Below are 45,663 nucleotides of genomic sequence, written 5' to 3' on the forward strand. Positions count from 1 at the left end.
GAGGCGCGCAGCGCCGAGCGTCCCAATGCGCCCCGTGAACGCAACAATGAGCGCAACAACGAGCGCGGCGGTCCCGGCCGCAATGGCCGGATGCAGGAAGCGGAGCGCTGACGGCTGTGCCGTCTGTCGCGCCGTATCGACGTTCACGCCGCAAAATGCGCAGTTCGTCACATGCCGGAGGTAAAGTCGCCGTGGTTTGTCTACAGTACGACCACTGCTCTTCCTCCAAAGTGGCTGCAGTGACTTTTCCGGCTATTTTGTCTAAACGAAATAGTTTTCCGCCAGCTTACCCAGCTGGCTTTTTTTTGCCTGGCCGCCTGCGCCATGGCCGCCGCCGCGCCCACCCTTAAATTTGGCTACAATACGTTTTTATGCAGCCGCCGCGCGATAAGCGTTGCCTGTTCTGACCGGCACTGATTGGATTTTCCATGCAAACCACCCCTCCTACCGAACACATTATTCCTCCCAGCGAATCGCTGATCGAATACCCGAGCGACTTCCCCATCAAGATCATGGGCCCGACGCATGTCGATTTCGCGCCGACCATGCTGGAACTGGTGATCAGCCACGATCCGACCTTCCACGCGGGCCGGATGGAAGAGCGCCCATCGGGCAAGGGCAATTACACGGGCCTGACCGTGACCGTGCGCGCCATCAGCCGCGAGCAGCTCGACGCTCTGTACACGGCGCTGTCCGGCCACCCGATGGTCAAGATCGTCATGTAAGGCGCGCTGCCGCCACGCTGGCCCGGCTCTTCGTGAGCAGCCAGACGGCGGCAAAGGCCGCGCTGGCCGCCGCCGTCACCCACAGCAGCGGTTTTGCGCTGCCGTCCGTGATGGCGGCGATGATGGCGCCGCAGGTGGCCGTAATCGCCATCTGCACGAAGAAGAACAGGCCCGAGGCGCTGCCCGCCTGGGCGCCATACGGCTGCAGCACGGCCAGCTGGCAGGCCGGAATGGCCATACCCACCGACACCATCACCAGCAGCATGGGCGCCACCAGCGACGCCACGTGCTGGGGCGCCAGCGTACCCGCCAGCAACAGGCAGGCCGCGCCTGCCACATTGATCAGCACCGCCACGCCCAGCATGTGGTCGGCGCCGAGGCGCGGTCCCAGCGCGCGGAACAGGCTCGACCCCGCGATATAGCCGCTCACCGTCAGCCCGAACACCAGCGCATACGCGCCCGGCGACAGGTGCATTCCTCTTTGCAATAGCACGGACGATTCCGCGATGAAGGGAAAATACGTGCAATACACGCAGCCGATGGCCAGCGCATAGCGCAGGAAATACGCGTCACCCAGCAGGCGGCGGTACAGCGCCAGGGTATTTCCTTGTGGTACGACGCTGGCCTGCTTGGTTTCGGGCACGTAGGCGGCGATCAGCCACAGCGACAGCGCGCCCAGCAGACACAGCACGCCAAACACGGCGCGCCAGCCGAAGGCCGCGTCGAGCACGCTGCCGGCCAGCGGCGCGAGGATCGGCGACAAGCCCATCGCCATCGAGATTTGCCCCAGCATGCGCGCCTGCGTGGCGGGATCGAAGCGGTCGCGCACCATGACGCGGCCGATGATGGTGCCGCAGCAGCCACCGAACGCCTGCAGCACGCGCGCGGCGATCAGCACGTGGACGTCGCTGGTGAAGGTGCAGACGATGCTGGCGAGTACATAAATGCCCGTGCCGGCCAGCAGCACGGGCCGGCGGCCCCAGCGGTCGGCCAGCGGTCCGCAGGCGAGCATCGAGGCGGCGGAGCCGGCCATGAACAGGCTCAGGGTCAGTTGTAACTGGGCATCGCTGGCATGCAGGGCATCGGCCATGGCCGGCAGCGAAGGGAGATAGATGTCGATGCTGATGCGCGACAGGCAGACCAGCAGCAGCACGATGCCGCCCCAGGCCCATACAGCGATGTGTTTCTGCATTGTTTTACACGATCCTTGCAAACGTGCGCCCCGCTGGCGCACCGGAACGGTGAGAATAGGATGGTTGTGGTGTAATGCGAAGTGCCAGTCATCAGAAAATTCATTGGACCACTTGGACGATCATCATGCCGCGAGGAAAATCACCGCACGCCCTGGACTTGCCGCGTCCCACCAGTTGGCTCGACCAGGCGGGCGTCAACAAGCAGGATGGCGCGTATGAAGCGCTGCGCTCGGCCATCCTGACGAAGATGCTGCCGGCGGGTAGCCGGCTGCCATCGAGCCGCACCCTGGCGGAACGGTGGGAGTTGTCGCGCGGCACCATCGAAACCGTGTTCGACCGCCTGCACGCGGAAGCCTACGTGACGCGCGTGCCCGGTTCCGGCACGCGCGTGTGCGCCGTGGTGCCGGAGCGTTTTTTGATGGCAGGATTTGCAGATACCGCCCCGGCCGCGCCGGCCAGCGCGCCCGCGCCCGCCTCGGACACGGGCGTGCGCGACGGCTTGCCTTTCGTGGCGCGGCGTGCCGACGCCAGCCTGTTTCCCATGGCCGCCTGGTCCAAGTGCGCCACGCGGGCGCTGGCGGCCGCCACGCCGGAGCAGCTGTGCAGCGCCGAGCCGGCCGGCCTGCCCCAGCTGCGCCAGCAGATCGCCGATTTCCTCGCCAAGTACCGCGGCATCCGCTGCGACCCGCAAGATATCGTGGTCACCACCGGCATCCGCCACGCGATCGACTTGCTGACGCGCGGCATCGTGCGCGATGGCGACAAGGTTTGCCTGGAAGAACCGGGTTACCCGGCCGCGCGCGCCCTGTTCGCCCTGGCCGGCGCCGTGCCCGTGGATATTGCCGTCGATGCCGAGGGCATCGATTGCGCCGCGCTGGCCGCGCATACGGATGCCTGCCTCGCCTACGTGACGCCGGCGCACCAGTCGCCGCTGGGCGTGACCATGTCCGTCACGCGCCGCCTGGCCTTGCTGGAATGGGCGAATGACAGCGGCGCCTGGGTGGTGGAAGACGATTACGACAGCGAATTCAATTACCACAGCGCCCCGCTGGCGGCCCTGAAGGCGCTGGACCAGTACCAGCGCGTGATTTATTGCGGCAGTTTTAACAAGACCCTGTTTGCCGGCCTGCGCGTGGGTTTCATGGTGCTGCCGCCCGCCTTGCGCCCGCAGCTGCTGCGCATCGTGCAGTTGACGGGCAGGTCCGTGGGCGTGACGGAACAGCTGGCGCTGGCCGCATGGATGGAGGAAGGCGCTTTCGTGCGCCATCTGCGCCAGGCCAGGCTGGCCTACAAGGAGCGGCGCGACCTGCTGCTGGCCTGCCTCGAGCAGACGGCGCCCGGGCGTTACACGATTTCCGGCCAGCAGGCGGGCTTTCATTGCGTGCTGTGGCTGCCGCCGGGAAGCGACGAACGGGCGTTTTGCGTGCGCGCGGCGCAGGACGGGCTGGCCCTGCAGCCGCTCGGCGATTTTTGCCACAGCGCCAGGCTTGCGCCGGCCGTGCTGCTCGGTTACACGGCCCTGAGCCTGGCCCAGGTGCGCCACGCTGCACAAAAATTGGGCAGATTGCTGTTGTCGCCGGCGCCCGCGGCTGAATGAAACGGCGGCCTGGCTTATAATCACGGCTTCGCCGCAGCGTCCGCAGGGCGCCGGCAGCTGATTACAGAATCTGTCATGACCACCACCCGCACCGAAACGGCGCTGATCCGCGAGCTGGGCCGCGTCGATTACGAGCCGACCTTTGCCGCCATGCGCGCCTTTACCGACGCGCGCACGACGGACACGCGCGACGAACTGTGGATCGTCGAACATCCGCCCGTATTTACTTTGGGCCTGGCGGCCGACCGCGGCCATCTGCTGGCCGGCGCCGACGCGATTCCCGTGGTGCAGACGGACCGGGGCGGCGAAGTCACCTTCCACGGCCCCGGCCAGGTGGTGATTTACCTGTTGATGGACTTGCGCCGCAACAAGCCGGGCGGCAAGCTGTATGCGCGCCAGTTCGTGCATAAAATCGAGCAAGCCATCATCAACGTGCTGGCGGCGTATAATCTTGCTGGCGAGCGCATCGATGGCGCGCCCGGCATCTATATTGCTGGCGGGCCAGACAAGGGTGCGAAGATCGCCGCGCTGGGCTTGAAAGTGCGCGGCAACGGCTGCACCTACCATGGCGTATCGCTCAACGTGGCGATGGACCTGGCGCCGTTTTCCTGGATTAACCCGTGCGGCTATTCCGGCCTGAAGACGGTGGACATGCGCAGCATGGGCGTATTGGCGCCGCTGGCCGAGGTGCAGCGGGCCCTGGCCCATGAATTGACCGTATTACTCGATGTAAGCGAAGTAAACAGCGCCGCAGGCGCGCCTCAGGCAGCGGATGCCTGAGCAAACAAACCAACATGCCCGTCAAGGGCTTGCAGCCATGACTTCTGAGACCATTTTCAGCACCGCCCCCGCCGCTCCCGCCTACAACCCGAGCGAAAAGCAAAAAGGCGCCAGCAAGACTTCGCGCATCCCGATCAAGATCGTTCCGATCGAGCAGATCGAGCGCCTGAAAAAGCCGGACTGGATCCGCGTCAAGGCCGCGTCGGCTTCGACCCGTTTCTATGAAATCAAGGATGTCCTGCGCGAAAACAAGCTCGTGACCGTGTGCGAGGAAGCCAGCTGCCCGAATATCGGCGAGTGCTTCGGCAAGGGCACGGCCACCTTCATGATCATGGGCGACAAGTGCACACGCCGCTGCCCGTTCTGCGACGTCGGCCACGGCCGTCCTGATCCGCTGGACAAGGACGAGCCGGCCAACCTGTCGAAAACCATCGCCAAGCTGCGCCTGAACTATGTCGTCATCACCTCCGTCGACCGCGATGACTTGCGCGACGGCGGCGCCGGCCATTTCGTCGAGTGCATCCAGCAAACGCGCGCCCTGTCGCCGAACACCCGCATCGAAGTGCTGGTGCCCGACTTCCGCGGCCGCCTGGAAAAAGCCCTGGACCTGTTCAAGGATGGCTTGCCTGACGTCATGAACCACAACCTGGAAACCGCGCCGCGCCTGTACAAGGAAGCGCGCCCGGGTTCGGACTATATGCACTCCTTGAAACTGCTGAAGGACTTCAAGGCCATGTACCCGGACGTCAAAACCAAGTCCGGCATCATGGTGGGCCTGGGCGAGACGGACGAGGAAATCCTGCAAGTCATGCGCGACATGCGCGAGCACGACATCGACATGCTGACCATCGGCCAGTACCTGGCGCCATCGAACAGCCACTTGCCCGTGCGCCGCTACGTGCACCCGGACGTGTTTAAAATGTTCGAAGAGGAAGCCTATAAAATGGGCTTCACCCACGCGGCCGTTGGCGCCATGGTGCGCAGCTCGTACCACGCGGACGAACAGGCGCACAGCGCCGGCGTGGAATCGGCGCTGAATTTCTAAGCAGCTTGCGCCGTATCAAAAACCGTCCGCTTCAGCCGGGCGGTTTTTTTTGCCTGATTGAGATGATGTACAATATCCTGTACAATTGTTGACATGTACTTTCCATGGAGCGCTGGCGCGGTATGAATATCCTGACTTTCAGCGAGGCGCGCGCGGGCCTGAAAAGCGTGATGGACGACGTCTGCAACGACCATACGCCCACCGTGATCACGCGCGTGAATGGCGAACACGTGGTGATGCTGTCCTTGTCGGACTACAACAGCATCGAGGAAACCCTGTATTTGCTGGGCACGGCCAAGAACGCCAGCCGGCTGATGGCGTCCGTGGCGCAGATCAAGGCGGGCAAGGCGCAGCCACGAGCATTGGCGCGGCATGAAAAACCGGAAGACTGAAAACAAGCAGCAGGCGCGCGTCGCCGTGCTGGCCTGGACTGATCATGCCTGGGAAGATTATTTGTTCTGGCAAGAGCGCGACCTGAAAATCCTGCAAAAAATCAACGACTTGCTCGATGAGTGCCTGGTCGATCCGTTCAAGGGCACGGGCAAGCCGGAACCGCTGAAAGGCGACCTGACGGGCTTTTGGTCGCGCCGCATCGACCGCCAGCACCGGCTTGTGTATCTGCCCGACGCGGGCTGCATCTACGTGGCGGCCTGCCGTTATCACTATGATGATAAATAGGCATTGCCCAGCCGTACCGTAACGCGGTAGCGGACGTGACGCGGCTATACTGATCAATGATGTTTTAAAAACATGATTGACGGGGGAGCCATGGACGTACGCATCGACGCATCGTGGAAGGCGCGGCTGGAGGGGGAGTTTGCCCAGCCCTACTGGGAGCGCCTGGCCGCCTTCGTGAAGGAAGAGTACGCGGCGGGGCCGTGTTTTCCTCTTGGTAAATTTATCTTCCGCGCCTTCGACCTGACGCCGTTCGAGCGGGTGAAAGTCGTGATTTTGGGGCAAGACCCGTACCATACGCCGGGCGCCGCCATGGGCTTGTGCTTTTCCATTCCTGACGGCAGCCCGGTCCAGCCGAGTTTGCAGAATATCTTCAAGGAGTTGCATAGCGATGTGGGCGTCGCGCGCACGCGCACGGATTTGTCCGATTGGGCGGAGCAAGGCGTGTTCTTGCTCAACAGCGTGCTGACGGTGCGCGCGGGAGCGGCCGGTTCGCACGCGGCCAAGGGGTGGGAAAAGCTGACGGACAGCGCCATCCGCCACCTGTCCGCCGAGCGCGAACACCTCGTGTTCATCCTGTGGGGCGGCTATGCGCAAGCCAAGCGCAGCCTGATCGATCCCGGCAAGCACCTGGTGCTGACGGCGCCCCACCCTTCACCCTTGTCGGCCAGCAAAGGTTTCTTTGGCAGCAAGCCGTTCAGCCTGGCGAATGCGTATCTGCAGGCGCATGGCCAGGCTCCCATCACCTGGGGATAAGTCATGACACAGTACGGCAACCGACAGCGGCAGGCGTTGCTCCCTGCCGCTGTCTTCGCGCGTAAAGGTTAAAAAGCTTAAAAACTGGTCGACAGGCCGGCATAAATGCTGCGGCGGGCACCGTATTGCGGCGCTCCCACGCCCACGCCGGAACCATCGCGCAGCAGGTACGATTTGTCGAACAGGTTGATCAGGGCCAGCCGTCCTTCCACCTTGCCCACGGGCGTGTTCTTCCACGTGTGCGTGAGCGCCGTGTTGACGGTGAAGTAACTGGGCAAATGGCCGGAATTCGGCGCGCCACCGTCCGGCGTCATGCGCAGGCCGCTGCCATACAGGAAGTCAGCGCTCACTTGCGAATCACCAAAGTGGTAGTGGCCACCACCCGACAGCGTGTATTTCTGGTCATGATCGAGGTAGACATAATTCTTGCTGATGTAGTTCAACTCATCGGCGCCAAACAGGGCTTGCCCCGAATTGATGTTGCGGCCCTGCGCCTTTTGCGTGCTGGCGTTGAGGAACAGGCCCCAGTTCTTCTCGCTGTAGATGGCGGACAGTTCCAGGCCCTTGGCGTAGCCGTCCGCATAATTGAATGGCGTCAGGATCAACGCCTGGCCGAACTGGCCTTCGTCGAGCAGGTTGCTGATCTTTTTATAGTACACGTCGGCCGTCACGGTCAGTTTTGAACTGACTTGATGGCTGATGCCCACGTCGTAGTAATGCGTGCGCTCGGCCTTGACGTTGTCGGACTGGCCGATTTCCGGCGCATTCGTCGTGTTCGCGTACAGGTCGATGCTCGCTTGCGCGGCCAGTTCCTGCGGCGGCGGCGTGAAGTAGCGCGAATAGCCGGCGTGCAGGGCCGTGCCTGGCGCGATCTGGTAAGCGAGGTTGACGCGCGGGCTCCATTGCTGCTCGTTCGTGTAGGCCGAGACCTTGTCGAAGCGGGCGCCGTAGTTCAGGGTCAGGGGCTTGCTGATATGCCATTCATCCTGCAGGTACACACTGGCCAGGGTGCCCGTCTTGCCGCTGTTGTCCAGCACCGTGATGGGCGTGGTGGAGGTTTGCGTGCCGTCCAGCGCGGGGAAGACGGCCACCGCGTTGTCGCTGGTCGTCTTCTGGCGCGTGTAGGCCAGGCCCGCGCGCACGGTGTGGTCCTGCTGCCATTTGTAGCTGATGTCGAACTGGGCGCCGGAAGCGCTGTTCGCGCGGCGCGAGTCCGAGGCCACGCCGTTGTAGATCAGGTCGCCGATGGCATCGGGCGTGAAGTGCAGTTGCGAATACTGGTGGAAGGCCGACAGCTGGTAATTGACGTCGCCCAGGCTTTTTTGCAGCGACAGCACGAGAAAACGGTTCACTTCGCGCTGGTTTTCATTCAGCTGCGATGACGGCAAGGTGGACGTGCCCGCCTGCGCGTCGCTGTGGCCGGCCAGCGAGAAGCCCGGTGCCTGGTCCGGGTTGTTCGGGATCTGGAAGCGGCCGCTATACGTGCCGAACATGGCGCCCAGGCGGGTATTGTCATCGAGGAAATACGACAGGCTGCCGAAGGTTTTATTCTGGCGCGTTTTGTCGTGCAGGGCGCTGCGCGTGGCTTGCGGGTTTTCCACGCCCAGTGCATTGCCCAGATAGCTGCCGGACAGGTAGTAATTGAACTTGCCCACGCTGCCGAAAAATTCGGCACTCGGCTCCACGTGGTCGTGGCTGCCGAGCATGATGCCGATGCGCCCGCCAGGCGTCAGTCCGCCCTCCTTCGTTTCAATATCGACGATGCCCGCCGTGCGCAGGCCGAACTGGGCCGGCAAGGCGCCCGTCATGAAATCGGTCTTGTCGATCAATCGCGTGTCGATCGACTGGCCGAAGCCGCTGATGCTTTCCGGCAGTTGCACGCCATTGATGCGGTATTGCACGTTGGCATGATCGTCGCGCACGTGCAGGGCGCCGGAACCCTTCGAATCCTGCGACACGCCCGGCAGGCGCAGCAGCACTTCATTGAACGGCGTGTTGTCGCCCTGGCCCAGCATGTCGACCATGTGGCTGTCGATGCTGTAGATGGTGGTGCCGACCTTCGGCGACAGCTCGATGCGCGCGCTTTTCAGGTGGGCGGACGTGACTTCCACCTTTTGCATGTCTGGCGGGGCGGCATCGCTACTGGCTTCGGCAGGCTCGGCGGCGTGGGCGGAAACGGTAAACAGGCTGGCAAGGGCGAGCGACAGCGCGCTCAGGCGTGGTGTGTGTTGCATGGTAAACCTCAAAAATAGTCAACGCCAGGCGGCCCGGCGCGCATGCGGAGAACGCGGCGCGCGGCGGTGCAGCCTGAAAAAGGATAAAACGGCGTGGGAACTACAGGGAGGCGGCAGGCGGGCCGCGCACGGGCGGCAGGATGAGGGCGGCGACGGGCGCCAGGGCAGCGGGCGCGAGGGCCAGCAGGCGGTACGGCAGTAACTGGGCGGGCGGTTCGGCGATGGCCGGCGGCACGGCGATGTCGGCCACCTTGTCGATGACCGTGGCGCACAGCGCGCACTCTTCCGCGTCGAGCATCGTCTTGTGCAGGTGCGATGCCGCCGTCGACAGCAGGAACACGAGGGCCAGCGCACTGAACAGCGCCACGCACAGCTGCCACGGCGTGCGCGCGAGGGCGGACGCCGGGTAAGGCTTGCGGGATGGCTGGCGGGAAGACATGGGCGCATAGTAGCAAGAAAATCGCCGCCTTGTCAGCGCTTGTTGCGTGATTTGCGCTGGAGCGGGCTTACACGGTGGCGCGCAGCTCGCGCGGCGAGAGGCCGTAGCGCTGGCGGAAACGGGCCGCGAAGCGCGACGGCGAGGCGTAGCCGCAGGCGGCCGCGATGTCGCCGATGGGCAGGATGCCAGATTGCAATTCCTGCAAGGCCAGTCCCAGCCGCACGTCTTCCAGGATGGCGCGGAAATGCCGCTGTTCCAGGGCCAGCTGGCGGCGCAGGGTGGAGGCGCCCAAGTGCAGCTGGCTGGCGACCTTGGCCACGCTCCAGTCGGCGCCCGGGTCCAGCAGCAGCACTTGCTGCACGCGCGCGGCCAGCGGATCGCGGCGGTCCAGCAGCAGCGGGCCGCAATGGCCGCCCAAGGCCAGGGCCAGCAGCAAGCCTTCCGCCTGGTGCGCCAGCAGCGCGGGCGGTGTGTTACTCGCCAGGCTGGCCGTCAGCTGGTTCCAGGCCAGCGCCGCATGCGTGTCGAGCGGCACGCACAGGCTGGCCGTGGCCGCCTGGCGCAGCTGCTTGTCGACGAGGCTGCCATGGCGCGCGCGGAAACGGGCGATCAGGGCCGGCGAAAAACTCAGCACTTCCGCCCGGTAGCCTTGCGCGTCAGGCAGGTTGGCCACGCCCAGTTCCTGCCCGGCCGGCATCAGCACCACGTCGGTGGTCGTGGCGCGGGCCTGGCGCGCGCCCCATTCCAGCAGCTTGGCTCCTTGCCGCACGCGGCACAGGGCGCTCTGGAAGACGGGCACGCGGCGCAGGGTTTGCGCGCGGCGCGCCTCGATGGTGCCGTGGGCGATGCGCAGCTCGCTCAAGGCCACCGCGTCCATCTCATCTGCCATACAGTCCCGTCAGTTGCGCCTTGCCCAGCGCGTTGGCATTGAGCATGTAGCCGAGCATGGCGCCGCTGGCGTGCTGGTCCAGGGGCAGCTTGTCCACGCTCAATGCCCAGACCGTGATCTGGTAGCGGTGGGCCTTGTCGCCGGGCGGCGGGCAGGCGCCGCCGTAGGCGCTGGCGCCGAAATCATTGCGCCCCTGCACGGCACCGGCCGGCAGGGTGCTGGCCGTGGCGCCGCCCGGCAAGGAGGTAGTGATGGCGGGCATATTGAACACGCTCCAGTGCCACCAGCCGCTGCCCGTGGGCGCGTCCGGGTCGTACACGGTGATGGCGTAGCTTTTGGTGCCGGCCGGCGCATTGCTCCATGACAATTGCGGCGACAGGTTGCCGCCCGTGCAGCCGAAGCCCTGGAATACTTGCGCGGGCGCCAGGCGCTGGCCGGGGGCGATGTCGGTGCTGGTCACCGTGAAATCGGCGGCGTGGGCGCCCAGGTGCAGAGCGAGGCCCAGCGTGACGGCGAGGAAGCGGGAGGCGGTCATAATTTTCCTTTCGATAAGTATAGGGGAAAGTGTATGCCGCGCAACATAACCGCGCGATGCCGATACGCTCGCTGATCGTGCCGAAACGCTCGTTTTCTCTTATTTCCAATGTTTCCATGAGCGTGTTGTGTCGTTTGTCGCTTTCTGACCGTGCATGATTTTCACTGTGGGGCTTTCATGCTATCGTTTCGCAGCCCAAATTTCCCAAAGTTTCCATGTCCCGACGCCCGATCAAGTGGTTGCTCAGTAAACTGCACCTGTATGCTGCGCTGTGGTTCGGCGCCCTGTTCGTCCTGCTGGGCTTGACGGGTTCCGCCATCGCCTGGATGCCGGAGCTCGACGCGTATCTGAATCCCAACTTGTTGCAGGCGAGCACGCCCGCGCCTGGCCAGGTGTTCCAGGTGACGCCGCGCACGGTGCAGGCGGTGGTGGACCGGCTCGCGGCGGACCCCGCCTACGGCAAGCCGAGCCAGCTCAATCCGCCCGCCGACGCGCGCGACGTGTATGTGGCCTCGTACCGCCAGCCAAACAAAGCTTCTGTCTTCAGCCAGGCCATCGTGCGCCAGGTGATGGTCGACCCCTACACCTGGCAAGTCAAAGGCGAGCGCGACTGGGGGCGCTTCGGCCTCACGCGCCCATTGCTGATGTCGGGCATGTTTCATTTGCACCGTTATTTATTGTCCGGTGACGTGGGCAAGACCATCACGGGGATTTCCGGCGTGCTGTTGCTGCTGATGGCCTTGAGCGGCATCTGCCTGTGGTGGCCGCGCCTGCAGTGGACGGCGGTCAAGCGCGCGCTGACCGTGTCGCATGGCGGCTCCTGGCCACGCTTCAATTACACGTTTCACAAGGCGGCCGGTTTCTTTGCCGCGCCCGTGCTGGCCATGCTCGCCTTTTCCGGCATCTATTTCAATTTGCCGCAATTGATCGTGCCCTTGGTGGAGCTGGTGTCGGCGGTGCCGGACACGGCAAAATTGAAAAATGTGGCCCGGGATGGCGCCCTGCTCGATGCGGGCCAGGCCATGGCCGCCGCGCAGCAGCTGTATCCGCAGGCGCGCGTGTCGCGCATCGTGCTGCCGGCGAAAAAGGACCAGCCGTACGACGTGCGCGTGCGCCAGCCCGGTGAAATCGCCCACGGCGACGGCGCCACGCGCATCACTCTCGATGCGCGCAGCGGCTTGCCCCTGCGCATACGCGATCCCTTGCGGGCGCCGGCCGGAGATGTTTTCCTGGGCTGGCAATTCCCCCTGCATTCGGGCCAGGCGTTCGGCGTGGCCGGGCGCAGTTTTATCACCCTGTTCGGCCTGATGCCCTTGCTGTTCATGCTGACGGGGACGCTGGTGTGGTGGAAACGGCGGCGCGGCCGGAAATAGGCGGGCGCCAAACCGATGCGGGGAAAGTTGCTATCATCATAGTATTTTCCGGCAGATCCGCTGTCCGGACTCACCCGCACAAGGACCAGCATGAGCAATCCCGACATCACCGTAGCAATGTTGAATGAACGCGGCACCGGCCGCCTGCCCGGCCACCTGGGCATCGTCATCACGGACGTGGGCGACGGCCAGCTGACGGCGGAATTGCCCGTGTTGCCGCATCTGCTGGCGCCGAATGGCTATCTGCACGCGGGCAGCGTGGTGACCCTGGCCGACACGGCGTCCGGCTACGGCTGCATCGTCAACCTGCCCGAGGGCGCGAGCAATTTTACGACCATCGAACTGAAGTCGAATCACCTGGGCACGGCCCGCGAAGGCACGCTGACCTGCACGGCGAAAGTCGAGCACAAGGGCCGCAACACGCAAGTGTGGGATGCCGTGGTGAAAAGCAAGGAAACGGGCAAGACGATTGCCCTGTTCCGCTGCACGCAGATGATTCTGTATCCCAAATAAGCTTAAATTTTTACCCAGTTACCTTTATACAAAACGGGTCCCGTCGGTCCGTTCGGATTCGGCGAACCGCCTTTTGGCTCCAGGGTAACGGCCAGCAAGGCCACGTCGTTGCCGATGGCGCGCTGGGACAAGGCCAGTTTAACGTTGCCCTTGTCGGCCAGCAAGCCGAGGGAGCGCGGGTTGCCGCTTTTCGGCACGGCCCACAGTTCCAGGTCGCGATCGGCAGGCACGGGCGCATTGCCCACCATACGCACCTCGAGCGCGCCGTGGCGGCTGTCGGCCGTCAGCAGCATGGCCGTTTGCGCCTTCTCGTCCGTCAGGCTGGCGACATAGCTGATCTGCGGCGCGTCCATCACGCGCGTGGCCACGACGATCACCAGCAGCGCGGCGATGGCGCTCGAAGCCATGCCCAGCGTACGCCAGAACGACAGCGCATCGCGGAACAGGGACCAGCCGCCTTGCGGCTTCAGGTGCAGGCGCTGCTCGATCTGCTGCCACACGCGCTTGGGCGGTGCCACGGGCGTGGCGAACTCCGCCATCGGTTCCAGGCGCTGGCGCCATTCGGCCGTGATATTGCGCAAATCGGCGTCGTTGTGCAGCCAGCCTTCGAAACGCCGCCGCGCGCCCCCTTTCAGGGTGCCCAGCACGTATTCGGACGCCAGTTTCTGGCGCAGGGTGTCATTGCCGCGGATATTCATGATGCCTCCCGTTTTGCCAGGCACGTGCGCAGCCGTTCCAGGCTGCGGCGTATCCACGTCTTCACGGTGCCGATCGGCAACGACATCTGCTGCGCCACTTCGCTGTGCGACAGGTCGTGATAGAACGCCAGGGCGACCACCTGCCGGTGCAGCCCTTCCAGGGCGGACATGCAAAACGCCAGCGCCTTGGCGTCACCGCTCAGCTGCAGTGATTCGATCGGCGTGGCCTGGGGGTCTCGGAGTGCATTCATGACTTCGCTATCAAACTGTTCGGCATCGATTTCCACGGTATCGTCGCTGCGCCGCAACACATCGAACGCCTTGTTGCGCACGATGGTGGCCATCCAGGTCATCGGCGCGGCCAGATGGCTCTGGTAAGCGGCGGCGTTGTTCCAGATGGCGACGAACCCCTCTTGCAAGGCTTCTTCAGCAAGCTCTTGCTTATGCAATATACGCAGCGCGAAGCCGAACAGTTTCGATGAGGTGGAGTTATATAGCTGGCGGAACGCCGTGGCGTCCTTGTTCCCGGTGGCAAGCAGCCAGGTTTTCAGTTGCTGCGGGTCGAGCGATTGAGCGGCTGGGGACACGGCAGGCCTTCAAAAGGTGAATGGGATCACGCCTGGGAAGGTTATAACAAGTTGGCAACCTTTAGCAACAAGGTTTTGTGCCGGCCCTTAACCGGCCAGCGCGGACTCCAGCAACTTGTGCAGTTCGGCAAATTCCGGCTTGCCCACATAGCGCTTGAGGATCTTGCCCTGCTTGTCGAGCACGAAGGTCGTGGGCGTAAGCGCCACGTCGCCATAGGCCTTGGCCGCCTCGCCCGTCACGTCGAGCGCCACCTTGAACGGCAACTGGCGCGTTTCGGCGAAGTTCAGCACGTAGTTGGCCGGATCGTATTTCATGGCCACGGCCACGAATTCCAGGCCCTGCCCCTTGTATTTGTTGTAGGTGTCGACCATTTCCGGCATTTCCGCCACGCAAGTGGTGCACGAGGTGGCCCAGAAATTGACCATCACCACCTTGCCGCGCAGGCTCGCCGAGGAAATTTTTTCGCCATGGATGCCGTGGAAGGTCACGTCCGGCGCGCTTTGCTTGTTGTTCAGCGACAGATAGCCGGCCGCCGCCACGCCCGCCACGCAGACGGCGATCAGGGCGGGCTTGATCCAGGACTTGCTTGCGGAGGGCGAAGTTGACATGGTTTTTACTTGGGTAGCGCGACGATGCGTCCATTATAGACGCATCGTCAGTCTGGCGCCGTAGGTCAAACGGCGGAGGCGTTTATTGCTGGACCGTATCGCTGACCGTGCTGGTCGTGCGCTGCTGCGGCGGATCGGGCTGCAATTGCTTCAGCTCCGCTTCCGAAATGTAGTCGAACAGCTTGACCACTTTCTGCACGCCGCCCACGCCGCGCGCCACGTCGGCCGCGACCGTGCCTTCGCGCTGGGTCACGCGGCCCATCAGGAAGACGGTGGCGTTTTCCGTGACGACCTTGAACGAGGCGGCCGAGATGGTTTTCATGTCGACCAGGCTGGCCTTGACCTTGGTGGTGATCAGCGCGTCGTTCGAGCGCGAGGTATAGCTGGCCGGGCCGGCGATGATCAATTCATTGGCCACCGATTCAACGCCCTCGATATTGCGCACTTCGCGCTCGACGGCATTTTTCATCGCCTCGTCGCGCACTTCGCCCGTCAGCAGGACGCGGCGGTTGAAGCTGGTGACATTCACGTGGCCCACGTCGCCGACGATGGAGGGGATGCGCGATTCGCCTTTCAGGGCGATCGACTTGTCTTCGGTCTGGGCGCCCAGGGTGCGGCGGTCCGCCGCGGCCACGCCGCCCATCACCGCGCCGCCGACCATCAATTCGATGCAGCCGGTGAGCGAGGTGAGCATGGCGCCGCACAGCAGTGCGGTGGCCAGCGGGCGTTGCACGCGTTTCCAGCCTGGGCCAGTACCGAATTTAGTCATTCACGTCTCCTCCGAATAGGGCGACGTCGATGCCGTCGCAGATGCAATGTATGGTGGTCAGGTGGACTTCCTGGATGCGCGCCGTGCGCTCGGCCGGCACGCAGATATGCACGTCGGCGTCCGTCAGCATCTTGCCGATGGCGCCGCCGTCCTTGCCCGTCAGCGCCACGACGCGCATTTCGCGCTCGAGCGCCGCTTCCACGGCGGCCATCACGTTGGCCGAATTGCCCGACGTGGAGATGGCCAGCAGGATGTCGCCGGCCTGGCCGAAGGCCTGCACCTGCTTCGAGAAGATCTCGCGGTAGCTGTAGTCGTTGGCCACGGCCGTCAGGATCGAGGTATCCGTCGTCAGCGCCAGGGCCGGCAGCGGAAAGCGTTCGCGTTCGAAGCGCCCGACCAGCTCGGCCGCGAAATGCTGGCAGTCGGCGGCGGAACCGCCGTTGCCGCAGGCCAGGATCTTGTTGCCGTTGGACAATGCATAAAACATCAGGTCGATCGCCTGCGCAATGGGTTGCGCCAGTACGGTAGCGGCCTGGATCTTGAGTTCGGCACTTTCGTGGAAGTGCGAGAGGATGCGTTGATTATTCATAGTCTGCCGATTATAGTGCAGGCGCGCGGCATGGCGGACAAGCACTGTTAAAAATGCTTACATATCGAGGATGTTCTTCAGCCAGCTGATGCGCCCGCCATCGATGGCCAGCGCGTCGAAGCGGCACGGCGGCACGGTTTTTTGTCCCAGCAGCCAGGTTTGCGCCGCCACCACCATGCGCCGCTGCTTGGCCGGCGTGATGCTGGCCAGGGCGCCGCCGAAGGCCGCGCTGCTGCGCAGCCGCACTTCGACGAAGACGATGCACGGCCCATCGCGCATGATCAGGTCCAGCTCGCCGCCCTTGCACAGATAATTGCGTTGCAACAGCACCAAGCCTTGCAGCAGCAGATACGCGAGCGCATCGTCTTCCCCCTGCCGTCCCCGTTCCCGTTTGTTCCAGAAAGCGAAGGGCGGCATGGCGCGTGTCCTTATTGTACCGGCGGCGTGGCCGGCGCGGCCGGGGGCCAGGTGCCCAGCACGCCCTGCTGGTATGTGGCGGCTTGTTCCGTGCGCTCGAATACGCTTTGATCATCGTCAAAGCGCACGGCCAGGCGCCCCGTCACGCCATCGAGCGTGAACGGCGCGTTCGGACGCAGCGCCACTTCGCGCGCCACGCGGAAGGCATCGATACCCAGCGCGTACAGGCGTTCCATGTCCGCCGTCAGGCGCGCGTCGGCCGGTTGCGGCGGCTGCGGATACACCATCACTTGCGGATGGTCGCGCCGCACTTGCCACGGCAAGTCCAGCAGGCGCGCCCCGTCGAGCTCGGGACCGCTGGCGCCGCGCCCGGCGCCGGGGTTCAGTGACGAGGTGCCGTACAGGGGCAGATCGCTGCCGATGGCCACGCGCAGCTGGCGCGCCTGGTCGGCGTCGAGGGCGGCAAACAGCAGGCCCGGCGACGTGGCGGCCAGGCGCGCGCGCAGCTGCACCAGTTCCGCATCGCTGAGGTAGCCATTCGTGGCCGTCAAGTCCATCGTTTCGATCTTGCCGCCCTGGCGCAGCCATTCCTGCTTGAAGGCGGCGCTGATGCGGCGCTGCGAGGGCGAACCGGCCGACAGCACCAGCGCGCTGGCGCCCGGCTGCTCGCTGGCGGCCCAGGCGGCGACCTGGCGCGCTTCCGCCTCGATCGACAGGCCCATCACCAGCAGCTTGGCCGGCAGGCGCGCCTCGCCCCGGTTGTCGGGGTGGTTCAGGGCGATCGTCGGTTTACGTACCAGGTCGCTATTTGCCACGGCCGTGACGGCCGAGCGCGACAAGGGACCGACGACCACGTCCTGTTCTTCTTGTGCCTGCGCAAACTTGTTCAGCACGTCGCTGCTGCCGTCGCCCGTATCGATCACCGTCACTTCGAAGCCGCCGCGGTCGCGCTCGTACGCGGCCATGAAGCCGGCGCGCAGCAATTCGGCCGCCGGGCCCAGGGACGCCGAGCGCAGCGGCAGCAGCAGGCCGATGTGGTGGACCTGGCCGTCGGACGGCGCCGGCGCCGTGGCGGCCGGCATGTCCTGCGGCGTGCCGGTGGCCGGCTTGGTGGTGGTGGGCGCCAGCGGCGCGCCGCTGCCGTCGTACGCGATAATATCGGGCACGGCCACGGCGAACGTCACCGGTTCGGGCGCGGGCGGCTTGGGCGGCACGGGCGGAGGCAGCGGCTTCGGTGGCGGCAGCGCCCTTGTGTTAGATTCAATAGGCGCGCACAATTGCCCGGGCGCGTCGCAAGGCGTGCTGCAAGCGCTCAGCATGCCGGTCGCGGCACAAACAAGCAGTAACTTCACACTATTAGCAAGCATTCAACCTCCAAAATGACCGTACAAGAAATCAGTAACATCGCCAGCCTGCCCATCATGACAGAGGCGGCGCACCAGGTCTATCCTATCGCAACATTGTATATAGTGGCCACGCCGATCGGCAATGTGACCGATATCAGCCTGCGCGCGCTGCACTTGCTGAGCCTTGCCGACGCCGTCGCCTGTGAAGATACGCGCAACACGGCGCACCTGCTGACGCGCTTTGGCTTGAACAAGCCATTGATTGCGGCGCATCAACATAACGAGCGCGAAGTGGCGCAAACCCTGATCGCCCGCCTGCACGCGGGCGAGCGCATCGCCCTCGTTTCCGACGCCGGCACGCCCGCCGTGTCCGACCCCGGCGCGCGCATCGTCGACGCCGTGCGCGCGGCCGGCTTGCGCGTGCTGCCCCTGCCCGGCCCGTCGGCGGCGATCACGGCCATTTCCGCCAGCGGCTTGTTGAATGACCAGTTTTACTTTGTCGGCTTCCTGCCGGCCAAGGCCAAGCAGCGCGAAACCATGCTGCACAGCCTGCGCGGCGTGACGGCGACCATGGTGTTTTATGAGGCGCCGCACCGCATCCTCGATTGCGCCACGGCCCTGGTGGAAGCGTTCGAGCCGACGCGCCAGGTGGTGTTCGCGCGCGAACTGACGAAACTGTTCGAGGAAATCCACCGCTGCCCCCTGTCGGAAGCGGAAAGCTGGATCCGCGCCGACGCGCACCGCGAAAAGGGCGAGTTCGTCGTCCTGCTGGAAGGCGCCAGCGAAGCGCAGGACGCGGAAGACGTGGAAGCGGAACGTATCCTGAACATCCTGCTGGCCGAATGCAGCGTCAAGCAGGCGGCCAACCTGACGGCGCAGATCACGGGCCGCAAGAAGAACGCCCTGTATGAACGGGCGTTGCAGTTGAAGGGGCAGGAATAAGGGCATCAGGACGGCGGCTTGACATCGAGTGCACTTGCCGCCGCGAGCAACTGTTCCACATGCTCGATCAACTCGTCGACAAAGCCCTGCGTGACATCGAGATCGCCCTCGTATTCCGCCAGGTTGCGCTTGCGGTGCGCCTGATTGAATAGCAGCCACTGCTGTGGCGTGAAGCCAGCGTGTGTTCCAGACTCTGAAAGACGAGATAGCGGTTGTCGCTGCGATAACCATGTTGACGCAGCGCAGACAGGGCAGCCGCATGCGCGGCGTTATAGGCGAGGTCGAAGCGGCTTTCCAGCGACAGTATCACCTGCCTGGCATCACGCAGGCGCACGGTGGCCGAGCGCAGCAAGCCTGCGCGTTCGCGCGCGTCGGGCGCTTCAGCTTTGAGCTGGCCGATGTGTGCCAGGTTTGCCAGCGCCTGTAAGTTCGGTGAGGTCATCGTTGGAGCCTTTGACAAAAATCTTGGGCTGTTCGAGGATGCGCACGACGAACGACTTGCCATCGTCTATTCTCTGCCGCCATTCTTGCCGCGTGTACAAGGTCGGGTTGATGCTGCGACCCAGCTGCTGCTGCGCTGGCTGCAGCGCTGCCAACAACTGGGCATTCGATGCCATGTTGCCGATCACCATCAGGTCGATGTCGCTGTGCGCCTGTTCCGTGCCCTTGGCCATCGAACCGTACACAAACGCCAGGTCGATTTCCTGCCAATACGGTTGCAGGGCCACGCGCAGCACATCGGCGACACCAAAGGTTTTCAGCACGATGCTGCGCAGCTCGTCGAAGATCGGCGCAGCATGATTTGCCTGGTAATGCTTCTGGTTGCCCACTTTCTTGACGGTTACCAGGGCCGATTTCACCAGCTTGGCCAGTTCGCGTTGCACGGCGCCCGAGCCGATGGCCGCGAAGGCGATGATTTCATTTGCATAGAAAGACCGTTGCGCCTGGCCAAAAAGCAAAGCCAGCACGCGTTGCTGTGTCTTGGAAAACAATGTATCTGCGAAAGTACCCATATTGGGTATGTTAGTACCCAATATGGGTATAGTCAAGCAGTCCATCACCACTTGCAGCCGCTATCCTTCTTGTCGAGCAACATCAGCACAGGCGCCAGCAAGCCCGCCCCTGCATAGGCGGTGCGGCAATCGCCGCGCTTGCCCTGCGCGATGTCGCGCGCCAGCTGGGTTTCCGTTTGCAGCGGCTTGTCGGGGATTTGTCCCACGGCCGTGCCCACCTTGGACGGGTCGCGCTCGCCCGCCATCTTGCGCGCCGTGCGTCTGGCCGCTTCCATGTCGAACTTTGGCGTTTCTTGCGAGAAGGTGTCGGGACTGGCCGCCGACGTGGCCGGTGCGGCTGGCACGACCGTGATGGCTTGCGGGCTGGGCGCTGGCGCGGTGGCTGCCGCCGGTGTTTCGCGGACAGTGGCGCGTTTCGGCTTGCTGATGGGCTTGGGTTCGCGCTTCGGCTTGCCCACTTCGACGGGCGGCGGCGGGGGCTTGGCGGCCAGCGGACGTATCCACACGGCGATCGACTCCACGCGCGGGGCCGTGTCCGGCGGGGCAGACGGCTGGACATGGCGCCAAAGATAGATCAAGGCGCCATGCAGCAGCAAGGACACGGCGATGCCGAGCACGATGCCGCGGTTCCTCGGCATGGGCTGGCCGCCGCCGCTTCCGCCGTTTCTTTCTATACTGAAATCCATTGCCGTCGTCGCCTTCATGTCTGATCGGGAAAACCTGCCAAGCCAGTGTCGCATATTTCAATTGCCTTGAAAAATACAGGCGCCTCAGTGCCGTGCGTAAATAATTTACACAGAGTTTCACCTGGCCCTTGACCGAAGTCGATATGGCCTGTATTATCTTGGTCTTCGGAGTGTGGCGCAGCCCGGTAGCGCACCTGGTTTGGGACCAGGGGGTCCAAGGTTCGAATCCTTGTACTCCGACCAAATTTGTAGAAAAAAACCCAAGAGTTTCGGCTCTTGGGTTTTTTTTCGTCTGTACGGGTCACGTTGCGGGTCACATTGGTCGGGGTAGGTCGGGTAGGTCGGATTAGCGCGCCAGCGCGTAATCCGACAACACCAGGATCATGGCCAACATTGTTGTCGGGTTACGCGCTACGCGCTAACCCGGCCTACGCCGCTGCGCGTTTCGCCGCGATGGCGTTGCCCGCGCGGCTGGAGCCCTTGCGCCCCAGCTGCTGCGAGATGAACTGCCCCGCGTCGACCACCAGGCCCAGGTCGATGCCGGTGTCTATCCCCAGTCCCTGCATCATGTACAGCACGTCCTCGGTGGCCACATTGCCGGTGGCGCCCTTGGCGTAGGGGCAGCCGCCGAGTCCCGAGACGGATGAATGATAAATCGCAATGCCCGTTTCCAGGCTGGCGTAGATGTTCGCCAGCGCCTGGCCATAGGTGTCGTGGAAGTGGCCGGACAGGCCATTCACGTGGAAGGCGGCGATGGCGCGCTGCATCACCGCCTGCGTCTTTCTCGGCGTGGCCACGCCGATGGTGTCGGCGATGTCGATTTCGTCGCAGCCGAGGTCGCGCATGCGGCCCACCACGTCGGCCACGGCGTCGAGCGGCACGTCCCCCTGATAGGGGCAGCCGAAGGCGCAGCTGATGCTGCCGCGCAGGCGCAGGCCGTGTTCCTTGGCCGCTTTCGCCACGCCTTCGAAGCGGGCGATCGATTCGGCGATGGAGCAGTTGATATTCTTTTGCGAGAAGGCCTCGGAAGCGGAACCGAAGATCACCACTTCATCGGCCTTTGCCGCCAGGGCCGCTTCAAAACCCTGCATGTTCGGCGTCAGCGCCGAGTAGATCGTGCCAGCGCGGCGCGCGATCTTTTCCATCACTTCCGCGCTGGTGGCCATCTGCGGCACCCATTTCGGCGAGACGAAGGACGCCGCCTCGATATTGGCGAAGCCGGCCAGGGTCAGGCGGTCGACCAGCTCGATCTTGACGGCGGCGCTGATGGTGTCCTTCTCGTTTTGCAGGCCGTCGCGCGGGCCCACTTCGACGATCTTGACCTGCTTGGGCAGACTGGTGGTCGGGTTCATTTCAATATCCTTGCAAACGGTTGACGATGCCGGCGACAGAGTCTCCGGCGTGCAGGCGGCGCATCTTGGCGGCGATCTGCGCCACGCTTTCGCGGCGCAGGGTGGCGGCCGAAATATGCGGCGTGATGGTGATGCGTGGTTCTTGCCAGAACGGGTGCTGCTGCGGCAGCGGCTCGTTGCGGAACACGTCGAGCGTGGCCCCGGCGATATGCCCGGAGCGGATCAACGTCAATAAGTCCGGTTCGGCCAGGTGCGCGCCGCGCGCCACGTTGATGACATAGGCGCCCGGCAGCAGCATCGACAGGCGTGCGCGGTCGAGCAGGTTGTGCGTGTCCGGCGTGAGCGGCAGCATGCACACCAGCACGCGCGTGCCGCGTAAAAACGCTTCCAGCCCTTCATCGCCCGCAAAACGCTGCACGCCATCGATGTGCTTCTGGCCGCGGCTCCATCCGCGCAGCGGAAATTCGAACTGTGCCAGCGCTTGCAGCACGCGCGTGCCCAGCACGCCCATGCCCAGCACGCCGACGGGGAAGTCCATCTTGTCGAAGGCGGGCAGCGGCTGCCAGATGCCGGCGCGGCCCTGCGCCTCGTAATCGTCGAAACGGCGGAAGTGGCGCAGCACGGCGTGGCTCACATACTCGGCCATCTGCACGCCCATGCCCGCGTCGTCCAGGCGTACCAGCGGTACGTGGGCGGGCAGCGCCTCGCCGAATTTCAACAGCGCGTCAACGCCGGCGCCCGTATTGAAGATGGCTTTGACGTTGGCCAGCTCGGGCAGCATGGCGGCCGGTGGCTGCCACACGACGGCGTAGTCGCATGGTTCAACCGCTTCGCCTTCGCGCCAGAAGATAATGTCGGCCTCGGGCAGCAAATCGCGGAAGTCGCTGATCCACGCCGCTTCCTTGCCGTCCGAGCGTTGTAACAGGATGCGCATGTGCTTACCTCTATGCGGCGGCCTTGAAGGCCAGCAGCGGCGCGCCGTCGGCCACCTGGTCGCCGACCGCATACAGCACGTCTTCCACCAGGCCGTCATGCGGCGCGGCGATCGTGTGCTCCATCTTCATCGCTTCCATGATGACCAGCGGTTCGCCCTTTTTGACGTCCTGCCCCTTGTTCACCAGCACGGCGACGACCTTGCCCGGCATTGGCGCCGTCAGGCGGCCGCCCTCCGCTTCCACTTCACCCGCATGCGCCATCGGGTCGCCGTAGTGCAGCGTGTGGTGCAAGCCGCTGGTGAATACGTGGAACTGCTCGCCATCGCGCAGCACCGTGCCATGCACGGCACGCTCGCCGAGCTTGATGTGCAGTTCGTTACCCTGGCGCGCCGTCAGGGTGAGGGGCTGGCCGTTGAACAGCCAGCCATCGGTCTTGTAGGCGATGCGCGCGGCATAGGCCTTGCTGTCGCCGGCCAGCGTGAATTCATCGGCGAACGACAGCTTGCGTCCCAGGGTGCCGTTCAGGCGCCAGCCCAGGGCATTGCCCCACGGGTCGGCGCGGTGGGCCGACTGCGCTTCGGCGGCCGTTTTCTCTTCCAGCAGCAGGGCGACGCACGCCAGCGCCAGGGCCGTGTCGGGTGCCGGCTGCAGGGCGGGGAACAGCGACGCCTGATTGCGCTCGATCAGCCCCGTATCGAGATCGGCCGAGCTGAATGCCTGGCCTTCGACCAGGCGTTTCAAAAAGGCGATATTGCTGGCCAGGCCCACGATCTGGTAGTCGGCCAGCGCCTGCGCCATGCGCGCCAGCGCTTCGCGGCGGTCCGCGCCCCAGACGATCAGCTTGGCGATCATCGGGTCGTAGAACGGCGAGATCGCATCGCCTTCGCGCACGCCCGAATCGATGCGCACGGCGGCTGGCACCACCGTACCACCGAGTTCGAACGTGACGGCCGAAGGCGACTGCATGTGGCGCAGGGTGCCGATCGACGGCAGGAAGCCCTTCTCCGGGTTTTCCGCGTAGATGCGCGCCTCGATGGCGTGGCCGTGGATCGTCAATTCGCTTTGCTTTTTCGGCAGCGGCTCGCCAAAGGCGACGCGCAACTGCCATTCCACCAGGTCGGTGCCGGTGATCATTTCCGTCACCGGGTGTTCCACCTGCAGGCGCGTGTTCATCTCCATGAAGTAGAACGAACCGTCCTGGTTGGCGATGAATTCCACCGTGCCCGCACCCACATAGCCGACGGCCTTGGCGGCGGCGACGGCCGCCTCGCCCATGGCTGCCCGGCGCTCAGCCGGCATGCCCGGCGCCGGCGCCTCTTCCAGCACCTTTTGATGACGGCGCTGCACCGAGCAATCGCGCTCGAACAGATAGATGCAGTTGCCGAGTGTGTCGGCGAACACCTGGATTTCGATATGCCGCGGACGCGACAGGTATTTTTCGGCCAGCACCTTGTCGTCGCCGAAAGAACTGATCGCTTCGCGCTTGCACGAGGCCAGCGCCGCCTTGAAGTCGGCGCTGTGTTCAATGACGCGCATGCCCTTGCCGCCGCCGCCGGCCGAGGCCTTCAGCAGGACGGGATAGCCGATCTTGTCGGCCTGGCCGTGCAAAAAGTCCGCATCCTGGTTCTCGCCATGGTAGCCAGGCACCAGCGGCACATTGGCTTGCTCCATCAGCGACTTGGCGGCCGACTTCGAGCCCATGGCGCGCATGGCCGATGCCGGCGGGCCGATGAAGACCAGGCCCGCCGCGTGACAGGCGTCGGCGAAGTCGGCGTTTTCGGACAAAAAGCCGTAGCCGGGGTGGATTGCCTGCGCACCAGTGGCCAACGCCACGGCGATGATCTTGTCGCCGCACAGATAGCTTTCCTTGGCCGGCGCGGGGCCGATCAGCACGGCTTCGTCGCAGACGGCGACGTGCTTGGCGTTGGCGTCCGCTTCCGAGTACACGGCGACGGTCTGGATGCCCATGCGGCGCGCGGTAGCGGCGACACGGCAAGCGATTTCGCCGCGGTTGGCGATCAGGATTTTAGTGAACATGGTCTCTCTCTATTCTCTCAAAAAAAGGGCAGCTGTCTCTTGATGGACCTGTTCTGCTGGTTTGTCGGTTTACGCGCTACGCGCCAAACCGACCTACGCATGGTGAGGCTGGATATCGTAGGTCGGGTTAGCCGCCACGGCGTAACCCGACAAGGCTGTCATCAGCAGCCGCACTTCTCTTTCTGCACCGAGTCCAGCATGGCGCCGCGCGTCTGCAAGCCCAGCTTGTTCAGCAGGGTGCGGTCGTCTTCCGCTTCCGGGTTGTCGGTGGTGAGCAGCTTGTCGCCGTAGAAGATGGAATTGGCGCCGGCCAGGAAGCACATCGCCTGCACGGCTTCGCCCATCTGGCGGCGGCCGGCCGACAAACGCACGCGCGCCTTCGGCATGGTGATGCGGGCCACGGCGATCGTGCGCACGAATTCGAATGGGTCCAGCGCTTCCAGGCCGTACAAAGGCGTGCCTTCCACCTGCACCAGGTGGTTGACGGGCACCGATTCCGGATACGGATTCAGATTCGCCAGCTGGGCAATCAGGCCCGCGCGCTGCAATCGCGTTTCGCCCATGCCGACGATGCCGCCGCAGCACACTTTCAAGCCCGCTTCGCGCACGCGGCCCAGGGTGTCCAGACGATCCTGGTATTCGCGCGTGGAGATGACGTTGTCGTAGAACTCGGGCGCCGTGTCCAGGTTGTGGTTGTAGAAATCGAGACCTGCGTTCTTCAGGCGGTCCGCCTGTCCCTCTTCCAGCATGCCCAGGGTGGCGCAGGTTTCCAGGCCCAGCGCCTTCACTTTGCTGACCATTTCTTCGACTTTGTCCATGTCGCGCTCTTTCGGGCTGCGCCAGGCGGCGCCCATGCAGAAGCGCGTGGCGCCGTTGGCTTTCGCCTGGCGGGCCGCGTCGAGCACCGTGTCGATGTCGAGGATTTTTTTCGCTTCCACGCCCGTGTCGTAGCGCGCCGCCTGCGGGCAGTAGCCGCAGTCTTCCTCGCAGCCGCCCGTCTTGATCGACAACAGGGTCGCCAGTTCCACGTCGCCGTCTGGGAAGTTGGCGCGATGCGTTTGCTGGGCCTTGAACATCAGGTCATTGAATGGCAGGTCGAACAGGGCCAGCACGTCGGCGACGGGCCAGGTGGCCGCTTCGGGCACGGTGATACGTGCCGCAGGGCGGTGCAGTTCGACGGTTTTTGCTGCTTCTTGGACGTGAGACATGTGATTCCTTCGTTTCTGTTTTTTAGATACATTAAGTGTTTGGGTGCTGCGCCGGCCAGTTGGGCAAGCCGGTGAAATCGAGATACGCGGCCGCCGCTTCCGCGCTCGGGTGCGCCAGGCGCGGCACCCTGCCCAGCAGCGGCGCCGGGATGCGCTCGATCAGCGCATCGATGTTTTCGTCGAGGAAGCGCATTTCCACTTCCAGGGTGTTGGCGACCCAGCCGATGACCGTCAAGCCGCGCGCTTCGACGGCTTCCACCGTCAGCAAGGCCTGGCTGATGCAGCCCAAACGCATGCCGACCACGAGGATCACGGGCAGATCGAGCTGCTGCGCCAGGTCGGCCGAATCGAAATCGTTTGAGAGCGGCACGCGGAAACCGCCCACGCCTTCGACCACGACGGCGTCCGAGGCGGCGGCGATTTCCAGGTAGGCGGCCAGAATCGGCACCGATTCGATGCTCACTCCTTCGAGCGCGGCGGCGATATGCGGCGCGGCCGCTTCCTTCAGCATGTATGGCGTGGTGATATTGCGCAGCATGCTCACGTTGCCGGCGGCGATCAGGCTGTCCGCGTCTTCATTATGCAGTTCGCCGTCGCGCATCTCGGCGCCGGCGGCCACCGGTTTCATGCCGCAGGCGCGCACGCCGCGCGCCACCAGCGCGTGCAGCAGGGCCGACGACGTCAAGGTCTTGCCGATTTCCGTGTCGGTGCCGGTGACGAAACAGGCAAAGCGCGAGGGCAGGCCGGCAACGGCCGGAGCCGGCTGCACGGCCGGCGCCAGGTCCGCCAGCACTTCCGCCACGATAGGGTCATCAAGGCTCATGGCGAGTCCTTTCCAGGGTGTTGACTGCGTTGATCAATTGCGCCACTTCCTGCGCCGTATGGCCGGCCGACAGGGTCACGCGCAGGCGCGCCGTCCCCGCCGGGACGGTGGGCGGGCGGATGGCGCCGACCCACAGGCCTTGCTGGTACAGTTGGGCGGCGACGGCCAGCATGTCCGCATTTTCGCCGATGATGACGGGCTGGATGGCGGAGAGCGACGGCAAGGCTTGCCAGTGCTGCAGCTGCAAGCCTTCGTTCCATTGCACCACCAGCGCCGCCAGGTGGGCGCGGCGCTGCCGGCCTTCCTGGCCGGCGATGATGTCCAGGCTGGCCAGCAGCGCATGCGCGAGCGCGGGCGCGGCCGCCGTGGTGAAGATGTAGGGGCGGGCCTTCTGGATCAGCGTCTCGATCACGGCTTCATGCGCGCACACAAAGGCGCCGCCCACGCCGGCCGATTTGCCCAGCGTGCCCACATACACGAGGTAGGGCGAATGCAGGTCGAAGTGTTCCAGCGCGCCGCGGCCATGGTCGCCCAGCGCGCCGAAGCCGTGCGCGTCGTCGACCACCAGCCAGGCGCCATACCGTTCGCACAGGGCCAGCAGCGCGGGCAGCGGCGCCAGGTCGCCATCCATGCTGAAGACGCTGTCGGTGACGACGATTTTCGTCTGCGCCGTGCTGGCCGCCAGCAGGGCCGCCAGGGCATCGAGGTCGGCGTGCGGATACACGCGCGTTTTCACGCGGGCCAGGCGCGTGCCGTCGATCAGCGAAGCGTGGTTCAGCGCTTCCGAGAAAATCTCGGCTTCGGCATCACCGGCCGCCAGGGCCGTCAGCACGGCCAGATTGGCCATGTAGCCGGTGCAGAAATACAGCGCGCGGGCCTGTTCCAGGTTGGCGCCGACAAACGCCGCCAGGCGCTCTTCCAGCTGCGCGTGGGCGCGGCTGTGGCCACTGATCAGGTGCGAAGCGCCGCTGCCGGCGCCGTACAGGTCGGCGCCTTCCTTTAGCGCGGCGACGATGCGCGGATGCGCGGCCAGGCCCAGGTAGTCATTGCTGCAAAAGGCCAGCATGTCGCGTCCATCGACCGTCAGGCGCGGCGCGCACGGCGTGTCGACGGTGCGGCGGCGGCGGATCAGGCTGCGCTCTTCCAGCCCCTGCAACTGCTGCTTCAAGCGTGTGAGCAGTTCCATCTCAGGCCCCGATCACGCTATTGAAGACGGCCAGGGTCTGCCGACCCAGGCCCGCGATTTCCTCGTCGTCGAGGATGTACGGCGGCATCAGGTAGACGGTCGAGCCGATGGGACGCATCAGCAGTTCGTGTTCCAGCGCGGTGCTGAAGAAGCGGCGCGAAAAGTCGGGCGCCGCATCCACCGCATCGAAGGCCCAGATCATGCCCTGCTGGCGGAAGTGTTTTACGCGCTTGTGCTGCGCCAGCGGCGCCAGGGCGCGCGTGATCTTCCCGGCGCGCACGCGGTTGGCGGCCAGCACGTCGTCTTCCTCGAAGATGGCCAGGGTCGCCAGCGCCGCGCGGCACGCCAGCGGGTTGCCCGTGTATGAATGCGAATGCAAAAAGCCGCGGCGCACGTCGCTGCTGTAGAACGCCTGATAGATGTCTTCGCGCGTCATCACCAGCGACAGGGGCAGATAGCCACCGCTGATGCCTTTCGACAGGCAGACGAAATCGGGCCAGACGCCGGCCTGTTCGCACGCAAAGAAGGTGCCCGTGCGGCCGCAGCCGACGGCGATTTCGTCGAGGATCAGATGGACTTGATAGCGGTCGCACAGGGCGCGCACCAGCGACAGGTACAGCGGGTCGTGCATGGCCATGCCGGTGGCGCACTGCACCAGCGGCTCGATGATGATGGCGGCGATTCTGTCGGACTTTTCCTGGAACAGCCGATCCACGTCGGCCGCCGCGCGGCGCGCCACGTCCTGCGCCGATTCGTTTTCGGCTGCCTGGCGGAAGTCGGGCGACATCACCGTCTGCGTGGCACGCAGCAGCGGACCGTAGGCATCCTTGAACAGGGCCACGTCGGTGACGGCCAGCGCGCCGATGGTTTCGCCGTGGTAGCTGCCTTTCAGGCAGACGAATTCCTGCTTGTCGCTCTTGCCGCTGTTGCGCCACGCGTGAAAACTCATTTTCAGGGCGATTTCCACGGCCGAGGCCCCATCGGACGCGTAAAAGCTGTGGCCAAGCACGCCACCCGTCAAAGCGGAGAGCTTTTCCGACAGCTCGATCACCGGTTCATGCGTAAAGCCGGCCAGCATCGCGTGTTCCAGGCGGTCCAGCTGGTCCTTGAGTTCCGCATTGATGCGCGGATTGGCATGGCCGAACAGGTTCACCCACCAGGAGCTGATGGCGTCCAGGTAGCGTCGTCCTTCGTGGTCATACAGCCAGGCGCCGCGGCCATGGCTGACGGGAATGAGCGGTACAGTCTCGTGGTGCTGCATTTGCGTGCACGGATGCCACACGCTGCGCAGACTGCGTTCGACCCAGCCCGATTGTTTTTCTGCTTTCAAAACTGCTCCAATGATTTTCTTAATCCATGCGTTAGCCCATGAGCCAACCCGGCTTGCGTTTGTCGAGGAAGGATTGCACGCCTTCGCGCCCCTGCTCCGAGGCGCGGATCTGCGCGATGCGCTCGGCGGTGTCCGCCAGCAGCGCGTCGTCGACCGGCTGGCCGGCGATCTCGCGCACCAGCGCTTTCGCTTGCGCCACGGCGTGCGGGCTGTTGCCCGTCAGCGCTTTGAGTACCTCGGCGGTTTTCGCGTCCAGCGCGCTTGCCTCGACTACCTCGTGGGCAAAGCCGATGCGCAGCGCTTCCTGCGCGGAGAATCGCTCCGCCGTCAGGAAATAGCGGCGTGCCGCGTTTTCGCCCATGGCCTTGATGACATACGGTGAAATAGTGGCCGGGATCAGTCCCAGCCGCACTTCGCTCAGGCAGAAATGCACGTCTTCCGCAACCAGAATGATATCGCATGCGGCGACCAGGCCCATGCCGCCCGCATAACAGTCGCCCTGGATCTTCGCCACGACGGGTTTCGGACACAGGTAAATCGTGCGCAGCATCTGCGCCAGTTGCAGCGCGTCGGCCTGGTTTTCGGCATGCGTGTAGCCGGCCATCTTCTTCATCCAGTTCAGGTCCGCGCCGGCGCAGAAGGCCGCGCCATTGGCCGCCAGCACGATGGCGCGCACCATGTCGCTGCGTCCCAGGCCTTCGAAGGCGCGCGCCAGTTCGGCGATCGTCGTCTCGTTGAAGGCGTTGCGCACGTCGGGGCGGTTCAGGGTCACGGTGGCGACATTGCCCTCGATGACCAGCTTTAAGGTTTCAAATTCCATCGTGTCTCTCCCTTACATGCGGAATACGCCGAACTTCGTGTCCGGGATTTCCGCGTTCAGCGCGGCCGACAGGCCCAGGCCCAGCACCATGCGGGTATCGGCCGGGTCGATCACGCCATCGTCCCACAGGCGCGCGGTGGCGTAATACGGGTGGCCCTGGTGTTCGTACTGGTCCTTGATCGGCTGCTTGAAGGCGGCTTCCTCGTCCGCGCTCCATGCGCCGCCCTTGCCTTCGATGCCGTCGCGCTTGACGGTCGCCAGCACGGATGCGGCCTGGTCGCCGCCCATGACGGAGATGCGCGCATTCGGCCACATCCACATGAAACGGGGAGAGAAGGCGCGGCCGCACATGCCGTAGTTGCCGGCGCCGAAGCTGCCGCCGATGATGACCGTGAATTTCGGCACGCTAGCCGTGGCTACGGCCGTCACCATCTTGGCGCCATTGCGGGCGATGCCTTCGTTTTCGTACTTGCGGCCCACCATGAAGCCGGTGATGTTTTGCAGGAAAACGAGCGGGATCTTGCGCTGGCAGCACAATTCGATGAAATGCGTGCCTTTCAGCGCCGATTCGGAGAACAGGATGCCGTTGTTGGCGATGATGCCCACCTTGACGCCATAGATATGCGCGAAGCCGCAGATCAGGGTGGTGCCGTAGCGCGCCTTGAATTCGTCGAAATCGCTGCCGTCGACGATGCGCGCGATGACTTCGCGCACGTCGAACGGCTTGCGCGTGTCGACGGGGATCACGCCATACAGCTCCTGCGTCGGGTATTTCGGCTCGACCGACTCGCGCAGCGCCATCTGCTGCGGTTTTTTGCGGTTCAGGTTCGAGACGATGGTGCGCGCCAGCGACAGCGCATGCAGGTCGTTCTGCGCCAGGTGGTCGACCACGCCGGACAGCCGCGTGTGCACGTCGCCGCCGCCCAGGTCTTCGGCCGTCACCACTTCGCCCGTGGCCGCCTTCACCAGCGGCGGGCCGCCGAGGAAAATCGTGCCCTGCTCCTTGACGATGATCGATTCATCGCTCATGGCCGGCACGTAGGCGCCGCCCGCCGTGCAAGAGCCCATCACGACGGCGATTTGCGGGATGCCCTTGGCCGACAGGTTCGCCTGGTTGTAGAAGATGCGGCCGAAATGGTCGCGGTCGGGGAAGACGTCGTCCTGGTTCGGCAGGTTGGCGCCGCCCGAGTCGACCAGGTAGATGCAGGGCAGATTGTTCTGGTCGGCGATTTCCTGCGCGCGCAAATGCTTTTTCACCGTCATCGGATAATACGTGCCGCCCTTGACGGTGGCGTCGTTACACACGATGACGCATTCCTGGCCCGAGACCCTGCCGATACCGGTGATGATGCCGGCGCTAGGGGCCGCATCGACGCCCTTGGCGTCCTGGTACATGGCGTAGGCTGCCATCTGGGAAAACTCGAGGAAGGGCGTGCCGGGATCGAGCAGCATCTGCACGCGGTCGCGCGGCAGCAGTTTTCCGCGCGCCAGATGCTTGGCGGCCGCCGCTTCGCCGCCACCGGCCGCGATCTTTTCCACCTTGTCGCGCAAATCGTCGACGATGGCTTGCATGGCCGCGGCATTGGCCTTGAAATCTTCACTGCGCGGATTGAGTTTGCTTTCGATGTGCGGCATTGCGGTTCCTTTTTATGATCGCCCGGTCTCTCGGGTCGCGCTATTCGGGAAAACTGCCGTCGAGATAAAACCAGCGCAGGGCGCCACCGCCCTCGCCTGCCTCGCGCACGAAGCGGCTCACTTCATGCAGGCGGTGCGCGCGGCCGTTGACCTTGTAGCGGGCCACGAATTCCACGCTGTCGCGGTGTATCTCTTCGGCTTGATCTGCTGATACTGCTTTACGTTGACGTAAACGTAAAGCAGATTTTACCTCAAGTCCCAGCCAGTGGACTTTTTCTTCATCGGCAAATAAAGCGTCGGCGGGACGGGTGCTGGCGTGCCAGGTGGCGCGCAGGTAGGGCTCGTCGCGCAAGGTGAACGCCGTGTAGCGCGAGCGCATCAGGGCTTCGGCCGTGGGCGGCAAGGCGTCGCCCGCGATATACGGGCCGCAGCAGCTGGCGTAGGAGGCGCCGCCACAGGGGCAGGCGGCAGATGTCGTGGGTGTGGGCATGCGCTGGCAATCAGGAACAGAAAAGAGGGAACTGAAAAGTTCCGCAATTATCCGCCATATCGGCAGCGGCGCGTGCGCGCCGCGCTGGCCGGCTATGTTTTCGGACTGAGGAAGTCCAGCGCGAATGGCGGCGCCTTGCCGGCCATGAGATCGGCCAGGATGCGCGCCGTGCCGGCGGCAAAGGTAAAGCCCAGCGGGCCATGGCCCACGTTCAGCCACAGATTGGCCACTTTGCTGGCGCCGACCAGCGGCGCGCTGTTTGGCGTGGCGGGGCGCAGGCCGGCCCAGGCCGTGGCCTGGTCGTAGTCGGCGCCGTGCGGCATGGCTTCGCGCGCCAGCCGGGTCAGGCCGGCGATGCGGTTCCAATCGATGCTGTTGTCGGCGCCCACCATGTCGACCATGGCGGCCACGCGCAGGTCGCCGCCTATGCGCGCATACAGTACCTTGCGTTCGAAATCCGTGATGCTGATCCCGGGCGCCTTGTCTTGCGCGCGGATGGGCGCCGTCAGGCTGTAGCCCTTCAAAGGGTACAGCGGCAGATAAATGCCCGCCGTGGCGGCCAGGTCGCGGCTCTGGATGCCGGCCGCCAGCACATAGTGATCCGCCTGCAGCAGGCCCAGGCTGGTATCGACGCCCGTGATCCTGCCCTGGTGCGTGACGAGACGCCGGGCTTCGCCCTTCAGCAGCAGCGAGCAATTCGGGTGCTGCAGCAATCGCGCTTCCAGCGCCAGGCAAAAGGCGTGGCAATCGGCCACCGCTTCGCCTTCGGTAAAAATGCCGCCCGCCAGCGCACCCTGCAAGGCGGCCAGCGCCGGTTCGCGCTGCACGGCTTCCTGCGGCGACAGCACGACGCGGGCTTCTTCCGACTCGGGGCGGGCCACGGCGCGCTGGAAGATGGCGGGCGAGCGGTAGACGATGAGTTTGCCCGCATCGCGCCAGGCATACGCTTCGGGCGGCACCGTCAGTTCCAGTTGCGCCATGCCGGCGCGGCTCCATTCGCCCAGCTGCAGCAGCTTGGCCGTCGTGCGGGCATTGCTGGCGCTGTTGCAATTGCGCAGGAAACTGGCCATCCAGCGCCATTGGCGCCAGTCGGCCTCGGGACGGAAGCGCAGCGGGCCGTCTTTCTGCAGCAGCCATTGCAAGGCTTTGAAGGGCACGCCGGCGTCGGCCAGCGGCGCCACATAGCGATAGCTGAGCTGGCCGCCATTGCGGTAGCTGGCGGCGATCGCCACCTGTTCATTGCGTTCCAGTAGCGTGACCTTGTAGCCGGCCTCGGCCAGCCACCAGGCCGATGTCAGGCCGACGACGCCGCCGCCGATGATGATGACGTGTTGCTGCATGTTGCCTCGCTGCGTTGCGCTCCCATGGTGCGGGAGCATTCGATGAGAGCTTAGAGGCTGGCCCTCGCGTGGGCCAATGAAACATCATGGTGCAGCCATAACTTTCAGGAATGCACTGTTTTTGTGCAAATTATTCATGCTTGTCAATTGCGCCACGGTATAAGGTAGTGAGGATCAATTCCTCGCTGCGCCCCATGGCGGAATATGTGCCCGGATAACGTTCGGGATCGCTGCCCGTGCCGCCCACCAGCATCACCATGCCATTCTTGTGCTTAAAATCGAGCACGAAGGCGGAGACGAGGCCATACGCGTCGCCCAGGTGGCCCACGGCGGAGAAGCTGGCGCCCTCGACCAGGCCGTTGCCTCGTCCCGCCACCGCATCGAACTGCTGGTTGCCCAGGCCCCAGGCGCGGTACAGGCCCCGCTCGCTGTCGCCATTGTGAGCATTTGGCGCCAACTGCCATTGGCGGCCAAACATCAGGGCGATGCTGGCCGGCTGCAACAGTTGTTTTCCCTCATGGCGGCCACCATCGAGCAGCATCTGCATAACGGTGCCCAGTCCCGCGGCGGAGATGCGCAAGCCGCCCGTGGGACTAAAGACGGTGGCGTTGCTGCCGATCACATAGTTGGCCAGGCCGGCCGGTGGGCGCTGATAAAAATCGTCGGCTTGCGCGATCCAGGGGCCGTGCGGTTGCCAGATTTCCGTGTCGAGCGTGCGTTTGCGGTACAGGGTGGCCGTGTTCTCCACCTCGTCCGCGGTGAATGCCGCCGGGTGGTAGCCGCCGCGCACATCAAGTGGATCGAGCAGCAGGCGCCGCATCAGCAGGTCGAAGCGCTCGCCCGTGACTTTTTCCATCACGGTGCCGATCACGCCCCAGTTCAGGTTGGAATACGTAAAGTAACTGCCGGGCGCCGCGCTGGAATCCCACATCGCGTCACCGCCAGCCGTAAACACGTCGCGCAGGCTGTGCTCGGGCCCCCAGGCATAGCCGCCCGCGTCGCGCAGCGAGGAAGTGTGGCTGAGCAAGCTGCGCAGGGTGACGGGCCGCTGGGGGAAATGTGGGTTGCGCAGGGAAAAGCCTAAATAAATGCTCACGTCCTGATCCAGGCTCAGCTTGCCCTGTTCGAGCAGGCGCATCAGGCCCAGGGTGGTCACCATCTTCGAGACGGAAGCGATGCGGAACAGGGTGGCTGGCGTCACGGGCAAGCTGTCAGCCGGCGTGGCGCCGATGTGCCGGTAACCAAATTGTTGCTGATACGACACCTTGCCCTGGCTGATGGCCAGCACGGACAGGCTGGCCAGCGGGTGGGCCGTATCCTCGACGATGGCTGACAGGGCCGCATCGAGCGCGCGCTGCTGGTCCTTGCCGCTACCGGGCGGGGCGGCCAGCGCGCTCCAGGTCGTGCCCAGCAGCAGCAAGCCCAGCAAACCCGTCATTTTATTGTGCATGTTTCCCTGTGTCGCGATGTGGTGGAGGCATCGCCAGCATAGGGCGGGATCGTTTCCAAGGCCAATGAAAATTGCTTATTTATCTATAATGCAAAGCTATACCTACGGTAAAACATTGTTTTTTTAAGCGTATAACCGTTATTTATGGTCATTTTCCATTTATTCATGGGTCGACGGGCTACGCGCAAGCGCCATCGCTATTACACTAGGAGGACAAGGAGAACTGTATGAGCCAGACCAGCGTAGAACTCAAGGTCGATTTAAATGACAATTCGCCTTTATATATGCAGATCGCCCGCAAGCTGAGCGATGACGTACGCAACGGCCGCTACCAGGTAGACCAGGCCCTGCCATCCGAACGTACCCTGTCCGAACTGCTTGACGTATCGCGCGTGACTGCCCGCAAGGCCATCGATCAATTGGTCGAGCAAGGCCTCGTCGTGCGCCGCCGCGGTTCGGGCAACTATATTGCCCCGCGCATCGAGCAACCGCTGTCGAACCTGTCGAGCTTTTCCGAGCAGTTGCAGCAGCGCGGCTACCGCCCCGGCTCACGCTGGCTCAAGCGCGAAGTGGTCATCGCCAGCAGCGATGAACAACTGAGCCTGGGCCTGGCGCAGAACACGAAAGTGGCGCGCCTCGAGCGCCTGCGCCTGGCCGACGACGTGGTGATGGCGTATGAAGTGAGCGTGCTGCCCTTCAGCGTGGTGCCGGACCCGGCCGCCATGGGCGATTCGCTGTACGAATACTTGAGCAGCATCAAGAAGGCCCCCGTGCGCGCCTTGCAGCACATCCGCGCCATGAATGCGACGGACGTGCTGGCCGAGCAACTGGGTATCCCCGATGGCCAGGCCGTGCTGTTCATCACGCGTATCGCCTACCTGGAAACGGGCGAAGCGGTGGAGCTCACGCATTCGTATTGCCGCAGCGATCATTACGACTTCGTGGCGGAAATGCGCCGCGCGCCGTAACAAGGCTGCTGTCACGATCCGCTTGCACCCATAAACTCCCGTTATGCCCGCCCGCCATCCTTTCATGGTTGATCTTGCTCGTTGGTATTAAACTGGTTTCACGTTCAACCATGTTCTGAAATCATGTTGAAAACTGAAACCCCGAGCCGGCGGCATCCGGATCTGGATTTATATCCTGTGGAGCAACTGGTGGCGGCGCTGGTCGATGACCAGTTCTGGGCCGTCGAGGCCGTGCGGCTGGCCTCGCCGCAAATCGGGGCTGCCATCACGGCCGCCCTGCCCCGCATCGCCGCGGGCGGCCGCATGCTGTACGTGGGCGCGGGCACGTCGGGCCGCCTGGGCGTACTCGACAGCGTTGAATTGGCGCCCACGTTTTCCTGGCCGCCCGAGCGGGCTATCGCCATCCTGGCCGGCGGCGCGGGCGCCATGTTCACGGCTGTCGAAGGGGCGGAAGATGATTTATTGCAAGGCGAGCGCGATGTGCTGGCCTTGTCGCCGCAGGTCAATGACGTCGTGATTCTGCTGGCCGCCTCCGGCGCCACGCCATATGTGCTGGGCGCGTTGCTGGCCGCGCGCAAGGCGGGTGCCTTGACGATAGGCATCGCCAACAATGTGGATGCTCCCGTGGCGCACGAGGCGCAATGCGGCATTGTGCTCGACACGGGCACGGAAGTCATTTCCGGCAGCACGCGCCTGAAAGCGGGCACGGCGCAAAAAATCACCCTGAACACGCTTTCCAGCGCCCTGATGGTCGGTTTGCATAAAACTTACGGAAACTTGATGGTAGACTTGAAGCCGACCAACGCCAAGCTGATCTGGCGGGCGGTGCGTCTGACCATGCATGCCACGGGCGCCAGCGAGGTGCAGGCCAGGGCCGTGCTCGAGCAATGCCACTATCACGTCAAGGTGGCGATTGTTGCCTTGATCAAAAAAATCAACACAAACCAGGCACAGGCATTGTTGGCCGGCGCGAACGGCAGTGTGCGGGCGGCACTGGCGGCTTGATCCGATGGCGCGGCATTCTTCTGTCTGGGAGACAAAGAAGGATGTATGGAGCTAGTGAAACAAACTGCCCCGGCGCACGCGAAAAATCCATGGCTGTGGATCCCGTCCCTGTATTTCGGCCAGGGCATCCCCTACGTAGTGGTCATGACCTTGTCCGTGATCATGTACAAGAACTACGGTTTTTCCAATACCGATATCGCGCTGTATACGAGCTGGTTGTACTTGCCTTGGGTCATCAAGCCGCTGTGGTCGCCCTTCATCGATATGTACCGCACCAAGCGCTTCTGGATCGTCGGCTTGCAGCTGGTGATCGGCGCGGCGCTGGCGCTGGTGGCCCTGACGACGTCCTTGCCCCATTTTTTCCAGATCAGCCTGGCCATCTTCTGGCTGATGGCCTTCAGTTCCGCCACGCATGACATTGCCGCCGACGGCTTTTATATGCTGGGCCTGGAAGAGCATCAGCAGGCGGCCTTCGTTGGCGTGCGCAGCACGTTTTACCGATTGGCGATGATCGCCGGCCAGGGCGGGCTGGTGTTTCTTGCCGGCTATCTGACGCATGCGACGGGCAATGTGCAGCTGGCCTGGTCCGTCGTGTTCGCGATTCTGGCGGGATTGTTCATGGCCCTCTTCTTGTATCACTATTTTGTCTTGCCGAAACCCAAGGATGACCAGCCCAGCATCCAGGGCGCCGGCGTGTCTGCGTTGCAGGAGTTTGTCGCCACCTTCGCTTCCTTCTTCAGGAAGAAGGATATTTTCGTCATCCTCGGTTTCTTGCTGCTGTTCCGCCTCGGCGAAGCGCAACTGCTCAAATTGGCCGCGCCCTTCCTGCTCGACCCCGTCACCAAGGGCGGCCTGGGCCTGAGCACGGAACAGGTGGGTCTCGTCTACGGCACCATCGGCGTGATCGCCCTGACCCTCGGTGGCTTGCTGGGCGGATTCATCATTTCCCGCTTCGGCTTGAAACGCTGTTTGTGGATCATGGTGCTGTCCGTGCACTTGCCCGACCTGGTCTTCGTCTACCTGGCCAGCGTCTTGCCCAGCAGCATCTATGTGATCGCGGGGGGCATTGCGTTGGAGCAATTTGGCTATGGCTTCGGCTTCGCTTCGTATATGTTGTACATGATCATGGTCTCCGATGGTGCGCATAAAACGGCCCATTACGCCATTTGCACGGGATTCATGGCTCTGGGCATGATGTTGCCGGGCATGGCCAGCGGCTGGATCCAGCAAATGCTGGGTTACCAGCACTTCTTCATCTGGGTCTGCATCGCCACCATTCCCGCTTTCATCATGGCCGCGCTGGTCAAGATCGATCCTGAATTCGGCAAGAAGGCCGAGGCCTGATTCTTTTGAACCGTGCGCCCGCATGGATGGCGGGCGCACAGTAAAATGCCCGCACCGATAGACCTGCGCTTCACCACTGCAAGGAATTGTTTTGTTGTCTACTTTTAAAAAACGCCTGGGCGCCAGCGCCGGCGTATTGGCCGCGCTGGCCACCGCCACATTGCTCAGCAGCTGTACCAGCACCAAAATGCCTTCCGCAGTGACGCCGGGCGAAGCGGGCTTGCCGGCCGTGCCGCCCGTGCAGCACATCACGGGCGAAGTGCCGCCACCGGCGCCGCGCGAATTCCGCGCCGCCTGGGTCTCGACGGTCGCCAATATCGACTGGCCCAGCCGCAATAACTTGCCTGTCGCCAAGCAGCAAGCCGAGGCGATCGCCATCCTCGACCGCGCCAAGTCCTTGAATCTGAACGCGATTGTGCTGCAGGTACGGCCCAGCGCGGACACGATTTACCCGTCGCAGCTGGAACCGTGGTCGGAATACCTGACGGGCAAGCAAGGCCAGCCGCCGTTGCCCCTGTATGACCCGCTGGCTTTCTGGGTGGCGCAGGCGCATGCGCGCGGCCTGGAATTGCACGCCTGGTTCAACCCGTACCGGGCACGCCACGCGACGGCCAAGTCGCCGCTGGCGCGCGACAGTTTTGCGTCCACCAACCCGACGTCCGTCAAGCAATATGGCCGCTACCTGTGGATGGACCCGGGCGACGCCGCCGCCTCGAAGCATACGACGGACGTGGTGCTCGACGTGGTGCGCCGCTACGATATCGATGGCGTGCACATCGACGATTACTTTTATCCGTATCCGATCGATGCGCCTGGCGCCGGTGCGGGAGCCGAGACGGCCGCGCTGGACGCGGGCAATGGCGGCGCCAAGCGCGAACTGCCCTTTCCCGATGAGCCTTCCTGGCAGCAATATCTGCTGGCCGGCGGCGATCTCGACCGCGCTTCGTGGCGCCGCCAGAACGTCAACCAGCTGATCGAAGCCTTGTATACAGGTATCCACCGCGAAAAGAGCTGGGTGCGCTTCGGCATCAGCCCGTTCGGCATCGGCCGTCCCGACCGCCGCCCTGCCGGCATCGTCGGCTTCAGCCAGTACGATAAATTGTATGCGGATGCGGAACTGTGGCTGGCCAAGGGCTGGCTCGATTATCTGTCGCCGCAGCTGTACTGGCCCGTGGCGCAGGCGCCGCAGGCGTTTGGCGTGCTGCTCGACTACTGGCTGGCGCAAAACCCGTACGGCCGCCACGTGTGGCCGGGTTTATATACGAGCCGCATCGACAATTCCGCCAAATCCTTCACGCCGCAAGAGATCATCAAGCAGATCGAAGTGACGCGCACGCGCCCCGGCGCGAATGGACAAGTGCATTTCAGCATGGTGCCCCTGATGCAGAACCGCAAGGGTGTCAGCGAGCAACTCAAGGCGACCGTGTATCAAAGCCCTGCCCTGATCCCCGCCACGCCATGGCTGGGCAAGGAAGCACCGGGCACGCCCGTGCTGGCCTTGCGCCGCGATTCCACCAGCCTGAACGTCAAATTGACGTCGGGCGGCGGCAAAGCCGTGGCGCAATACGCCGTCTGGGCCCGCTATGGCGAAGACTGGCGCTTCAGCGTGGTCACTGGCTTGCAGGCTGAACTGACCCTGGTTGATGATGCCACCGGCAAAGTCAACGCGGTGGTGGTCAGCGCCGTGGATAGACTCGGCAATGAAAGTCCCCGCGTCACCGTGCGCGCACCGTTTACGGCTCCCGCCAAGTAATTGTTGAACGTGCACCGTTAGTCCATAACCTGCAGGCATGAAACATGCGCAAGCTTTCATGCCTGCAAGCTCAGCTTGGCTTTACACTCATGCCATGATTTCCTTCCCTGCAACCAATACTGACTCTGCCGTGCTCGGGCTGGGCATCGACGCGGGCGGCACGCAGACGCGCTGGGCGCTGGCCAACGGGGACGGCGCCATCGTGGCCGACGGTGCCGTCGCAGGCTTGTCTGCCTTGCAAATGGGCAGCGAGGCGGGCCGCGCGGCCGTGCACGCCACGTTTGCAACATTGTGCAAGCAAGTGCTGGCTGTCGGCCAGCCGCGTGCCGTGGTGGCGGGTTTGACGGGCTTTGGCGGCGACGATGTTGTGCTGGCACAAATGTTGTCCACCTTGCTGGCGCTGGATGCCGGCGACGTCAGCATCGGCAACGATATCGACATCGCCTACCGCGACAGTTTTGAACCAGGCGAAGGTTATCTGGTCTACGCAGGCACGGGTTCGATCGCCGCCTGGATCGATGCCGATGGCGTGTTTCACCGCGCGGGCGGGCGCGGCGTGCTGCTCGACGATGGCGGCGGCGGCTACTGGATCGCGCGCGAAGCCTTGCGCCACATCTGGCGCCGCGAAGACGAAGCCTCCGGCAGCTGGCAAGCCTCTCCCATGGCCGAAGCCGTATTTGCGCAACTGGGCGGCAGCGACTGGTCGCTGTCGCGCGCCTTCATGTATGGCCAGGACCGGGGCGCCATCGGCCGGCTGGCACTGGCCGTGGCCGCCAGTGCGGATGCCGACCCGCTGGCGCTGGACATCTTGCAGCGCGCGGGACAGGAACTGGCGCGTTTGGCGCTGGCCCTGACGGCGCGCTATGGTCCCCGTCCCGTGGTGCTGGCCGGGCGCGCGGCGCAATTGCATCCAGTTATCGCGGCTGCCATGCGTGCCGCTTTGCCTGTATCGTTGATGATGGAGCAAAAAGTTGCCCGTTCGCATGAGGCTGCGGCCAAGCTGGCTGCCAGGACTGCGAGCCAGCGTATTGGCAAGAACTGAATATTTTATTAACCCGAACACGGATCTTTCATGAAAAAAATCGCCCTCGCCCTGCTGGTGGCCCTGCTTTCCGCCTGTACCACGCCCGCGCCGCACCTCGACCATAGCTTGACGGCGCGCAGCCAGAGCCCGCGCGTAAAATTCATCGTCATCCATTACACGGTCAGCGACCTGCCCCGCTCGATCAAGATCCTGACGGAACAAGTCGTCAGCAGCCATTATTTGCTGACCGACACGGACAAGCCGAAGTTCTACGTGCTGGTCGACGAATCGCGCCAAGCCAATCACGCGGGTGTGAGTAACTGGAAGACTTATACACAGTTGAATGTCAGCTCGATCGGCATCGAGATCGTCAACCCTGGCTACAAGGATACGCCGGAAGGCCGTCTCTGGTATCCGTTTCCCCAGGCACAGATCGATGAACTGATTCCGCTGTTGAAAGATATCCAGGCCCGCTACAACATCGCACCGGAGAATATCCTGGGCCACAATGAAATCGCCCCGCAGCGCAAGCAGGACCCGGGACCGCTGTTCCCATGGCGCCAGTTGGCCGACGCGGGCCTGATCGTCTGGCCCGATGCCAACCGCGTGGCCGCACAACGAATCATTTTTGAGCAGCAAGTGCCGGATGCCGTCTGGTTCCAGAAAAAGCTGGCCCAGCATGGCTATGCGACGCCGAATACCGGCGTGTTCGATGAAGCGACGCGCAATGTGCTGATCGCCTTCCAGATGAAATACCGCAATACGCGCTTTGATGGCATGCCCGATGGCGAAACGGCCGCCCTGCTGGAAGTGTTGACGACACCGGCCACAGCTGTTGCAACAAAGTAGCATGGCCGTTCCAGCCCATGACTTTTTCTTATATGCTCAACGTTACGGCCCAGGCGGCCACGGCAAGGTAAAGGAATAGCTCATGCGGCTGCGTCATATCGAAGTGTTTCACGCCATCATGCAAGTTGGCACCATCAGCGGCGCCGCCCAGGTGCTGCATATCTCGCAGCCAGCTGTGACCAAGGTCTTGCAGCATTGCGAGTTGCAACTGGGTATGCCGCTGTTCGAGCGCGTGCGGGGCAAGCTGTATCCGAAGCCCGAGGCGCACCGCCTGTTTGTCGAGACGGAAAAGCTCAACCGCGATTTATTGGGCATCCGTCGCCTGGCGGCCAGCCTGAAGGGCCATGCGGTGGAAACCATCCGTTTGGTGTCCACGCCGACGCTCGCCATCAGCGTCTTGCCGTTTGCCATGACGGAGTGGCGGCGCGATTTTCCCCACACGCGTTGCCAGCTGGCTACCCACCACACGGGCGAGATCGTTAATACCTTGCGCCTCGGTGAAGCGGACCTGGCCGTATCGCTGCAAGACCCGCGCCATCCGGGCATCGTGGCCGAACCGATCGCGCAGGGCGTCATGACGGTGATCGCGCCAGCCGGCACCTGGCATGCGGCCGATTGCGGCACGCCGTTGACGGCGCATGGCCTGTCTGGCGAACTGATCGGCCATGCGGACAACGATCCGCTGGGCGAACTGGTGGTGGCGGCCTGCGAGGCGCAGGATATCCACCCCGTGTTTTCCACCGTGGTGCAGACGTATCAAATCGCCCGCTCGTTGGTGGAAGCGGGCGCCGGCATGGCCGTGGTCGACCCTTTTACGGCCGCGTCCGGTTCGCCCGAGCGGCTGCAGCGCCGTCCCTGGGCGCCGACGATACCGATCCAACTGTATTTATTGACGGCGAGCCACTCGCCGCTGTCGCATGGCGCGCGGCGCCTGGCCGACAGCATCGGCGTGGCGGCGCGCAACTGCCTGGAAAGAGGAGTCTGATGTCTGTTGCAAGTTTGCAATTGGAAGCGGTCGGCAGCGATCCGCAATTTCGGCATTTGAATAGCATCGCCGGCATCGCCGTCGACTTGCGTTATGCCACGCCCGACAACTTCGTCGGCCGCGACTTATACAGCCCCATCGATTGCGCCTGGCTGCACCGCGACGCGGCCGCCGCGCTGGAAAAAGCCGTGGCCTGGTTGGCCGCGCACCGCCCCGATCATCATTTATTGGTGCTCGACGCCCTGCGCCCGCAGCGGGTGCAGCAGCAATTGTGGGATGCGCTGCAGGGAACTGAGTTGCTCGGCTATATCGCGGAACCGTCGCGCGGCTCGATCCACTCTTTCGGCATGGCGCTCGACATCACCATCGTGGGCCCGGACGGGCAGGAACTCGACATGGGCACGGGTTTTGATGACCTGAGTGAGCGCTCGCACCCGGCGCTGGAACTGGCTTTGCTGGAAAAGGGGGAAATTACGGAGGAGCAAGTGGCGCACCGCCGCTTGTTGCGCGACGCCATGTTCCAGGCGGGCTTCTTCGGCATCAACAGCGAATGGTGGCATTTCGATTGCGGCGACCGGGTGCTGGTGCGCCAGGCCTACACCCGGGTGCTCTAACTAGAAGACTTTCAGGCCCTTGAGCATCACGATCAGGATCAGCACGGGCGAGACAAAGCGCAGCAGGAACAGCAGCACTTGCGCCAGCGTCTTGTTTTGCAACTGGCCATGATTGCTGATCGCCTCGATGAAATGCTGCTTGCCCCAGGCCCAGCCTGTAAACAAGGCGATCGCGATGCCGCCCACGGGCAGGAAGATATTCGACGAGACGAAGTCGAACAGATCAAACATATTCAAGTTAAACAGCTTGAAGTCCGCCAGGGTGCTGTTACTCAGCGCGCACACGGAACCGAGCACGGCCAGCAGCAGCATGGTCACGATGGTCGCTCTGGTGCGCGTCCAGCCGAAACGTTCATGGAAGATCACTACGGGCACTTCCATCAGCGACAGCATCGCCCCCGTGGCGGCCACGGCGGCGAGGATGAAGAACACCACCATCAGAGCTTGCCCCATCGGGATTTGCGAAAACACGGCGGGAATCGTGATGAACACCAGCGATGGTCCCGCACTGGGAGCGAAGCCAAACGTGAACACGGCGGGGAAGATGGCGATACCGGCCAGCATCGATACGCCGAGGTCGGCCGCCATCACGCGCAAGGTGGTGACGGGGATATTCTGGTCATCGCGGAAATAGCTGCCATAGGTCATCATCGTACCCATGCCGACGGACAATTTGAAGAAGGCCAGGCCCATAGCCGTCAACACGACGGAAGCCGTCAGCTTGGAAAAGTCAGGACGGAACAGAAACGCCAGGCCTTCGCCTGCCTTATCGAGCGACAGACTGACCGCGCACAGCAGCAACAGCAGCAAAAACAGCAGCGGCATCAGTTTCTTGGCGATCGCCTCGATACCCTTGGTCACGCCCAGCATCAATATGCCGCCGATAAACAGCAGCACGCCCCATTGCCACAACAGCGATTGCAAAGGATTGCTGATCAGCGAGGCGAAAGCCGCTTCTGTCACCAGCTTGTCGCTGCTGAGGATGGAGCCATCGATGGCCTTGGCGATATACGCAAACACCCAGCCCACCACTTCCGAGTAAAACGCGACGATCAGGAAGGCGGCGACCATGCCGATGACGCCGACCAGCCACCAGGGCTTGCCCTTCGGTGCCAGCTGTTCCATGGTGGAGATGGGATTGACCTTGGCCCGGCGCCCCAGGGTGATTTCCGCGATCATCACAGGCAATCCCACTAATAAGGTAGCGAGCAGATAGATGAGCAGGAAGCCGGCGCCGCCATTGGCGCCAGTCAGGTAAGGGAACTTCCAGATATTGCCGAGACCGACTGCGGAACCGAGGGTGGCGGCGAGCACGCCGAAGCCAGTGGTAAAGCCAGCTCGTTTCAGGGTCAGGCCTGATCCTTGAGCTTGTTGTTTCATGGTGAATCTTCTATAGATGGGCGCGGATTCGCGCTGAGGGGGCGAAATTGTAGCAGTTGGCCACAAATACCCGGGAAAAGCCTTGCTTCCGGTGGGGCGCTTTGCTATAGTTCGCCTCCCCAATGAGACGCAGTCACTGCGGCACTTGAGGATCACCGGAAACGGCGATGTAGTAAAAAAGAAGGAGTTGACGGATGTAGTGAAATGCTGCATACTCTTCCTTCTTCGCAGCTGACAAACACAACGCTTTGTCGATAGCGCGAAAGCAGTACCGAATACAGTTCTTTAACAATTAACAGTCGATAAGTGTGGGCATTTGNAGTAAAAAAGAAGGAGTTGACGGATGTAGTGAAATGCTGCATACTCTTCCTTCTTCGCAGCTGACAAACACAACGCTTTGTCGATAGCGCGAAAGCAGTACCGAATACAGTTCTTTAACAATTAACAGTCGATAAGTGTGGGCATTTGATGTAGTGCAGCGCTGCGTAAGCAGCGTCAAACTTAAAATATCAAATGTTCACGAAGAAATAAATGAAATAGGACGCTTCGCAAGAAGTGGCCTGTCAGTTGTTTTTGAAGTGAGCGACCCGTCAGCAATGACGGTGCCGGTAAAACGGCAAAGTAACAGAGATTAAACTGAAGAGTTTGATCCTGGCTCAGATTGAACGCTGGCGGCATGCCTTACACATGCAAGTCGAACGGCAGCACGGAGCTTGCTCTGGTGG

At 63.5% G+C, this 45,663-nt stretch carries 46 protein-coding genes, 1 tRNA gene and 1 rRNA gene; 20 read left to right on the forward strand and 28 right to left on the reverse strand.

What is annotated here, in order from left to right; all coding sequences use genetic code 11:
- Positions 1 to 428 precede the first annotated feature (428 nt).
- Complete coding sequence (locus tag CBW66_RS26140; RefSeq protein WP_086140485.1) at positions 429 to 725, forward strand: DUF493 family protein; 297 nt, start codon at positions 429 to 431, stop codon at positions 723 to 725.
- Here CBW66_RS26140 and CBW66_RS26145 read toward each other — a convergent pair.
- Positions 718 to 1,917: a multidrug effflux MFS transporter gene (locus CBW66_RS26145; RefSeq protein ID WP_086140486.1), complete on the reverse strand. Its 1,200-nt coding sequence runs from the start codon at positions 1,915 to 1,917 to the stop codon at positions 718 to 720. The two genes, CBW66_RS26140 and CBW66_RS26145, sit on opposite strands and share 8 nt — an antisense overlap.
- Before the next feature lie 125 nt (positions 1,918 to 2,042).
- Here CBW66_RS26145 and CBW66_RS26150 point away from each other — a divergent pair, with 125 nt between their 5' ends.
- From CBW66_RS26150 to CBW66_RS26175, 6 genes are all read left to right on the forward strand, one after another.
- Positions 2,043 to 3,515, forward strand: coding sequence for a PLP-dependent aminotransferase family protein (locus CBW66_RS26150; protein WP_086140487.1), 1,473 nt, complete (start codon positions 2,043 to 2,045; stop codon positions 3,513 to 3,515).
- Between the two features lie 75 nt (positions 3,516 to 3,590).
- Positions 3,591 to 4,295, forward strand: coding sequence for a lipoyl(octanoyl) transferase LipB (gene lipB, locus CBW66_RS26155; protein WP_086140488.1), 705 nt, complete (start codon positions 3,591 to 3,593; stop codon positions 4,293 to 4,295).
- Between the two features lie 37 nt (positions 4,296 to 4,332).
- Entirely contained in the window at positions 4,333 to 5,340 is a 1,008-nt protein-coding gene (lipA, locus tag CBW66_RS26160; RefSeq protein ID WP_086140489.1) for a lipoyl synthase, read from the forward strand.
- Between the two features lie 122 nt (positions 5,341 to 5,462).
- On the forward strand, positions 5,463 to 5,732 hold the full coding sequence (locus CBW66_RS26165; RefSeq protein ID WP_070223351.1) for a type II toxin-antitoxin system Phd/YefM family antitoxin: 270 nt from the start codon (positions 5,463 to 5,465) through the stop codon (positions 5,730 to 5,732).
- On the forward strand, positions 5,713 to 6,018 hold the full coding sequence (locus CBW66_RS26170; RefSeq protein WP_086140490.1) for a Txe/YoeB family addiction module toxin: 306 nt from the start codon (positions 5,713 to 5,715) through the stop codon (positions 6,016 to 6,018). Before CBW66_RS26165 ends, CBW66_RS26170 begins: the two co-directional genes overlap by 20 nt.
- 90 nt (positions 6,019 to 6,108) lie before the next feature.
- Positions 6,109 to 6,771, forward strand: a complete 663-nt coding sequence (locus CBW66_RS26175; RefSeq protein ID WP_086140491.1) for a uracil-DNA glycosylase — start codon at positions 6,109 to 6,111, stop codon at positions 6,769 to 6,771.
- Positions 6,772 to 6,848: 77 nt separating this feature from the next.
- Here the strand turns inward: CBW66_RS26175 and CBW66_RS26180 are convergent, their stop codons facing one another.
- The 4 genes from CBW66_RS26180 to CBW66_RS26195 form a co-directional block, all read right to left on the reverse strand.
- A complete protein-coding gene (locus tag CBW66_RS26180; RefSeq protein WP_086140492.1) occupies positions 6,849 to 9,005 on the reverse strand; it encodes a TonB-dependent receptor in 2,157 nt (718 codons plus the stop codon).
- A gap of 100 nt (positions 9,006 to 9,105) precedes the next feature.
- Positions 9,106 to 9,444, reverse strand: coding sequence for a hypothetical protein (locus tag CBW66_RS26185; RefSeq protein ID WP_086140493.1), 339 nt, complete (start codon positions 9,442 to 9,444; stop codon positions 9,106 to 9,108).
- A 67-nt stretch (positions 9,445 to 9,511) separates the two neighbouring features.
- Entirely contained in the window at positions 9,512 to 10,333 is an 822-nt protein-coding gene (locus tag CBW66_RS26190; protein WP_205701202.1) for a helix-turn-helix transcriptional regulator, read from the reverse strand.
- Entirely contained in the window at positions 10,323 to 10,868 is a 546-nt protein-coding gene (locus CBW66_RS26195) for a YbhB/YbcL family Raf kinase inhibitor-like protein (RefSeq protein WP_086140495.1), read from the reverse strand. The genes CBW66_RS26190 and CBW66_RS26195 overlap by 11 nt, the downstream gene beginning before the upstream one ends.
- Before the next feature lie 215 nt (positions 10,869 to 11,083).
- Between CBW66_RS26195 and CBW66_RS26200 the strand changes: the two genes are divergently transcribed.
- The gene (locus CBW66_RS26200; protein ID WP_086140496.1) at positions 11,084 to 12,241 is read left to right on the forward strand and encodes a PepSY domain-containing protein; all 1,158 of its coding nucleotides are present in this window, start codon (positions 11,084 to 11,086) and stop codon (positions 12,239 to 12,241) included.
- Positions 12,242 to 12,331: 90 nt separating this feature from the next.
- Positions 12,332 to 12,754 (forward strand): PaaI family thioesterase, encoded by a 423-nt coding sequence (locus tag CBW66_RS26205; protein WP_086140497.1) that lies wholly within the window; start codon positions 12,332 to 12,334, stop codon positions 12,752 to 12,754.
- A 2-nt stretch (positions 12,755 to 12,756) separates the two neighbouring features.
- Here the strand turns inward: CBW66_RS26205 and CBW66_RS26210 are convergent, their stop codons facing one another.
- From CBW66_RS26210 to CBW66_RS26240, 7 genes are all read right to left on the reverse strand, one after another.
- Positions 12,757 to 13,452 carry an anti-sigma factor gene (locus CBW66_RS26210; protein WP_086140498.1) on the reverse strand — a complete coding sequence of 232 codons (696 nt, stop codon included), beginning with the start codon at positions 13,450 to 13,452 and terminating at the stop codon, positions 12,757 to 12,759.
- Positions 13,449 to 14,039: a sigma-70 family RNA polymerase sigma factor gene (locus tag CBW66_RS26215; RefSeq protein WP_070312662.1), complete on the reverse strand. Its 591-nt coding sequence runs from the start codon at positions 14,037 to 14,039 to the stop codon at positions 13,449 to 13,451. Before CBW66_RS26215 ends, CBW66_RS26210 begins: the two co-directional genes overlap by 4 nt.
- A gap of 87 nt (positions 14,040 to 14,126) precedes the next feature.
- Positions 14,127 to 14,648, reverse strand: coding sequence for a peroxiredoxin (locus CBW66_RS26220; RefSeq protein WP_086140499.1), 522 nt, complete (start codon positions 14,646 to 14,648; stop codon positions 14,127 to 14,129).
- 82 nt (positions 14,649 to 14,730) lie between these two features.
- Positions 14,731 to 15,417, reverse strand: coding sequence for a BON domain-containing protein (locus CBW66_RS26225; protein ID WP_077398288.1), 687 nt, complete (start codon positions 15,415 to 15,417; stop codon positions 14,731 to 14,733).
- On the reverse strand, positions 15,410 to 16,006 hold the full coding sequence (locus CBW66_RS26230; protein ID WP_034752465.1) for a phosphoheptose isomerase: 597 nt from the start codon (positions 16,004 to 16,006) through the stop codon (positions 15,410 to 15,412). The genes CBW66_RS26225 and CBW66_RS26230 overlap by 8 nt, the downstream gene beginning before the upstream one ends.
- Positions 16,007 to 16,063: 57 nt before the next feature.
- On the reverse strand, positions 16,064 to 16,423 hold the full coding sequence (locus tag CBW66_RS26235) for a YraN family protein (protein ID WP_086140500.1): 360 nt from the start codon (positions 16,421 to 16,423) through the stop codon (positions 16,064 to 16,066).
- A gap of 11 nt (positions 16,424 to 16,434) precedes the next feature.
- Positions 16,435 to 17,637, reverse strand: coding sequence for a penicillin-binding protein activator (locus tag CBW66_RS26240; protein WP_086140501.1), 1,203 nt, complete (start codon positions 17,635 to 17,637; stop codon positions 16,435 to 16,437).
- A gap of 165 nt (positions 17,638 to 17,802) precedes the next feature.
- Here CBW66_RS26240 and rsmI point away from each other — a divergent pair, with 165 nt between their 5' ends.
- Positions 17,803 to 18,711, forward strand: a complete 909-nt coding sequence (gene rsmI / locus CBW66_RS26245; RefSeq protein WP_086140502.1) for a 16S rRNA (cytidine(1402)-2'-O)-methyltransferase — start codon at positions 17,803 to 17,805, stop codon at positions 18,709 to 18,711.
- 67 nt (positions 18,712 to 18,778) lie between these two features.
- Here rsmI and CBW66_RS26250 read toward each other — a convergent pair whose 3' ends face one another.
- The 3 genes from CBW66_RS26250 to CBW66_RS26260 form a co-directional block, all read right to left on the reverse strand.
- Positions 18,779 to 19,153 (reverse strand): hypothetical protein, encoded by a 375-nt coding sequence (locus CBW66_RS26250; RefSeq protein ID WP_230492189.1) that lies wholly within the window; start codon positions 19,151 to 19,153, stop codon positions 18,779 to 18,781.
- A complete protein-coding gene (locus CBW66_RS26255; protein WP_230492190.1) occupies positions 19,092 to 19,679 on the reverse strand; it encodes a nucleotidyltransferase domain-containing protein in 588 nt (195 codons plus the stop codon). Before CBW66_RS26255 ends, CBW66_RS26250 begins: the two co-directional genes overlap by 62 nt.
- 89 nt (positions 19,680 to 19,768) lie before the next feature.
- Positions 19,769 to 20,362 carry a hypothetical protein gene (locus tag CBW66_RS26260; protein ID WP_139841774.1) on the reverse strand — a complete coding sequence of 198 codons (594 nt, stop codon included), beginning with the start codon at positions 20,360 to 20,362 and terminating at the stop codon, positions 19,769 to 19,771.
- A 214-nt stretch (positions 20,363 to 20,576) separates the two neighbouring features.
- Here CBW66_RS26260 and CBW66_RS26265 point away from each other — a divergent pair.
- A tRNA-Pro gene (locus tag CBW66_RS26265) sits at positions 20,577 to 20,653 on the forward strand.
- 185 nt (positions 20,654 to 20,838) lie between these two features.
- Here CBW66_RS26265 and CBW66_RS26270 read toward each other — a convergent pair.
- The 12 genes from CBW66_RS26270 to CBW66_RS26325 form a co-directional block, all read right to left on the reverse strand.
- On the reverse strand, positions 20,839 to 21,762 hold the full coding sequence (locus CBW66_RS26270; protein ID WP_086140505.1) for a hydroxymethylglutaryl-CoA lyase: 924 nt from the start codon (positions 21,760 to 21,762) through the stop codon (positions 20,839 to 20,841).
- 1 nt (position 21,763) lies between these two features.
- Positions 21,764 to 22,696 carry a glyoxylate/hydroxypyruvate reductase A gene (locus CBW66_RS26275; RefSeq protein ID WP_086140506.1) on the reverse strand — a complete coding sequence of 311 codons (933 nt, stop codon included), beginning with the start codon at positions 22,694 to 22,696 and terminating at the stop codon, positions 21,764 to 21,766.
- Between the two features lie 10 nt (positions 22,697 to 22,706).
- Complete coding sequence (locus CBW66_RS29820) at positions 22,707 to 24,734, reverse strand: acetyl-CoA carboxylase biotin carboxylase subunit (RefSeq protein WP_086140507.1); 2,028 nt, start codon at positions 24,732 to 24,734, stop codon at positions 22,707 to 22,709.
- Between the two features lie 161 nt (positions 24,735 to 24,895).
- Complete coding sequence (gene bioB / locus CBW66_RS26285; protein ID WP_086140508.1) at positions 24,896 to 25,942, reverse strand: biotin synthase BioB; 1,047 nt, start codon at positions 25,940 to 25,942, stop codon at positions 24,896 to 24,898.
- Between the two features lie 31 nt (positions 25,943 to 25,973).
- Positions 25,974 to 26,765, reverse strand: coding sequence for a dethiobiotin synthase (gene bioD, locus CBW66_RS26290; protein WP_086140509.1), 792 nt, complete (start codon positions 26,763 to 26,765; stop codon positions 25,974 to 25,976).
- Complete coding sequence (gene bioF, locus CBW66_RS26295) at positions 26,755 to 27,951, reverse strand: 8-amino-7-oxononanoate synthase (protein ID WP_086140510.1); 1,197 nt, start codon at positions 27,949 to 27,951, stop codon at positions 26,755 to 26,757. The genes bioD and bioF overlap by 11 nt, the downstream gene beginning before the upstream one ends.
- A gap of 1 nt (position 27,952) precedes the next feature.
- Positions 27,953 to 29,281 carry an adenosylmethionine--8-amino-7-oxononanoate transaminase gene (bioA, locus tag CBW66_RS26300; RefSeq protein ID WP_086140511.1) on the reverse strand — a complete coding sequence of 443 codons (1,329 nt, stop codon included), beginning with the start codon at positions 29,279 to 29,281 and terminating at the stop codon, positions 27,953 to 27,955.
- A 31-nt stretch (positions 29,282 to 29,312) separates the two neighbouring features.
- Positions 29,313 to 30,101 carry an enoyl-CoA hydratase/isomerase family protein gene (locus CBW66_RS26305; protein ID WP_086140512.1) on the reverse strand — a complete coding sequence of 263 codons (789 nt, stop codon included), beginning with the start codon at positions 30,099 to 30,101 and terminating at the stop codon, positions 29,313 to 29,315.
- A gap of 12 nt (positions 30,102 to 30,113) precedes the next feature.
- On the reverse strand, positions 30,114 to 31,736 hold the full coding sequence (locus CBW66_RS26310) for a carboxyl transferase domain-containing protein (protein WP_086140513.1): 1,623 nt from the start codon (positions 31,734 to 31,736) through the stop codon (positions 30,114 to 30,116).
- 40 nt (positions 31,737 to 31,776) lie between these two features.
- Entirely contained in the window at positions 31,777 to 32,226 is a 450-nt protein-coding gene (locus CBW66_RS26315; protein WP_086140514.1) for a YchJ family protein, read from the reverse strand.
- Positions 32,227 to 32,318: 92 nt separating this feature from the next.
- Positions 32,319 to 33,605, reverse strand: a complete 1,287-nt coding sequence (locus CBW66_RS26320; RefSeq protein ID WP_086140515.1) for a D-amino acid dehydrogenase — start codon at positions 33,603 to 33,605, stop codon at positions 32,319 to 32,321.
- A gap of 91 nt (positions 33,606 to 33,696) precedes the next feature.
- Positions 33,697 to 35,016 (reverse strand): serine hydrolase, encoded by a 1,320-nt coding sequence (locus tag CBW66_RS26325; protein ID WP_086140516.1) that lies wholly within the window; start codon positions 35,014 to 35,016, stop codon positions 33,697 to 33,699.
- A 227-nt stretch (positions 35,017 to 35,243) separates the two neighbouring features.
- Here CBW66_RS26325 and CBW66_RS26330 point away from each other — a divergent pair, with 227 nt between their 5' ends.
- The 8 genes from CBW66_RS26330 (at position 35,244) to CBW66_RS26365 (ending at position 43,558) form a co-directional block, all read left to right on the forward strand.
- On the forward strand, positions 35,244 to 35,984 hold the full coding sequence (locus CBW66_RS26330) for a GntR family transcriptional regulator (RefSeq protein WP_086140517.1): 741 nt from the start codon (positions 35,244 to 35,246) through the stop codon (positions 35,982 to 35,984).
- A 123-nt stretch (positions 35,985 to 36,107) separates the two neighbouring features.
- Positions 36,108 to 36,989 (forward strand): N-acetylmuramic acid 6-phosphate etherase, encoded by an 882-nt coding sequence (locus CBW66_RS26335; protein ID WP_086140518.1) that lies wholly within the window; start codon positions 36,108 to 36,110, stop codon positions 36,987 to 36,989.
- 45 nt (positions 36,990 to 37,034) lie between these two features.
- Complete coding sequence (locus CBW66_RS26340; RefSeq protein WP_086140519.1) at positions 37,035 to 38,333, forward strand: MFS transporter; 1,299 nt, start codon at positions 37,035 to 37,037, stop codon at positions 38,331 to 38,333.
- A gap of 91 nt (positions 38,334 to 38,424) precedes the next feature.
- On the forward strand, positions 38,425 to 40,086 hold the full coding sequence (locus CBW66_RS26345) for a glycoside hydrolase family 10 protein (protein ID WP_086140520.1): 1,662 nt from the start codon (positions 38,425 to 38,427) through the stop codon (positions 40,084 to 40,086).
- A 94-nt stretch (positions 40,087 to 40,180) separates the two neighbouring features.
- Positions 40,181 to 41,128 (forward strand): BadF/BadG/BcrA/BcrD ATPase family protein, encoded by a 948-nt coding sequence (locus CBW66_RS26350; protein WP_230492192.1) that lies wholly within the window; start codon positions 40,181 to 40,183, stop codon positions 41,126 to 41,128.
- Positions 41,129 to 41,158: 30 nt separating this feature from the next.
- Positions 41,159 to 41,959 carry an N-acetylmuramoyl-L-alanine amidase gene (locus CBW66_RS26355; RefSeq protein WP_086140522.1) on the forward strand — a complete coding sequence of 267 codons (801 nt, stop codon included), beginning with the start codon at positions 41,159 to 41,161 and terminating at the stop codon, positions 41,957 to 41,959.
- 82 nt (positions 41,960 to 42,041) lie between these two features.
- Entirely contained in the window at positions 42,042 to 42,944 is a 903-nt protein-coding gene (locus CBW66_RS26360) for a LysR family transcriptional regulator (RefSeq protein WP_086140523.1), read from the forward strand.
- Positions 42,944 to 43,558, forward strand: a complete 615-nt coding sequence (locus tag CBW66_RS26365; protein ID WP_086140524.1) for a M15 family metallopeptidase — start codon at positions 42,944 to 42,946, stop codon at positions 43,556 to 43,558. Before CBW66_RS26360 ends, CBW66_RS26365 begins: the two co-directional genes overlap by 1 nt.
- On the opposite strand, the gene CBW66_RS26370 is transcribed toward CBW66_RS26365, so the two are convergent.
- Positions 43,559 to 44,938 (reverse strand): sodium-dependent transporter, encoded by a 1,380-nt coding sequence (locus CBW66_RS26370; protein WP_086140525.1) that lies wholly within the window; start codon positions 44,936 to 44,938, stop codon positions 43,559 to 43,561.
- A 633-nt stretch (positions 44,939 to 45,571) separates the two neighbouring features.
- On the opposite strand from CBW66_RS26370, the gene CBW66_RS26375 reads away from it, so the two are divergent.
- A 16S ribosomal RNA gene (locus CBW66_RS26375) occupies positions 45,572 to 45,663 on the forward strand; the annotation flags it as partial.

The sequence above is a fragment of the Janthinobacterium sp. GW456P genome (assembly GCF_002127655.1).
Taxonomy (GTDB): Bacteria; Pseudomonadota; Gammaproteobacteria; order Burkholderiales; family Burkholderiaceae_D; genus Janthinobacterium.

What these genes read in the sequence shown, in the direction of transcription:
- CBW66_RS26195 (WP_086140495.1), bottom strand. Translation starts at nt 10,868, where the DNA reads ATGACCGCCTCCCGCTTCCTCGCCGTCACGCTGGGCCTCGCTCTGCAC.
- CBW66_RS26220 (WP_086140499.1), bottom strand. Translation starts at nt 14,648, where the DNA reads ATGTCAACTTCGCCCTCCGCAAGCAAGTCCTGGATCAAGCCCGCCCTG.
- CBW66_RS26320 (WP_086140515.1), bottom strand. Translation starts at nt 33,605, where the DNA reads ATGCTCCCGCACCATGGGAGCGCAACGCAGCGAGGCAACATGCAGCAA.
- CBW66_RS26310 (WP_086140513.1), bottom strand. Translation starts at nt 31,736, where the DNA reads ATGCCGCACATCGAAAGCAAACTCAATCCGCGCAGTGAAGATTTCAAG.
- CBW66_RS26190 (WP_205701202.1), bottom strand. Translation starts at nt 10,333, where the DNA reads ATGGCAGATGAGATGGACGCGGTGGCCTTGAGCGAGCTGCGCATCGCC.
- CBW66_RS26270 (WP_086140505.1), bottom strand. Translation starts at nt 21,762, where the DNA reads ATGAACCCGACCACCAGTCTGCCCAAGCAGGTCAAGATCGTCGAAGTG.
- bioB (WP_086140508.1), bottom strand. Translation starts at nt 25,942, where the DNA reads ATGTCTCACGTCCAAGAAGCAGCAAAAACCGTCGAACTGCACCGCCCT.
- CBW66_RS26170 (WP_086140490.1), top strand. Translation starts at nt 5,713, where the DNA reads ATGAAAAACCGGAAGACTGAAAACAAGCAGCAGGCGCGCGTCGCCGTG.
- bioD (WP_086140509.1), bottom strand. Translation starts at nt 26,765, where the DNA reads ATGAGCCTTGATGACCCTATCGTGGCGGAAGTGCTGGCGGACCTGGCG.
- CBW66_RS26325 (WP_086140516.1), bottom strand. Translation starts at nt 35,016, where the DNA reads ATGCACAATAAAATGACGGGTTTGCTGGGCTTGCTGCTGCTGGGCACG.
- CBW66_RS26275 (WP_086140506.1), bottom strand. Translation starts at nt 22,696, where the DNA reads ATGCGCATCCTGTTACAACGCTCGGACGGCAAGGAAGCGGCGTGGATC.
- CBW66_RS26355 (WP_086140522.1), top strand. Translation starts at nt 41,159, where the DNA reads ATGAAAAAAATCGCCCTCGCCCTGCTGGTGGCCCTGCTTTCCGCCTGT.
- CBW66_RS26370 (WP_086140525.1), bottom strand. Translation starts at nt 44,938, where the DNA reads ATGAAACAACAAGCTCAAGGATCAGGCCTGACCCTGAAACGAGCTGGC.
- CBW66_RS26230 (WP_034752465.1), bottom strand. Translation starts at nt 16,006, where the DNA reads ATGAATAATCAACGCATCCTCTCGCACTTCCACGAAAGTGCCGAACTC.
- CBW66_RS26335 (WP_086140518.1), top strand. Translation starts at nt 36,108, where the DNA reads ATGTTGAAAACTGAAACCCCGAGCCGGCGGCATCCGGATCTGGATTTA.
- rsmI (WP_086140502.1), top strand. Translation starts at nt 17,803, where the DNA reads ATGACCGTACAAGAAATCAGTAACATCGCCAGCCTGCCCATCATGACA.
- CBW66_RS26250 (WP_230492189.1), bottom strand. Translation starts at nt 19,153, where the DNA reads ATGACCTCACCGAACTTACAGGCGCTGGCAAACCTGGCACACATCGGC.
- CBW66_RS26200 (WP_086140496.1), top strand. Translation starts at nt 11,084, where the DNA reads ATGTCCCGACGCCCGATCAAGTGGTTGCTCAGTAAACTGCACCTGTAT.
- CBW66_RS26180 (WP_086140492.1), bottom strand. Translation starts at nt 9,005, where the DNA reads ATGCAACACACACCACGCCTGAGCGCGCTGTCGCTCGCCCTTGCCAGC.
- CBW66_RS26165 (WP_070223351.1), top strand. Translation starts at nt 5,463, where the DNA reads ATGAATATCCTGACTTTCAGCGAGGCGCGCGCGGGCCTGAAAAGCGTG.
- CBW66_RS26305 (WP_086140512.1), bottom strand. Translation starts at nt 30,101, where the DNA reads ATGGAATTTGAAACCTTAAAGCTGGTCATCGAGGGCAATGTCGCCACC.
- CBW66_RS26330 (WP_086140517.1), top strand. Translation starts at nt 35,244, where the DNA reads ATGAGCCAGACCAGCGTAGAACTCAAGGTCGATTTAAATGACAATTCG.
- CBW66_RS26185 (WP_086140493.1), bottom strand. Translation starts at nt 9,444, where the DNA reads ATGTCTTCCCGCCAGCCATCCCGCAAGCCTTACCCGGCGTCCGCCCTC.
- CBW66_RS26205 (WP_086140497.1), top strand. Translation starts at nt 12,332, where the DNA reads ATGAGCAATCCCGACATCACCGTAGCAATGTTGAATGAACGCGGCACC.
- CBW66_RS26210 (WP_086140498.1), bottom strand. Translation starts at nt 13,452, where the DNA reads ATGAATATCCGCGGCAATGACACCCTGCGCCAGAAACTGGCGTCCGAA.
- CBW66_RS26145 (WP_086140486.1), bottom strand. Translation starts at nt 1,917, where the DNA reads ATGCAGAAACACATCGCTGTATGGGCCTGGGGCGGCATCGTGCTGCTG.
- CBW66_RS29820 (WP_086140507.1), bottom strand. Translation starts at nt 24,734, where the DNA reads ATGTTCACTAAAATCCTGATCGCCAACCGCGGCGAAATCGCTTGCCGT.
- lipB (WP_086140488.1), top strand. Translation starts at nt 3,591, where the DNA reads ATGACCACCACCCGCACCGAAACGGCGCTGATCCGCGAGCTGGGCCGC.
- CBW66_RS26350 (WP_230492192.1), top strand. Translation starts at nt 40,181, where the DNA reads ATGATTTCCTTCCCTGCAACCAATACTGACTCTGCCGTGCTCGGGCTG.
- CBW66_RS26360 (WP_086140523.1), top strand. Translation starts at nt 42,042, where the DNA reads ATGCGGCTGCGTCATATCGAAGTGTTTCACGCCATCATGCAAGTTGGC.
- CBW66_RS26150 (WP_086140487.1), top strand. Translation starts at nt 2,043, where the DNA reads ATGCCGCGAGGAAAATCACCGCACGCCCTGGACTTGCCGCGTCCCACC.
- bioF (WP_086140510.1), bottom strand. Translation starts at nt 27,951, where the DNA reads ATGGAACTGCTCACACGCTTGAAGCAGCAGTTGCAGGGGCTGGAAGAG.
- CBW66_RS26235 (WP_086140500.1), bottom strand. Translation starts at nt 16,423, where the DNA reads ATGCCGCCCTTCGCTTTCTGGAACAAACGGGAACGGGGACGGCAGGGG.
- CBW66_RS26340 (WP_086140519.1), top strand. Translation starts at nt 37,035, where the DNA reads ATGGAGCTAGTGAAACAAACTGCCCCGGCGCACGCGAAAAATCCATGG.
- CBW66_RS26225 (WP_077398288.1), bottom strand. Translation starts at nt 15,417, where the DNA reads ATGACTAAATTCGGTACTGGCCCAGGCTGGAAACGCGTGCAACGCCCG.
- CBW66_RS26315 (WP_086140514.1), bottom strand. Translation starts at nt 32,226, where the DNA reads ATGCCCACACCCACGACATCTGCCGCCTGCCCCTGTGGCGGCGCCTCC.
- lipA (WP_086140489.1), top strand. Translation starts at nt 4,333, where the DNA reads ATGACTTCTGAGACCATTTTCAGCACCGCCCCCGCCGCTCCCGCCTAC.
- CBW66_RS26365 (WP_086140524.1), top strand. Translation starts at nt 42,944, where the DNA reads ATGTCTGTTGCAAGTTTGCAATTGGAAGCGGTCGGCAGCGATCCGCAA.
- CBW66_RS26175 (WP_086140491.1), top strand. Translation starts at nt 6,109, where the DNA reads ATGGACGTACGCATCGACGCATCGTGGAAGGCGCGGCTGGAGGGGGAG.
- CBW66_RS26260 (WP_139841774.1), bottom strand. Translation starts at nt 20,362, where the DNA reads ATGCCGAGGAACCGCGGCATCGTGCTCGGCATCGCCGTGTCCTTGCTG.
- CBW66_RS26140 (WP_086140485.1), top strand. Translation starts at nt 429, where the DNA reads ATGCAAACCACCCCTCCTACCGAACACATTATTCCTCCCAGCGAATCG.